General features: G+C 70.5%; 52 protein-coding genes and 4 pseudogenes (1 of these 56 running past the window's edge). 32 read left to right on the top strand and 24 right to left on the bottom strand.

The window, feature by feature from the left end:
* The 6 genes and pseudogenes from AB0K05_RS26985 to AB0K05_RS27010 all read right to left on the bottom strand — a co-directional run.
* Positions 1-1,589: pseudogene (locus AB0K05_RS26985) on the bottom strand (hypothetical protein); the annotation flags it as partial.
* Between the two features lie 1,251 nt (positions 1,590-2,840).
* Positions 2,841-3,023: a hypothetical protein gene (locus tag AB0K05_RS26990; RefSeq protein ID WP_364232657.1), complete on the bottom strand. Its 183-nt coding sequence runs from the start codon at positions 3,021-3,023 to the stop codon at positions 2,841-2,843.
* 93 nt (positions 3,024-3,116) lie between these two features.
* On the bottom strand, positions 3,117-3,368 hold the full coding sequence (locus AB0K05_RS26995) for a type II toxin-antitoxin system VapC family toxin (protein WP_364233196.1): 252 nt from the start codon (positions 3,366-3,368) through the stop codon (positions 3,117-3,119).
* 70 nt (positions 3,369-3,438) lie between these two features.
* A pseudogene (locus AB0K05_RS27000) lies at positions 3,439-3,552 on the bottom strand (type II toxin-antitoxin system VapC family toxin); the annotation flags it as partial.
* Positions 3,549-3,794, bottom strand: a complete 246-nt coding sequence (locus tag AB0K05_RS27005) for a hypothetical protein (protein ID WP_364232659.1) — start codon at positions 3,792-3,794, stop codon at positions 3,549-3,551. The gene AB0K05_RS27005 and the pseudogene AB0K05_RS27000, both read right to left, overlap by 4 nt.
* A 660-nt stretch (positions 3,795-4,454) precedes the next feature.
* A complete protein-coding gene (locus AB0K05_RS27010) occupies positions 4,455-5,045 on the bottom strand; it encodes an ATP-binding protein (RefSeq protein ID WP_364232661.1) in 591 nt (196 codons plus the stop codon).
* 180 nt (positions 5,046-5,225) lie between these two features.
* Here AB0K05_RS27010 and AB0K05_RS27015 point away from each other — a divergent pair, with 180 nt between their 5' ends.
* Positions 5,226-6,056 carry a helix-turn-helix transcriptional regulator gene (locus AB0K05_RS27015; RefSeq protein ID WP_364232663.1) on the top strand — a complete coding sequence of 277 codons (831 nt, stop codon included), beginning with the start codon at positions 5,226-5,228 and terminating at the stop codon, positions 6,054-6,056.
* Complete coding sequence (locus tag AB0K05_RS27020; protein WP_364232665.1) at positions 6,053-6,262, top strand: DUF397 domain-containing protein; 210 nt, start codon at positions 6,053-6,055, stop codon at positions 6,260-6,262. Before AB0K05_RS27015 ends, AB0K05_RS27020 begins: the two co-directional genes overlap by 4 nt.
* Before the next feature lie 33 nt (positions 6,263-6,295).
* Here AB0K05_RS27020 and AB0K05_RS27025 read toward each other — a convergent pair whose 3' ends face one another.
* Positions 6,296-6,460 (bottom strand): hypothetical protein, encoded by a 165-nt coding sequence (locus AB0K05_RS27025; RefSeq protein ID WP_364232667.1) that lies wholly within the window; start codon positions 6,458-6,460, stop codon positions 6,296-6,298.
* Positions 6,461-7,535: 1,075 nt separating this feature from the next.
* Here AB0K05_RS27025 and AB0K05_RS27030 point away from each other — a divergent pair.
* Complete coding sequence (locus AB0K05_RS27030) at positions 7,536-8,195, top strand: type II toxin-antitoxin system antitoxin SocA domain-containing protein (RefSeq protein WP_364232669.1); 660 nt, start codon at positions 7,536-7,538, stop codon at positions 8,193-8,195.
* Between the two features lie 3 nt (positions 8,196-8,198).
* Complete coding sequence (locus AB0K05_RS27035) at positions 8,199-8,852, top strand: hypothetical protein (RefSeq protein WP_364232671.1); 654 nt, start codon at positions 8,199-8,201, stop codon at positions 8,850-8,852.
* 103 nt (positions 8,853-8,955) lie between these two features.
* Here the strand turns inward: AB0K05_RS27035 and AB0K05_RS27040 are convergent.
* Positions 8,956-9,039: pseudogene (locus AB0K05_RS27040) on the bottom strand (Scr1 family TA system antitoxin-like transcriptional regulator); the annotation flags it as partial.
* A gap of 175 nt (positions 9,040-9,214) precedes the next feature.
* On the opposite strand from AB0K05_RS27040, the gene AB0K05_RS27045 reads away from it, so the two are divergent.
* Both AB0K05_RS27045 and AB0K05_RS27050 read left to right on the top strand, forming a co-directional pair.
* Positions 9,215-9,922, top strand: a complete 708-nt coding sequence (locus AB0K05_RS27045; protein ID WP_364232674.1) for a hypothetical protein — start codon at positions 9,215-9,217, stop codon at positions 9,920-9,922.
* Positions 9,919-11,244 (top strand): O-antigen ligase family protein, encoded by a 1,326-nt coding sequence (locus tag AB0K05_RS27050; protein ID WP_364232676.1) that lies wholly within the window; start codon positions 9,919-9,921, stop codon positions 11,242-11,244. The genes AB0K05_RS27045 and AB0K05_RS27050 overlap by 4 nt, the downstream gene beginning before the upstream one ends.
* Here the strand turns inward: AB0K05_RS27050 and AB0K05_RS27055 are convergent.
* On the bottom strand, positions 11,193-12,122 hold the full coding sequence (locus AB0K05_RS27055) for a hypothetical protein (protein WP_364232677.1): 930 nt from the start codon (positions 12,120-12,122) through the stop codon (positions 11,193-11,195). The two genes, AB0K05_RS27050 and AB0K05_RS27055, sit on opposite strands and share 52 nt — an antisense overlap.
* Positions 12,123-12,134: 12 nt before the next feature.
* Positions 12,135-12,677 (bottom strand): dTDP-4-dehydrorhamnose 3,5-epimerase, encoded by a 543-nt coding sequence (gene rfbC / locus AB0K05_RS27060; protein WP_261809117.1) that lies wholly within the window; start codon positions 12,675-12,677, stop codon positions 12,135-12,137.
* A 32-nt stretch (positions 12,678-12,709) separates the two neighbouring features.
* Here rfbC and AB0K05_RS27065 point away from each other — a divergent pair, with 32 nt between their 5' ends.
* A complete protein-coding gene (locus AB0K05_RS27065) occupies positions 12,710-13,546 on the top strand; it encodes a glycosyltransferase (protein ID WP_364232679.1) in 837 nt (278 codons plus the stop codon).
* A gap of 11 nt (positions 13,547-13,557) precedes the next feature.
* Here AB0K05_RS27065 and AB0K05_RS27070 read toward each other — a convergent pair whose 3' ends face one another.
* The 8 genes from AB0K05_RS27070 to AB0K05_RS27105 all read right to left on the bottom strand — a co-directional run bounded on the left by AB0K05_RS27070 (position 13,558) and on the right by AB0K05_RS27105 (position 22,272).
* Entirely contained in the window at positions 13,558-14,742 is a 1,185-nt protein-coding gene (locus AB0K05_RS27070; RefSeq protein WP_364232681.1) for a glycosyltransferase family 4 protein, read from the bottom strand.
* Positions 14,732-16,036 (bottom strand): nucleotide sugar dehydrogenase, encoded by a 1,305-nt coding sequence (locus AB0K05_RS27075; protein WP_271274858.1) that lies wholly within the window; start codon positions 16,034-16,036, stop codon positions 14,732-14,734. Before AB0K05_RS27075 ends, AB0K05_RS27070 begins: the two co-directional genes overlap by 11 nt.
* 95 nt (positions 16,037-16,131) lie before the next feature.
* The gene (locus AB0K05_RS27080) at positions 16,132-17,160 is read right to left on the bottom strand and encodes a GNAT family N-acetyltransferase (RefSeq protein ID WP_364232685.1); all 1,029 of its coding nucleotides are present in this window, start codon (positions 17,158-17,160) and stop codon (positions 16,132-16,134) included.
* Positions 17,157-18,065, bottom strand: coding sequence for a glycosyltransferase family 2 protein (locus tag AB0K05_RS27085; protein WP_271274860.1), 909 nt, complete (start codon positions 18,063-18,065; stop codon positions 17,157-17,159). The genes AB0K05_RS27080 and AB0K05_RS27085 overlap by 4 nt, the downstream gene beginning before the upstream one ends.
* The gene (locus AB0K05_RS27090) at positions 18,065-18,724 is read right to left on the bottom strand and encodes a polysaccharide deacetylase family protein (RefSeq protein ID WP_364232688.1); all 660 of its coding nucleotides are present in this window, start codon (positions 18,722-18,724) and stop codon (positions 18,065-18,067) included. The genes AB0K05_RS27085 and AB0K05_RS27090 overlap by 1 nt, the downstream gene beginning before the upstream one ends.
* A gap of 55 nt (positions 18,725-18,779) precedes the next feature.
* Positions 18,780-19,670: an NAD-dependent epimerase/dehydratase family protein gene (locus AB0K05_RS27095; protein WP_364232691.1), complete on the bottom strand. Its 891-nt coding sequence runs from the start codon at positions 19,668-19,670 to the stop codon at positions 18,780-18,782.
* Between the two features lie 9 nt (positions 19,671-19,679).
* On the bottom strand, positions 19,680-20,423 hold the full coding sequence (locus AB0K05_RS27100) for a hypothetical protein (RefSeq protein WP_271274863.1): 744 nt from the start codon (positions 20,421-20,423) through the stop codon (positions 19,680-19,682).
* A 1,027-nt stretch (positions 20,424-21,450) separates the two neighbouring features.
* A complete protein-coding gene (locus tag AB0K05_RS27105; protein WP_187281598.1) occupies positions 21,451-22,272 on the bottom strand; it encodes an AfsR/SARP family transcriptional regulator in 822 nt (273 codons plus the stop codon).
* Positions 22,273-22,687: 415 nt separating this feature from the next.
* On the opposite strand from AB0K05_RS27105, the gene AB0K05_RS27110 reads away from it, so the two are divergent.
* From AB0K05_RS27110 to AB0K05_RS27150, 9 genes are all read left to right on the top strand, one after another.
* Positions 22,688-24,607, top strand: coding sequence for a hypothetical protein (locus AB0K05_RS27110; RefSeq protein WP_364232694.1), 1,920 nt, complete (start codon positions 22,688-22,690; stop codon positions 24,605-24,607).
* Positions 24,604-26,004 (top strand): GT4 family glycosyltransferase PelF, encoded by a 1,401-nt coding sequence (gene pelF, locus AB0K05_RS27115; RefSeq protein WP_271279888.1) that lies wholly within the window; start codon positions 24,604-24,606, stop codon positions 26,002-26,004. The genes AB0K05_RS27110 and pelF overlap by 4 nt, the downstream gene beginning before the upstream one ends.
* Positions 26,001-27,413 (top strand): hypothetical protein, encoded by a 1,413-nt coding sequence (locus AB0K05_RS27120; protein ID WP_364232697.1) that lies wholly within the window; start codon positions 26,001-26,003, stop codon positions 27,411-27,413. The genes pelF and AB0K05_RS27120 overlap by 4 nt, the downstream gene beginning before the upstream one ends.
* A 19-nt stretch (positions 27,414-27,432) precedes the next feature.
* Positions 27,433-28,158: a sugar phosphate nucleotidyltransferase gene (locus tag AB0K05_RS27125; RefSeq protein WP_148036466.1), complete on the top strand. Its 726-nt coding sequence runs from the start codon at positions 27,433-27,435 to the stop codon at positions 28,156-28,158.
* Positions 28,155-29,021: an NAD(P)-dependent oxidoreductase gene (locus tag AB0K05_RS27130; RefSeq protein WP_219544923.1), complete on the top strand. Its 867-nt coding sequence runs from the start codon at positions 28,155-28,157 to the stop codon at positions 29,019-29,021. The genes AB0K05_RS27125 and AB0K05_RS27130 overlap by 4 nt, the downstream gene beginning before the upstream one ends.
* Positions 29,022-29,371: 350 nt before the next feature.
* On the top strand, positions 29,372-30,178 hold the full coding sequence (locus AB0K05_RS27135; protein WP_271279886.1) for an endo alpha-1,4 polygalactosaminidase: 807 nt from the start codon (positions 29,372-29,374) through the stop codon (positions 30,176-30,178).
* A 17-nt stretch (positions 30,179-30,195) separates the two neighbouring features.
* Positions 30,196-31,497 carry a nucleotide sugar dehydrogenase gene (locus AB0K05_RS27140; RefSeq protein WP_271279885.1) on the top strand — a complete coding sequence of 434 codons (1,302 nt, stop codon included), beginning with the start codon at positions 30,196-30,198 and terminating at the stop codon, positions 31,495-31,497.
* A complete protein-coding gene (locus AB0K05_RS27145; RefSeq protein ID WP_148036470.1) occupies positions 31,494-32,453 on the top strand; it encodes an NAD-dependent epimerase/dehydratase family protein in 960 nt (319 codons plus the stop codon). The genes AB0K05_RS27140 and AB0K05_RS27145 overlap by 4 nt, the downstream gene beginning before the upstream one ends.
* Positions 32,450-33,142: an endo alpha-1,4 polygalactosaminidase gene (locus tag AB0K05_RS27150; protein WP_271279883.1), complete on the top strand. Its 693-nt coding sequence runs from the start codon at positions 32,450-32,452 to the stop codon at positions 33,140-33,142. Before AB0K05_RS27145 ends, AB0K05_RS27150 begins: the two co-directional genes overlap by 4 nt.
* A gap of 41 nt (positions 33,143-33,183) precedes the next feature.
* On the opposite strand, the gene AB0K05_RS27155 is transcribed toward AB0K05_RS27150, so the two are convergent.
* From AB0K05_RS27155 to AB0K05_RS27165, 3 genes are all read right to left on the bottom strand, one after another.
* Positions 33,184-34,230, bottom strand: a complete 1,047-nt coding sequence (locus AB0K05_RS27155; RefSeq protein WP_364232703.1) for a 2-oxoacid:ferredoxin oxidoreductase subunit beta — start codon at positions 34,228-34,230, stop codon at positions 33,184-33,186.
* Positions 34,223-36,067, bottom strand: a complete 1,845-nt coding sequence (locus AB0K05_RS27160) for a 2-oxoacid:acceptor oxidoreductase subunit alpha (protein WP_364232706.1) — start codon at positions 36,065-36,067, stop codon at positions 34,223-34,225. The genes AB0K05_RS27155 and AB0K05_RS27160 overlap by 8 nt, the downstream gene beginning before the upstream one ends.
* A gap of 243 nt (positions 36,068-36,310) precedes the next feature.
* Positions 36,311-37,771, bottom strand: coding sequence for a polysaccharide deacetylase family protein (locus AB0K05_RS27165; protein ID WP_364232708.1), 1,461 nt, complete (start codon positions 37,769-37,771; stop codon positions 36,311-36,313).
* A gap of 86 nt (positions 37,772-37,857) precedes the next feature.
* Between AB0K05_RS27165 and ndhC the strand changes: the two genes are divergently transcribed.
* The 6 genes from ndhC (at position 37,858) to AB0K05_RS27195 (ending at position 42,271) form a co-directional block, all read left to right on the top strand.
* Complete coding sequence (gene ndhC, locus AB0K05_RS27170; protein ID WP_148036475.1) at positions 37,858-38,229, top strand: NADH-quinone oxidoreductase subunit A; 372 nt, start codon at positions 37,858-37,860, stop codon at positions 38,227-38,229.
* Positions 38,230-38,324: 95 nt separating this feature from the next.
* Positions 38,325-38,792, top strand: coding sequence for an NADH-quinone oxidoreductase subunit B family protein (locus tag AB0K05_RS27175; protein ID WP_364233185.1), 468 nt, complete (start codon positions 38,325-38,327; stop codon positions 38,790-38,792).
* Positions 38,789-39,331: an NADH-quinone oxidoreductase subunit C gene (locus tag AB0K05_RS27180; protein WP_364232710.1), complete on the top strand. Its 543-nt coding sequence runs from the start codon at positions 38,789-38,791 to the stop codon at positions 39,329-39,331. The genes AB0K05_RS27175 and AB0K05_RS27180 overlap by 4 nt, the downstream gene beginning before the upstream one ends.
* Positions 39,324-40,265: an NADH-quinone oxidoreductase subunit NuoH gene (gene nuoH / locus AB0K05_RS27185; protein ID WP_219546857.1), complete on the top strand. Its 942-nt coding sequence runs from the start codon at positions 39,324-39,326 to the stop codon at positions 40,263-40,265. Before AB0K05_RS27180 ends, nuoH begins: the two co-directional genes overlap by 8 nt.
* 55 nt (positions 40,266-40,320) lie before the next feature.
* Positions 40,321-41,271: a hypothetical protein gene (locus AB0K05_RS27190; protein WP_364232712.1), complete on the top strand. Its 951-nt coding sequence runs from the start codon at positions 40,321-40,323 to the stop codon at positions 41,269-41,271.
* A 238-nt stretch (positions 41,272-41,509) separates the two neighbouring features.
* Positions 41,510-42,271, top strand: coding sequence for a GNAT family N-acetyltransferase (locus AB0K05_RS27195; RefSeq protein WP_364232714.1), 762 nt, complete (start codon positions 41,510-41,512; stop codon positions 42,269-42,271).
* A gap of 17 nt (positions 42,272-42,288) precedes the next feature.
* Here AB0K05_RS27195 and AB0K05_RS27200 read toward each other — a convergent pair whose 3' ends face one another.
* The gene (locus tag AB0K05_RS27200) at positions 42,289-42,933 is read right to left on the bottom strand and encodes a helix-turn-helix domain-containing protein (protein ID WP_364232717.1); all 645 of its coding nucleotides are present in this window, start codon (positions 42,931-42,933) and stop codon (positions 42,289-42,291) included.
* 55 nt (positions 42,934-42,988) lie between these two features.
* Here AB0K05_RS27200 and AB0K05_RS27205 point away from each other — a divergent pair, with 55 nt between their 5' ends.
* Together AB0K05_RS27205 and AB0K05_RS27210 are read left to right on the top strand one after the other, a co-directional pair.
* On the top strand, positions 42,989-43,792 hold the full coding sequence (locus tag AB0K05_RS27205; RefSeq protein ID WP_364232719.1) for an SDR family NAD(P)-dependent oxidoreductase: 804 nt from the start codon (positions 42,989-42,991) through the stop codon (positions 43,790-43,792).
* 83 nt (positions 43,793-43,875) lie between these two features.
* On the top strand, positions 43,876-44,370 hold the full coding sequence (locus AB0K05_RS27210; RefSeq protein WP_364232721.1) for a nuclear transport factor 2 family protein: 495 nt from the start codon (positions 43,876-43,878) through the stop codon (positions 44,368-44,370).
* 24 nt (positions 44,371-44,394) lie between these two features.
* Here the strand turns inward: AB0K05_RS27210 and AB0K05_RS27215 are convergent, their stop codons facing one another.
* Positions 44,395-45,597 carry a serine/threonine-protein kinase gene (locus tag AB0K05_RS27215; RefSeq protein WP_148036484.1) on the bottom strand — a complete coding sequence of 401 codons (1,203 nt, stop codon included), beginning with the start codon at positions 45,595-45,597 and terminating at the stop codon, positions 44,395-44,397.
* A gap of 208 nt (positions 45,598-45,805) precedes the next feature.
* On the opposite strand from AB0K05_RS27215, the gene AB0K05_RS27220 reads away from it, so the two are divergent.
* The 8 genes and pseudogenes from AB0K05_RS27220 (at position 45,806) to AB0K05_RS27255 (ending at position 56,103) form a co-directional block, all read left to right on the top strand.
* Complete coding sequence (locus tag AB0K05_RS27220) at positions 45,806-47,101, top strand: 4Fe-4S binding protein (protein WP_364232724.1); 1,296 nt, start codon at positions 45,806-45,808, stop codon at positions 47,099-47,101.
* Positions 47,101-47,877, top strand: coding sequence for an NADH-quinone oxidoreductase subunit J (locus tag AB0K05_RS27225; protein WP_364232726.1), 777 nt, complete (start codon positions 47,101-47,103; stop codon positions 47,875-47,877). The genes AB0K05_RS27220 and AB0K05_RS27225 overlap by 1 nt, the downstream gene beginning before the upstream one ends.
* A pseudogene (gene nuoK, locus AB0K05_RS27230) lies at positions 47,877-48,179 on the top strand (NADH-quinone oxidoreductase subunit NuoK); the annotation flags it as partial. The gene AB0K05_RS27225 and the pseudogene nuoK, both read left to right, overlap by 1 nt.
* 284 nt (positions 48,180-48,463) lie before the next feature.
* Positions 48,464-50,338 (top strand): NADH-quinone oxidoreductase subunit L, encoded by a 1,875-nt coding sequence (locus AB0K05_RS27235; RefSeq protein ID WP_364232728.1) that lies wholly within the window; start codon positions 48,464-48,466, stop codon positions 50,336-50,338.
* Positions 50,335-52,071 carry an NADH-quinone oxidoreductase subunit M gene (locus AB0K05_RS27240; protein WP_364232731.1) on the top strand — a complete coding sequence of 579 codons (1,737 nt, stop codon included), beginning with the start codon at positions 50,335-50,337 and terminating at the stop codon, positions 52,069-52,071. The genes AB0K05_RS27235 and AB0K05_RS27240 overlap by 4 nt, the downstream gene beginning before the upstream one ends.
* Positions 52,068-53,624 (top strand): NADH-quinone oxidoreductase subunit N, encoded by a 1,557-nt coding sequence (locus AB0K05_RS27245; RefSeq protein ID WP_364232733.1) that lies wholly within the window; start codon positions 52,068-52,070, stop codon positions 53,622-53,624. The genes AB0K05_RS27240 and AB0K05_RS27245 overlap by 4 nt, the downstream gene beginning before the upstream one ends.
* Before the next feature lie 105 nt (positions 53,625-53,729).
* Positions 53,730-54,581: a zinc metalloprotease HtpX gene (htpX, locus tag AB0K05_RS27250; RefSeq protein ID WP_148036488.1), complete on the top strand. Its 852-nt coding sequence runs from the start codon at positions 53,730-53,732 to the stop codon at positions 54,579-54,581.
* A 28-nt stretch (positions 54,582-54,609) separates the two neighbouring features.
* The gene (locus tag AB0K05_RS27255) at positions 54,610-56,103 is read left to right on the top strand and encodes a hypothetical protein (protein WP_271278329.1); all 1,494 of its coding nucleotides are present in this window, start codon (positions 54,610-54,612) and stop codon (positions 56,101-56,103) included.
* On the opposite strand, the gene AB0K05_RS27260 is transcribed toward AB0K05_RS27255, so the two are convergent.
* Positions 56,078-56,180, bottom strand: partial view of an NUDIX domain-containing protein gene (locus tag AB0K05_RS27260; protein WP_246640505.1) — the final stretch only. Its footprint extends 362 nt past the window's final position; 103 of the gene's 465 nt are visible here — the last part of the coding sequence; its start codon lies off the right edge, out of view; it ends in the stop codon at positions 56,078-56,080. The two genes, AB0K05_RS27255 and AB0K05_RS27260, sit on opposite strands and share 26 nt — an antisense overlap.

Consider the following 56,180-nt stretch of genomic DNA (forward strand, 5'->3'; position numbering starts at 1 on the left):
AACCCGCCCCGGTCATACGGCAGCACCCGGTAGGTCTCGTGCCCGCAGGAGGGCAGGCAGAAGTAGTTGGTCTCGCGGGTGTAGGAGTAGTCGATCACGTTCTCGTTGCGGTCGATCTCCTGGTCGAGGTTCCATCGCCACACGCCGGTGCAGGTGGGCGGGATCTCGTCGTTGTAGTAGCGCGCGTAGCACGGCTCGTCCGCCACCACGTACGGGTCGTGTTCGTTGCCGATGTACGGGGTCTGCCACTGGGCGTCGCGGTTGTGACCGAACCGCCACACCTGCCCGTCCTGGTCGGTGATCTTCCAGTACGGCTGCCCGTCCGCGCCGCCGGCGACCTGCTCGACCTTCCAGCCGAAGTCCGGCACCGTCTTCCACGCGCCGGTGTTCCGGTCCTGCACGATCGTGGCCGACCGGCCGCCGGCCGAAAGCACCAGCTCTGACTGGGTCTGGTCGTTGGTGGCCGCATCGCCGTCGTTCTGGTCGGGCGATTCCCAGCACAGCGCCCCGCCGCCGATCCCGAGCTCCTCGGCCCACCAGATCAGCTCGCCGGAGTTGTCATCGAACGAGTTGTCCACGTAGCAGCGGCGGTAGCGGCGCTCGATGAACCCGGCGTTCAGGTCCCAGCCCACGCCGACCACGCCGGACTGGTTGTTGGTCCATCGGCCCTGCCCGTCCACCGACGAGGCGTCGTACTGCAGCGACAGATCCGGCCCGTTCCCGGCAGGGGAGGGCGCCTCGGGGAGCGGCACGTCGTAGTCGAACCCGCCGCCGGAGGTGCCGGCTTGCCAGGTGCCGGACGGCTTCAGGTCGGTGGCGCCCCAATTGCCGTCCGGGCCGGTCAGCCCGGCCGCCAGCAGATACACCGCCCCGGCGGCCAACTGCGCCTCCAACGCCGCGGTCCTGGCCTTGGCAAGCGCCTGCTTATCCTTGCCCGTCACAGGCACGGTGGCAGCGGGGGCCGCGTCTGCGGATGTGACGTCGACCTCGGCCGTCAGCGTGCCGGTCTGGACGTCGTTGACCGCCCGCACCACCTGCGGCCGCATCACGCACGAGCGCGGCCGCGGCTTCTCCAGCACGCACACCGGCAGCCGGACGAGCTGGAGGCGGCCGGCGAAGTTGCCGCCGTAGGCGTCGCGGAAGGCGGCGTAGGAGAACTCCGCCCGCACCGTGCCCGCCGTCTTCTCCCCGTCGGTACGGGTGATCCGGGCGGCCAGGCCGACGCCGCCCAGCTCGCGCACCGTGTCGGGCGCCAGCGTCTCCACCTTGACCCGGACCGGCCCGGCACCCTTGACCTGGCCGAGCCGCACCGGGAGCTTCTCGGCCGCGGTCACCTTCCCGGCTTCGGCTAGGTCCACCTCGGCTGTGCCGGCCTGCGGCCAGACCGGCTTCTCGCGCGTCACCTCGGGCACGGACTCCTCAGCGCCCTGGGCCGCCTTCTTGCCGGGTACGTCACGTCCCCGGACCGACTGTTCGGGGTCAGGTTCGGCTGCGGCGGCCTGCTGGATGAGCAGGTCCGGCACGCCGATGCTGGAGATCAGCATCAAGCAGGCCAGGGCGATGATCAGCGCTGTGAACCGTCCGCGCATGTCGGATCCCTTCGAAGGGCACGCTGACGCAGACCCCGACGAAGGGGCCTTTCATGCGCCATAAAGCAGGAGTAAGACGATCACTAGGAATGTGATCGTCCAGCGAAGATCGGTCAACGACGGGAGCGTCGCTTATCCGACACCCTCAGTCAGGTCCTGACGTCAACGATGGCGATACTCGCTGGTCAAGCGAGATGTCATGGATACGGTATACGCGCGCTGTGAGATGGATCACAAAGCGATATCGGACGCCCCTGGCCGGTAATTAAGGCGCGTTCCGAGTGATATTCGGCTGGAGGTAGCTCCAGCGGTCAGCCGCCTCGTGGCTCTGGCGCCTTCGGCTCGTCTTCTCGTACGAAGGAGCCTCGGCCCGGGATGGTTTCGATCAGCTTGAGGTCGTCTCTCACGTGGGCAATAGCCTGACGGATCGTCGGGCGTGAGACCTCGATTTCGCGTTCGAGCTGCACTTCGGAGATGTCGAGACGGCGCCTCGGTGCGAATCCCTCAGAGTCCGGGACTACACGTGCGACTGCATGTCCACGCTGTACGAACTGTGCTCGGCGGCTGGCCTGGTCGTCATCCGCCGGACAATTGGGTCGCCCGAGGGCGCACGCGTCAGTATGAGCCCATGGCTCCGGACCGCTGTCGCCCACCGGTTGTGGGAGGACCTTCTGGGAGGGTATGCACGGTAGTTCCGGCCCGTTGCAGGTCGGAAGCGGGGTTCGAGCAGTGTTGGCGCCGAGAAGGCCGGGCCGTGACACCCACCGAACGGGGCGGTCGGCCCCGGCACGCCGTACACGCGGGCGGATGGGGCGACGATGGTGGCGGTGTTCGCCTTCGTGCTGCTGGTCGTGCCCGCACGGCTGGTGCTGAAGTGCCTGCCGCTGTCGCTCACGCCCGCGAACATGGTCAGCCTGGTCGCCGCGCTGCTGTGGCTGTGCGCGCAACTGACGCTCGCGCTCAGAAGCGCGGCGGGAACAGCGAAGCCGGGTGCTCGTCCTCACCCTCACGCACGGTCAGGTAGGCCAGGCTGTCGCCGTCGAGCGCTGGAGCCCCAGCCGAAGTGCGAGGTGAAGCCGGGGCGCGCCCCGGGCATGCGGGACAGGCCGTTGGGCAGCGCGCACGCCAGGTACAGATACAGCCACTCCCAGGGATTCCCCTGGGCGGAACTTAACCCCGAGACCTTCGCCTGCGGCTGGTCCAGAACTGTGCGTATCGCCTCGCGGTTCACGTCCTGCTCGCTGAAGGTCTCTAGACGCGCACCTTCCCCTCGGCCACGGACACGAGGGTGTAGATGTCGGCGCAGACACCCTTGCGCAGGGGCACGAACGTCGCCATCTCACACGAGACGGACTTCCAGGTCTGACCGTCACGCTCGAAGCGAAGGACCGCGAGATACTGCCGCGGGTCGGGCACCCAGGCCAGACACGTCATCAAGTGCGGAGTCCGGGCGGCCAGCGCCTCGCACCGGTCCTGTGGCAGGGCCGCCAGTTGGTCAAGGACCGGACGATCATGCAGAAACCTCAACTACGCCGGAGGCTTGTCCTTGAGCAAGAGGATTGGTTGACCGTCAGGGATGTGCGGGGTGATGTCGGGGTGCGGGAAATCCTCGCCTTTGAACAGCAGGGGCTGGTCGAGGTCTTTGGCCAGAGCGTAGGCGAAACAGTCGCCCATGTTGAGTTTGGCCTTGGAGTAGTTGTTGCCCTTGCCGTAGATCGGGTACGCCCGGCGCGCAATCCTGGCCTGATCGGGTGTTACGGGCTCGATGATGAGACTCATCTTCGTCGACGAGTGCGTCGAAGGCGTTGCGCATGGTCTCACCGCGGTTGTCCGCCACGATGGCCGCTTCGACGTAGTTGACAGCCGAGATGCGACACACGGCTGCGGCGATGGCGTGGGCGAATTGGGTGGCCTCAGGCTCACCGTTGATGACGGCAATGATGGCGCTGGAATCGATGATCATGCGGGAAGGCCGGTGTCCGGGTCGTACAGATCTTCAACGGACAGTCGGTCACGACCGAGGTGGGTTCGCATGTCAGCGGCAATGCTCAGGATACGTTCGGCTCTGCCGGCGGCTTCGGAGCGGCGTTCCAGCGCATCCAGACGGCGTTCGAGCACTTGAGCGGCGTGCTGGGTCTCCTCGGCCAACCGGATGACCCGGCGGGCGAGGTCATTAAGGGGCTCGTGTTCGAGGTCCACGCTCACCGTCGCTCGACTCCCTCCGCTGCGACGCCTGTGTTGCACCTTCAGCGTAACTGGTGACCAAGCCTTGCTCGCGCCGATGGGCAGCAATCCGTCCCCGCCACAAGGTTTCGTCGAGTACGGGTTCTCCTTGGGCATGGTGTCGGCGGCGGCATGCGGCGACACGCACATGGCCGTTGACAGAAGGCTTGCTTAGGAAAGATCGATGGTGAGACCGGCGGTGGCGATGCCGATCTCGCCGTCGTATACGGCCCCAGCAGCGGCTCGCGCGGCTGGGGCGTCTGTGCCCGGCTGCAGGTGAGTCAGTAACAGGTGTCCGGACATCGGCTTCCTCGGCTTGCTGCCGCCCCACCGTGATCTGCCCGGCCCGCATTGTCGTTCAACGGGCCTCGCCCCTGAGTAGGGCGCCCCAGATCCGTTCCGTCTCCGCCGTCAAAGTCCACACCGTCTCATGGACCACGCCATCGGCGGATCTCCGGACGAACGCGAGCCCGCCCGCGGCGCAGAACTCGTAGCAGGGCGCGCATCGGCTGCACGTGTGCTCGCGCACCCGGACCCGCACGCACCGAGCGGCGGGGCTCGCCCAGGCGATGCGTACATGGTCCTCCTGGACAGGAGCCATGTGAAGGCCGTGATAATCCTCCAACAGGTCCCGCGCCCCCCTCATCGCCGGTCTGCCGTACGAGGCAGCGCGAACCAGGTCGCCTTGCCCGGCAGCCCAGGGCACGTGGCGAACCCCTGCGGAATGCAGCCGTACAACCCGGCCGACAGCGCCGCCACGATCAGCAGCCCCCGCCCGTGCTCGGCTTGACCGTCCACACCCGGGCGGCGCACCGGGCGAACGGCTCCGGCATCGACCACCATGCACACCACTTCGACCGGATCGACCCGTACCACCAGCTCGTACGGCGCGTCACCGTACAGAACCGCGTTCGTGGCCAGCTCGCTGACTATCAACACGGCGTCGTCGACCAGATCCCGCCCCAGACCGACCAGCAGGAGCGCGCGCCGGACGAGGTCCCGGGCATCACCGACCGCACGGGCGTCATCCCGAAGCCGCCATACCATGCTCCGCCCGACAGAGCCGGAACGCTCCGCCACCACAGCGGCCTTCGCCGATTGCGCGACTCCCGGCACGATCTCGCCGAACAAGGAAGCTTTTCCGTACATTTTTATCCCTTTTCTAGAAATGTCGATTTGCTCCCGCTCTAGGTATGTCACCAAATTTCCGTCTGCAGCGTTGCGGTTGTCCATTTCCTGTCATGGTCAGAGATTGGGTGGAAACCTTTGACTTTCAGTCTGCCCAGGTGAAGACTTATCTTGTAGAAGAAATCGGTGCACAATCGAGTCCCAAAAACCTCCTTCAAATGGGGCTCGTCGTCAACATCTGTCAGCACCCGTCAAGATGCTGGGGAGACAGGTGAGGGGATGGTCATGGGCAACGACCTTGATCCGCGTCTAACACCAGTTCAGCGCTTCGGCAGAGAGCTAGCCCGAACACGTAGGGAGCACGAACTGACGCAGTCAGCTCTTGGCAAGCGCTTGGACTGCTCGTCATCACTCGTCGCACATATCGAAAAAGGGGATCGCAAGCCGAAACCAGATTTCGCCGCGGGTTGTGACCAGGTGTTCAGCACAGGCGACCGCTTCGCCCGCCTGTGCCGCAGCATCACATCTCCGTCCGGGCCAGGCTGGTACCTCCGATGGACGGACGAGATCGAGCCCTCGGCCCGTATTCTCAGAAGCTGGGATCCCCTCCTGATCCCTGGCTTGCTCCAGTCCGAGGACTACGCCAGGGCCGTCTTCCGGGGCGGTCCCGCGGGGATCTCAGACCGAAGCGTTGAGGATGGTGTCAGCGCTCGCATGCACCGCCAACTTATCCTCGACACCGAAGCACCGCCCACACTGTGGGTCCTCGTTGATGAGCTGGTGCTTCGCCGCCCGGTCGGGGGTCCGCTCGTCATGGCCGCGCAACTGGAGCATCTCCTTGCCGTTGCCGACCGCCCCTACATCACGGTGCAAGTCGTCCCCTTTGACACTCCGTGTACTGCCGGCTTGCTGTCCAGCTTCATCATCGCCGAGCTACCGGACAGTCCCACGGCTGTATCGGTGGACTCCGCAGGTAGAGGCGAGGTATCAGCCGAACACGACTTCGTTGCGCTGATCTGGGATAGATATGACAAGCTACGAGCAGAGGCTTACCGTCCCGGACAGTCTCTAGAGATGATCGAGGAAGCCCGAGACCAATGGAAGCTCAAGACATGATCCATGCGGACCTTCTCCGGGCGGCATGGAGAAAGAGTTCCCGCAGCGGCGACAACGGAGGAAACTGCGTCGAGGTCGCCGGCAATCTCCCCGGAATCGTCGCCGTGCGTGACAGCAAGAACCCGAACGGCCCCGCGCTCGTCTTCACCCCGGGCGAGTGGCGAGCCTTCCTCAGCGGTGTCAAGCTCGGCGAGTTCGACGCATAGTCTGACTGCCCTCAGACAGCGAGACTTTTGTCGTCACCTTTGAAGTCTGTGTGACGAGAACAAGATCCAAAGCGGCTGGGTGAAGGGCAGGTCATCTGAGCCGCGACGTTCGCCGAAGGGCAGGTAGAGTTCGCGGCTGACGGTGTCGGTGATGGCGTTGACGGCCAGTTGGGTGCTGCCGTGCAGGTCGGCGAGCATCCAGGTGACGCCGCTGGGCTCGCGGAGGGCCACGAGAGCCGTCGCTGCTGTAGTACCGCTTGGCGGTGACCTGGCCGCTGGCGAGGCGGAGTTCGATCGCGCCGAGGTAGAGGGTGGTGCTGCCGTCGGGGTCATGGCGGATCACCGTTCGCCGGCGGCGTCGACACCATGACGGTGTCCGCGCCCTGGATGGTGGCCTGGTCAAGCTGGCCGAGCAGGTTCCAGGTGAAGGTGGCCTGCTTGTTGTCGACGGTGCGGGCGGCGAGCTGCCGACGCCGTCGTAGGCGATGGCGGTGACCGCGTTCGGCCGCTCTGCGCCGGCACCGGGGGTGGGGTAGATGTAGGTGGCGGTCTGGCCGTTGTCGGTCAGGCTGGTGATGTTGCCGACCTTGTCGTAGGTGTACGCCTGGCCGTCGGTGGTGCCGGGGATGGCGGAGACGGCGTCCAGGATCCGGGTGAGGTTGAAGCCGCAACGGTCGTCTTGGACGGTCTCTGGGCTCGAGCTGTCGGCTTCGTCTGGGCGGTGACCCGGGAGAGCCAGTCCGTCGTGGAGTCGCGCTCCAGGACCCGCTCAATCTGGCCGCCCGCCCCGCCCCAGAGAACAACTTTCGAGCTTGCCGGTCAGGGTGAACGTGGTGTTGTGGACGTAGGTGAAGCCGCCCAGGTTCGAGGTGGTGACCTTAGCGAAGCCGAGATCGGTGTAGGCGTGGGTGCCGCTCCCATCGAGGCGGTGACACCGTCGTCCACCTGGTGCACGCACAGCCGCCCGTCGCGGGTGAATGACGTCGCGTCGGCGGGCCGTACGAGCAGCGGGTCGGAGTCGACGATGAGCAGGACGTCGGCGTCGACCGGCCCTGCGGCGGCGATCTTGACGGCCTGCTGTATGACCCCCCGGCACGGGCGGCCACTGCCGCAGGCTGTTGACGAACAGGTCCGTGCCAGACACAAAGCTATTCGAACCTGTTATCGAATTTCCGCGCCACTTCTCTGTCCTCCCGCTGTGTTCTGTGTGAGACTGAGGCGACAACCACTGGTAGGTAGCATGGGGGTAGGAAGTATGACCGGGAGGTGATTCATGCTGACCGCAAACGACGTTGCTAGTGTGATCATCGCTCGCAACGGGCCTTGGCTCGACGCCATGTCGCTTCAGAAGCTGTTGTACTACGTGCAGGCATGGCACGTAGCGATCACGAATGAACCACTATTCGATGAGCAGGTCAAAGCCTGGAAGGACGGCCCGGTCGTTCCGCAGGTGTGGCGCGCCCGCAAGGACAGGGCATCCCGCCGCGCAGCAACTCAGAACATCGAGGGCATCCACTTGGACGATCTCGCCTCTGACTTGATTGACCTGGTCATCGGCGCGTACGGATCGATGAGCGGCGAAGAGCTTAGTGCGCTGACGCACGCCGAGACCCCTTGGAAAGAGGCCAGGGGGGATCTTCCGGCAGACGCAGAGTGCCGGAACCCGATCAGCCTAGATGCAATGGCTCGTTTCTATCGGACCCATCGGAAGCTGGGCGGCCGCACCGCTGCAGACCTCGCCGCTGGAGGTATCCACCTTAGCGCTGCCAAGGGCGCTGGCCGAGTAGACGTAGACGCGCTTCTGGCTTCGCTGGGCGACGAAGGCATGGACGCGGGTAGTGACCCCTGGGGCGGAGGCAACCTCCAAGACAGCAGCCTGCTCGATGCCGAGGGCATTGAGCAGGAGCCGCGCCGATCGTACGCGGACTGGTAGATCGTGGAGGGTGAAGAGCAACAGCGCCACGTCGTTGTATTCGACGTCAACGTGTACCTCGACGTGGCCAGTCTCCTTGGGCCCCCTTTTACCTGGGACAAAGCAAGCGCAGCCGCCGCTTCGGTAGCTCGGGAACCCGTGCCGCATAGAAGCGATCTCGCCTACGACTCGCTTCGCGCCATCGCGGCATGCACCTCAGGCAGGTTCGCCGGCCTGGAACCGCTAGAAGTATGGACCAACGCCCACATCGACAAAATGGTCCGCAGCAAGGCCCAGCAGCCAGTTCTCCCTGACCCGCAGACCGGCTACCGAGGGCTCGGCTGGGGCAGAAACGACGCACAAACGCTCGTGACCGAGTTGATTGGTGGTCTTACGGCCCAATCTCTTGGTGGGACGCTCGGCGATACTTCCCCTGACGGGAATCCGCCGCTTGATCACGAGGACGGCCTGGTCTACGGCGCATGCAAGTGGCTCGCCGGCGATGACCCGCTCTGCGCGGTCTACTGCGTGACGCGAGACAAGGGCTTCATCGCGGCCCACTCCAACGGCTCTTTGAACAAGCACAGTTACGTCCTCGCGCCAACGAGGTTCCTTCTGCTCTTGCGCGCGGCTCGAGCCCAGTACGCCATCCAAAAGACTCGCCCCGGTAAGCCCTAACATGCTCGACGGGTGACGGGTCAGAGCCACCAGATCGCGGTGGCTCTCGCCGGCAACTCGGTGAGCTGGGTGAGGCGTTCGGCCAAAGGCAACCCGGGTGCCTTGGAGTTTCCCACGGTACGACTTGCACGGTCACGTACGGGCGGTTGGCGGCGGCAACAAGATGGTCAAGCTGTACGGACATGACCTGGGCGTCCCTATTGGTCGTCGAAGCGCCATCTCGTCAAGCAAGACCCACAGGGTGGGCGGTGAACCGGTGTCCAGGGTCGGCACATAACACCTAGTAACAGGACAGATGCTGGTGTAACGCTCCACCCCTGTGCGCCCGACATCCATGGGGCGGCACTCGTACGGGAGGGCGTGTGGACTTCTGGGGGACCATCCTCGTCCTGATCAGACGCTGGTACGTGGCCCTGCCGGCCTTTCTGCTGGCCCTCGGCGGCGCCTTCTATGCCTACAGCACGATCCCGGTCACCTACACCACCACCGCCGTGCTGGTGCTGACCGCGCCGACCACCGGCGGGATCCTGCCACCCGACCCCGGCCAGCCCGTGCCCCAGGTCAACCCGCTGCTCAACTTCGACCACGGGCTGGACGTGGCCGCCTCGATGCTGATCAGTGTCATGAGCACGCCGGACATGGTGGCCGACATGGGCACGGCCGAGGGCGACACCGAGTACGCGGTCACCAACGGCACCAACAACCTGGAGTCGCTGGCGACCGGGCCGCTGGTGTTCGTCGAGGGGGAGAGTCGCACGCCGGAGGCGTCCGCGGCCATCGTCCGGCAGGTGATCGAGCGGGTCAGGCAGGAGCTCGACGTGCGGCAGCGGCAGGTGCACGCGCCGCCGGAGACGTACATCACGATCAGCGAGGCGGTGCCGCCGACCACGCCCGCGCCCCAGCAGGGCAGGAAGCTCCGCTCGGCGGCGGCGGCCCTCGGCCTCGGCGTGATCGCCGCCCTGACGGCGGCCTTCGCGGCGGAGAGCCTGGCGGCCCCGCTCCGCCGCCGCCGCCCCGGTCCGCAGCCCGAGGAGAGGGAACTGGTCGGCGCCGAGAAGGCAGGACCGTGACGGAGCCACCGCCCCGGGCGGATGGGGCGACGGTGGCGGCGGTGTTCGCCTTCGTGCTGCTCGTGGTGCCCGCGCGGCTGGTGCTGAAGTACCTGCCGTTGTCGCTCACGCCCGCGAACGTGGTCAGCCTGGTCGCCGCGCTGCTGTGGCTGTGCGCGCAGCTCACGCTCGCGTTAGGGGCGGCCAAGGGGCGTAATCCGGTACGTACCGCGCTGTTCGCCTACTTCACCGCCATGCTCGCCACGTACGGCTTCGCCACGGCCGGCCCGATGGAGTCGGACGAGCTCAACCTGGCCGACCACTCGTTCGTGCTCGTGGTGGCGATCGTCGGGCTGGCGTTGACCGTCTGTGACGGGGTGCGCGGGCTGCGGCGGCTGGACTTCGTGCTGAAGACGCTCGTCGTGGCCGGCGCGGTGATCGCGGTGATCGGCGCGCTCCAGTTCCTGTTCTCGGTCGACCTGACCCGGTTCATGGAGCTGCCGATCCTGCGCTACACGACCGAGGGCGACGCGTTCGTGCTGGAGCGGGCCGACCTGCGGCGGGTGGCCGCCACCACCGGGCATCCGATCGAGTTCGGCGTCACCTGCGCGATGCTGCTGCCGCTGGCCGTGCACTACGGCGTGCGGGCGCGGGCGCTCCGGGAGCCGTCGCTGCGCTGGTGGGTGTGCGCGCTGCTGATCGGGTGCGGACTGATGTTCTCGGTGTCCCGCTCGGCGATGCTCAGCCTGGCCGTGGTGGGCGCGGTGCTGTTCGCGGGCTGGCCGGTCAGGCGGCGGCTCCAGGCGCTGGTGGCTGCGGCCGGGTTCCTGGTGGCGGTCCGCATAGCCGTGCCGGGGCTGCTGGGCACGTTCGTCGGCCTGTTCACCGACCTCGGCAACGACGAGAGCATCCAGTACCGCACGCACGACTACGCGGTCGCCGCGCAGCAGATCAGCCGCCACTTCTGGCTCGGCCGCGGGCTGGGCACCTGGTATGCGCCCAAGCACCAGATCTTCGACAACCAGTACATCCTGTCCATGGTGGAGACCGGGCTGATCGGCACGGCGGCGTTCGCCGGGCTGTTCCTGGTCGCGTGCTACGCGGCGCTGCGGTCGCGTTTCCTCAGCGCCGACCCCGTCACCCGCGACCTCGGGCTCACGGTCGCCGCCTGCCTGGTGGTGCCGCTGGCCGGGTCGTTCACGTTCGACCTGCTGTCGTTCCACACCGTGACGGGGATCTCGTTCCTCCTGGTCGGCGCGGCGGGCGCGCTGCTGCGCGCGGTACGCGCCGATCAGCTCGCGCCCTCGCAGGCCAGCGGGCCGACGATCGAGGTGACCCGATAGTTCGCGTCGATGGTCACCAGTTCGTTCCCGGCCCAGTCGGCACGGCCGCACTCGGAGTCGACCGGGCCGTACACCCACGACTTGTCGACGAGCTTGTTGCCGCGCACGACCTGCTTGCCGCGCGCGTTGCGCACCTGGATGCTGAACGTGCCGCCCATCACCAGGTTGCCGGTGACCACGACGTCCTCGGACTTCTCGTCCACCAGGAAGATCGGCGCGGTGATGTGCTCGGCCTCGCGCTGGTCGACGGTGTTGTGGTGGAAGGTCAGGCCCTTGCCGCCGTTGTAGGCCTGGATGCCGTCGGAGTGGTCGCCGGGGTTCGAGCAGAGTTTCACGTACGAGTCGCGGATGTCCACGGCGTCACCGGAGACGCGGAAGCCGTCGCTGTGGCCCTGGACGAGCACGCGGGTGGCGGTGTACTTGTCGTGGCCGATCGCGGGCAGCGGGCCGCAGGTCCTCGTGGTGCCGACGGTGGTGTCCGTGATCGTGAACCGGAACGAACGGTCGCCGTCGGCGTTGGTGACGTGCCCGTCGATGACGCTGTTCTTGATGGTGACGTCGTCGGCGTGGACGAGCAGGGGGCCGCGGATGTGCACGCCGTCGAGCACGGCCCCCGGTGTCTGGACCTTGTACGCGACGTCCTCGGTGTTGAGCGGGACCTCGGTCAGCCGGACACCCTTCGGCGCCCCCGTACAGGCCGGAGTGGGATGGTCGGGGCAGGAACTGCCGTCGGGCCTGACGATCGACGCCGACGGACTGGGCGCCGGCGGCGCGACCGTCGGCCGCGGCTCCGCCTGACATGCCGTCAGCAGCACCACCATCGAGATGACCACGACGGCCGCACGGCCCGGAACCGGTGTGGTGGGGTGGGCGCTCACGGGCATCACCTCTCAGCCGCCGAGCCGGCGCGACAGGTCGGCCCAGGAGCCCGCGCGCAGGTCGCGGTCGCTCACTTCGGTCACCGGCAGGGGCCACGCTATCTTGAGATCCGGATCGTCGTACCGGACCGCGAGATCCTCCGCGGGGTCGTGCTCGCGGTCGATGCGGTAGCAGGTGTCGGCGGGTTCCGTCAGCGCCTGGAAGCCGTGCAGCAGCCCGGGCGGCACGTACAGGACGGTGAAGTCCTCGTCGTCCAGCCGCACCGCCATCCGCCTGCCGAAGGTCGGCGAGCCGGGCCGGGCGTCCACCAGCACGTCGTGGATCGCGCCCCGGGCGCAGCGCACCAGCTTGGCCTCACCCTGCCCACCGCGCCCGTGCAGCCCTCTGACGGTGCCGCGGACCGACCTCGACTGGCTGTCCTGGATGAACGTCTCCGGCTTCAGCCCCGCCTCGGCGGCCACGGCGGCGTCGAACGTCCGGGTGAACAGGCCGCGCCGGTCCCGGTGCGGCACCGGCCTGAACAGCAGAACCCCGTCGATCTCGCCCGATTCCACTCTCAAGCTGTCTCCTTCCGAAAGGCGGTGTGATGAAGCCGACGGTCAGCGTGGTGATCCCGGCCCACGACGAGGCAGGCGTGATCGCGGCGAACCTGGACACGTTGCTGACGGGGACCGGGCCCGGCGAGTTCGACGTGATCGTGGTGGCCAACGCCTGCACGGACGGCACCGCGCGGGCCGCCGCCCGGCCGGGCGTGCGGGTGCTGGAGACCTCGCGACCGGGCAAGGTGGAGGCGCTGCGCCTGGGTGACGCCGCCTGCCGCGCCTTCCCGCGCGTCTACCTGGACGCGGACGTGCGGCTGGACGCGAAGTCGGTGCGCGCGCTGGCCGAGGCGGCGTCCCGGCGGGGGGTGCTGGCCTGCGCGCCGGTGCCCGAGTGGGACCTGGCGGGGACGGGGCGGGTCGTCCGGCGGGTGCACCGGGTGCACGACCGGCTGATCGCGCCGTCCCGGGCGCTGGCCGGGGTGGGGGTCTACGTGCTGACCGAGGAGGGACACCGGCGGGTGTTCCCGCTGCCCGACGTGATCTCCGACGACGGCTACGTGGACGGCTCCTTCACCGGCGACGAGCGCGTCGTGGTGACCGAGGCCAGGTCGGTCGTCCGGCCCGCCCGCACGGTCCGCGCCCACCTGGCCCGCCGGGTGCGGGTCAGGCAGGGCAACCGGCAGCTCGCCGGCCTCGGCCTGCCGGGCCGCTCGCTGCGCGCCGGAGCCCTGCGCGACCTCCTCGCCGCCCGCGAGGTGAGCGTCCTCGACGCCGCCTGCTACCTGGCGGTCCTCGCCGCCGACCGCGCCCTCACCCTCCTGAGAGGCGGGAAGACGACCTGGGGTACGGACACCGGCACCCGAAGCGGACAACCCGCGTAGCACGGCAGGGGTCACCGGGAGTCCGTGGCGGCTTCGTAGGCCGCGAGGAGGGCCTTCTTGGAGTGGGTCCACGACAGCGGCCCCGCCACGCGCTCCCTGCCGATCTCGCCCATGCGGCGTCGTTCGGAAGGGTCGTCCAGCAGCCGTGCGATGAGCTTGGCGAACTCCGACTCGTCGTTGGCCGGCGCGTACAGGGCCGCCTCGCCCGCCGACACCCGCGCCTCCCGCAGCTCGAAGGAGACGATCGGCCGGGCCATCGCCATGTACTCCATGACCTTGTTCATGGTGGAGACGTCGTTGAGCGGATTCAACGGGTCAGGCGACAGGCACACGTCGGCCGTCGACAGGTAACGCATCAGGTCCGGGTCCGGGATCCGCCCGGTGAACTCGACGGTCTCGCCCAGCCCCAGCTCGCGGGAGAGCGCCACCATCGCGTCGAAGGTGTCGCCGCCGCCGACGAACACCGCGTGCCAGTCGGTCCGCCCGTGCTCGTCACGCAGCCGCGCCAGACTGCGCAGCGCGTAGTCGACCCCGTCCTGCGGCCCCATCACGCCGAGGTAGCACAGCAGGTGCGGCTTGCCGCGCCGCAGCCCGGGCTCGGCAGGCACCTGGTGGAACCGCTCCACGACGGGCGCGCTGCGCACCACGAACACCTCGCCGGGCAGCTTGCCGCCACGCGACAGCGCCACCTGCCGGTAGCTCTCGTTGGTGGCGATCACCACGTGCGCGGCCCGGTACGTGCGCCGCTCCAGCAGGCACACGGCCCGGTACAGCAGGTCGCGCCCCCGGCCGAAGCGCGACAGGTACAGCTCGGGCACCAGGTCGTGCTGGTCGAAGATGAACCGGGTGCCCTTGCCCCGCATGGCCAGCGCCACCAGGAAGAACAGGTCGGGCGGGTTGCACCCGTGCACCACGTCGAAGCGCCCGAGCCGGCGGGCGATGCGGAAGGTGTGCCACAGCGCCGACCCGTACTCGCGCAGGTAGCCGACGGGTCCGCCGGTGGCGGCGCGCAGCGGGTAGCGGTGGATGCGCACGCCGTCGATCATCGCCTCGGCCTCGCGGTCCTGCTTGGCGCCCATCGGGCAGATGACGTGCACCTCCCAGCCCGCCTCGCGCAGCGCGACGCTCTCCTGCCAGACGCGGCGGTCGAGCGGGACGGAGAGGTTCTCGACGAGGATGAGCGCTCTACCAGCCAATGCCCACGTAATCCCTTCTGTCCCGATGTGTCGCGGCTCCCGGCACGCGCACGAGGTCGATCACCTTGCCGCGGAAGCCGTCGAGCCCGTCCAGCACGGCCGGATCCGTGCTGCCGATCACGCACACCTCCGCGTGGTCCAGCACCTCGGCCACCGAGTCGGCGAGCAGGTCGCCCAGGTGCGGCAGCCGTTCGGCGATGTACTCGCGGTTGGCCCCCATCAGCCGCGACATCGACACGTTGGCGTCGTAGATGCGCAGGTCGTAGCCCTTGCCGAGGAGCCGTTCCGCCAGCTCCACCAGCGGGCTCTCGCGCAGGTCGTCGGTGCCCGGCTTGAACGACAGCCCGAACAGCCCGACCTTGCGCAGCCCCGGCGCGGTGACCAGGTCGAAGGCCCGCCGCAGGTGCGCCTCGTTGGCGGGCAGCACGTGCGACAGCAGCGGCACCGACACGTCCGCCTTGCGCGCCGCGTACACCAGGCCGCGCAGGTCCTTGGGCAGGCAGGAGCCGCCGAACGCGAACCCGGGCCGCAGGTAGGCCGGGCTGATGTTGAGCTTCCTGTCGGCCAGGAACACGTCCATGACCTGGTACGAGTCCACGCCGAGTGCCTGGCAGACCGCGCCCAGCTCGTTGGCGAAGCCGATCTTGACGGCATGAAAGGCGTTGTCCGCATATTTCGTCATCTCGGCCACCGGGATCGGCACCCTGAACACCTCGCCCGGCAGCCCTTCGTACAGCCCGGCCACCACGTCCCCGCTGGCCGGATCCGACTCCCCGATCACTGTCTTCGGCGGCGCGAAGAAGTCGCGCACGCTCGTGCCCTCGCGCAGGAACTCCGGGTTGACCGCCACCCCGAAGTCCGCGCCCGCCCGCAGCCCGGAGGACAGCTCCAGGATCGGGATCAGCAGCTCGGCGCAGGTGCCCGGCAGCATGGTGCTGCGGAAGACCACGACGTGCCCGGGGCGCAGCGCCCGGCCGATCTGCTCGGCGACCCGCTCCAGGTAGGCGGTCGACAGGCTGCCGTTCGGCGCGGACGGGGTGCCGACGCAGACGAGGGAGAGGTCGCTGGACCCGACCGCCGCGGCGGCGTCCGCGGTGGCGCGCAGCCTGCCCTCCCGCACGGCCCGCTCGACCAGCTCGCCGATGCGTTCCTCGACGATCGGCGCCCGGCCGCCGTTGACCAGCTCGATCTTGGCGGGGTTGACGTCCACGCCCACGACCTCGTGGCCCATCGAGGCCAGGCACGCCGCCGACACGCACCCCACGTAGCCGAGCCCGAAGACGCTGATCCGCATGGCTTCCCCCGCCTGAAGAGCGTGCTGGACCGTGCAGAGGACGTTCGCGATCTTCCCCGCCTCCACCGGATATGTCGGGGATGTCCGTTGGAACGTTACGGATGTGTCCGAGTTCGGACAGATCTCACCATCGCCCGTGCCCGGGTCATCGCCACCGCCGCCGCCCGCCGCGCCGGATTCCGCGTCACCAACCCCTGGCACACCCAGGTCTCGCCGGTCTTGGCCCGCCGCTTGTACTCATCCTCACCCCGGCCGAGGTCGATCCGGTCCACGCCGAGCGTGGGCGCGGCGGCGACCAGCTCGCGCAGCAGCATCCAGCCGGGTGACAGCCGGGCGAACTCCGGGTCGTACACCGGGAACCACCAGTGCAGCACCCCGCCCGCGCGCAGCCCGAAGTGCGCGGCCACCAGCCGGGGCCCGGCGTGCAGCGTCGACAGCACCCCGCCGAACGACCCGTCGCGGGCGCCCAGCAGGCTCTCCAGCAGCCGCACCCGGTCCGGCTCGGCGAAGTAGTCGGCCGCGCCGGTGGCCGCGTACTGCGCCCGCTTGAGCGCGATCACCAGCGCGAGCGCGTCCCGGTCCCGCGAGTCGGCCTCGAACTTCACGGTGCCGTGCTCGCGCTCGGCCTTCGCGGCCCGGCGACGCGCCTGGTTCATGTTGTCCCTGCCGCTGCGCGAGGCCCGCCCCAGGTAGCCGGGCAGCCCGCCGGTGACGTCCAGGTACGGCGACGGCCTGCGGCCCAGCACCCACGGCCCGAACCCGGGCGCGGCCTCCACCAAGTGGTCGAACACGTACGCGCCGGTCCCCCTGGAGAGCAGCCCGAGCGGCCGGAAAGGCGTCCCGGCGGCGAGCACCGGCCCCTGGAAGTCCGCGCCCGGCCAGCCGGCCGGCCGCAGCACCCGCCCGTCGCGGTGGTGCGGCACCAGCGCGTCGATCCCGCCGTCGCGCGTGCTCACGGCCACGTGCACGGGCCGCCCGCTCGCGTGCACGGCGGCGGCGAAACCGGGATGGAAGTACGGGCTGTCCAGCGCGGGGTTGGCGGCCCGCAGCGCGTGCCAGGCGTCGAGCTCGGCGGCGGAGAGCCCGTCGAACGGCACGGTCCGCATGGCCGGAGCGCGGCTCATTGCGGCAGCGCCGTCATCCGGCGCGACGGCCGCACCAGGGCCGCGACGGAGGCGCGCGAGGTGCGCCGGCCCGCGAGCGCGCGCACGGACTCGCCGCCCAGCACCGCCAGGTAGTAGGCCAGCCCGGCCAGCGGCCCGTGCCGCCGCCGGTACAGGCGCACCTTGTTGACCACCAGCAGGGCGGCCAGCGTGGGGTCGATCCCCGAGTCGCCGCCGATGTGCTCGATCACCGACGCGGGCTCGTACCAGGTGGTCCAGCCCAGGTCGGCGGCGCGCAGGCAGAAGTCCGTCTCCTCGCTGTAGAGCAGGAACGACTCGTCCCAGGGCCCCACCTCGCGGATCACCCGGGGCGAGATCAGCATGGCCGCCCCCGTCGCCCAGGCGTACGCCCCCGGCCGCGCGTAGTCGCGCGGGTCCGTCACCAGCTCGCCCAGCCGCCCGACGCGGCCCGCCAGGCTGCCGCCGATCACCGCCTCCACCAGCGCCCGCCCCACGGTCGGCCGCCTGCGCAGCGACGGCTGGAGCGAGCCGTCCGGGTTGACCATGTACGGCACCGCGATGCCCCGGCCCGGCTCGCGCAGGCACGCCAGCAGCGGCGCGACGGCCCCGGGCCGCAGCCGGCAGTCGGGGTTGAGCACGTACACGCCGTCGACCGCGTCCAGGTCGAGCGCCGCGATCCCGGCGTTGACCGCCGCCGCGTAGCCCGCGTTCCTGCCGGTCTGCACCACCCTGACCGGCGGCCCGGCCCGCTCGGCGACCGCTACGGAGCCGTCCTTCGAGGCGTTGTCGGCCACCACCACGTCCACGAGTTCAACGCCCTCGGCCCCGGCGGCGAGCGAGTCCAGGCAGCCGCCGAGCACGCCTTCGCTGTTGTAGGTGACGATCACCACGGCGACCCGGCCCATCAGCGCATCCGCTTGTAGAGCCGCGTGGCGAGCTTGGCCGCCCGGCGGGGGAGCGACGGGCCGCCCAGCACCCGCGCGATCCAGCCGCGGTCCAGGTCGTGGCGGAGGCTGGTGCGCGGCTGCAGCCAGGATCCCGGCCGGGCGCGTCCGCCGTCACTGGTGTACGCGCGGGTCACGCCCATGCGCCTGAGCCGGTTCAGCACCAGCCGGTCGTAGGAGCCGAACGGGATCGCCACCCGCGACACCGGCTCGCCGACGAGCTGCCCGAGCAGGTGGTGCGCGGCCGACAGCTCCTCGGCCGCCTCCCGCGTGCCCAGGGTGCGCCAGTCGCGGTGCGCCCAGCCGTGCGAGCCGATGCGCATGCCCGCGCCGAGCAGCTCGCGCACCCCGTCGGAGTCGATCCGGCCCGGCTCGCCGAGCAGCCCGGCCAGCACGAAGAACTCGGCCTTCAACCCCCGCTCGACCAGCCTGGGTAACGCGATCTCCACGTCCGACAGGTTCCCGTCGTCGAACGTGAGCCGCACGTCGGGCCGGCCCGCCACGGCGTCCACCACCTGCTCGAACTGGGCCACGCTCACCCAGGTGTCTCCCTCGCCCGGGTCCAGCTCGCGGGTGGTGCGGCCGATGCCGTGCACGGTCAGGTTGGTCACCGCACGCATCCCGCCCCCTGCGTCAGTAGTCGCCAGGAGGGATATCGGCGTCCGAGATGCGACGTTACAGACTTTCTGCGTACCAAGCGACGGTACGGCGCAGTCCTTCCTCCAGCTCCGTGGCCGGTCGCCAGCCCAGCACCCGCTCCGCCGGGCCCGGGTCGGAGCGCTGCGTCCGGTCCAGCGGCCGGGCCGCGACCGCGCCGAACCGGGGCCGCGCCGCGCCGCCCACCACCCGGGCGAGCAGCTCCACGGTGTCGCGGATGGAGACCGGCTCGGCCGTGCCGACGTCGAGCACCTCGCCGGCCGCCCCGCCCGCCCCGGCCAGCACGAACGCGTCCACCACGTCCTCCACGTACACCCAGGTCACCATCCTGGTGCCCGAGGTCAGCTCCGGGTCGCGGCCACGCAGCAGCTCCAGCGTCGCGTACGGGATCAGCCTGGACGTCTCCCGCTGGCCCGGCCCGTACACCATCGCCACCCGCAGCACCGACACCGGCACCTGCCAGAGCGCGTGGAACATGCGGGCGTAGCCGGTGGCCGCCGCCTTGGCGGCGGCGTACGGCGAGCCGGGCGCGAGGCCGTCGCGCGGCTCCTCCACCGACCCGGCGAGCACCACGCTGCGTACGGGGGAGCCGGTGACGGCGGTGAGCAGGTTGACCGCGGCGGTGAGGTTGGCCGCGAGCGTGGGCGCCACGACGCCCGGCTCCCGCACCCCGGTCACCTCGCTGGCCAGGTGGAAGACCACCTCGGGGGCGGTCTCCGCGACCAGCTTCGCGGTGGCGGCCGGGTCGCCCAGGTCGGCGGCGTGCCAGCGCTCGCCGTGCCCGGAGACGTCCGGCGGGCGGCGGCTGACCGCGTGCACCCGCGCCCCCAGCCCCGCCAGCCGCCTGACCAGGTGCGCGCCGATGAACCCCGTCGCGCCCGTCACCAGCGCCGGCGTGCCTTCCCACATGTGCGCCTCCTAGTCGTGCCGTTCGGGTTCGGGGATCGGCCCGCCGGTGTCGTGCCACACGTTGCCGCCGCCGTCCGCCAGCTCTGACTTGGTGCTGAGCAGGATCGGGCAGTCGTACGCGGACGCCCGGCCGAACCGGTTGCCGGTGACGTGCTGGCCGCGCAGCGGGCGGCCGAGCGGCGTGTGGTCGATGTTCACCACGCACGCGCCGCCGTCCAGGTAGTTGTCCTCCACGCGCAGGTCGTCGGCCGAGGACTGGACGGCGGCGTTGGGGTCGCGGGTGGTGGACAGGTCGATCGTGTTGTGCTCCAGCGTGACGCCGGTCTGGTCGGCGAACGCCTGGACGCCGTCGTTGTGGGTCGGGCCGCCGCCCTGGTCGGGGTCCTCGGGGAACCAGCTCAGGTCGTGGATGTAGGAGTCGCGGACGAGGGTGCCCGTGTGCGCCTTGATCCCGTCCACGGTGCCGGTGAACTCCGACCTGAGGATGCTGGTGTGCGCGGCCCAGATGCCGTCGACCGACGGCGACGGGTGTGCCGCCCGGAATTCGGAGTCCTCGATCACCGTGTCACGAGCATGCTCGGTGTCGAGCAGCGGCCGCACCCGGTCGGCCTTCCCCCCGAGAAACCGGCACTTCCTGAACGTGACACCCCGCCCGGTCACCGTCACGAACCCATGGAACTCCCTGCCCTCCACCACCTCCCCATCAACGGCGAACGTCCGATCCCCAGCCACCACCACAAGTTCCGTCCCCACCGGCACCCCGGTACTACCCGCATCCGGAAACCCATCCGGCACCCACCGCCCAGCCCCGGTCTCCCCCTCCGTCACCACCGCTCCGTCAGTCACTGCCGCCCCCTCAGTAGCCCTCGCCCTCTCCAGCGGCTTCTCCCGCCCTTGCTCAGCCACCAGCACCGCGACCACCACCAGCGCGACAACCCCCACCGCGCCAACCCCCCACCACACCTTCACCCCGGCATCCTCACCCGAGACCAACCCTCCACACCAGATCCCCCCACCACCCCGGCGGATGCGATTGCCGGGGCTCGCGCCAGATTGCACCAAGGCCCCACCGCACCTCACCAGCGGGCTCGCCGTGCGGGAGTTCGCGCCGGATGGCGCCCATTTCCAGCCCCACCCCGCTGCTCTGGCGGAGGCGGTTGCGGCGGCTCGCGCCGGACTCCTCGCCCCGCTGCTCCGGTGGAGGTGGCTGTGGGATCTCGCGCGAAATCTCCCCCACGCCGTTCCGTTGGAGGTGGTTGAGGGCTCGCCTTGGACCCCGCGCACCTCCCGCCTCCCACCGCTCCAGCGGAGGCGGTTGTGGTGGAGCTCGCGCGATCTCACCCACGCTCCACCGCACCGCCCTGGCGGGTGACCATGGGGGAGTTCGCGCCGGATGGCGCCCATTTCGCGCCCCGCCCCACCTCGCCTCACCGCTCCGCCGGAGGCGGTTGTGGGTGCTCGTGATGGATCCCGCGCACGTCCCGCTGCTCCGGTGGAGGTGGTGGCGGCGGCTCGCGCCAGATCCCACCCCCAGACCGCTCCAGTGGGGAGCTCGTGCGGACACGGTGGTGCTCGCCGTTGCGGGGTTCGGTGCAAGCCCACGCTCGGCGAGGGGAGCGCGAGCGGGGGCGGTTGTGGGGCGTTGCACCGGTATCCCGCTCACGTCACGCCTCGCTGGATCCGGAGGAGGCGGCTGTGGGGGAAGCGCCGTACCGTGCCGGATCCAGAGGAGGTGGCTGTGGGGGAAGCGCCGTACCGGGGGTTTCCCCCTTGTGGTAGGTCAGCGGGGGCGGCGGGCGCAGTGGGGGCAGCCTGAGGTGGGGCGGCGGGTGGGCCGGTGGTGGTGGTCGGCGCGGGTGAGGGTCAGGGAGGCGTCGCTGGTGAGGATCGCCGCCTCCAGCCGGCGCAGTTCGGGCGACGGTTCCAGGCCGAGGTCGTTGGTGAGGATGTGCCACCCGTCGCGGTAGACCTCCAGCGCCTCCGCCTGCCGCCCAGCCCGGTACAGGGCGAGCATCAGCTGACCGCGGAACCGTTCGCGCAGCGGATGTTCACGGACCAGCCCGGTGAGCTCCCCGACGAGGTCGGCGTGCCGGTGCAGCCGCAGGTCGGCGTCCACGCGGTCGGCGAGCGCGGCCAGCCGCTCCTCCTCCAGCCGGGTGGCCTGGGCGTGCAGGAGCGGCAGGTCGTCCAGCCCCGACAGCGCCTGCCCGCGCCACAGCCCCAGCGCCGCCCGCAGCAGCTCGCCGCCCTTGCCCACGTCGCCGCTCTTGAACGCCTGCCGCCCCTCCTTGACCAGCTCCTCGAAGCGCCACGCGTCCACCGCGCCCGGTGGCACCCGCAGCAGGTAACCGGCCGAGTCGTGGACGATCTCCGCCTCCGGCCCGAGAGTCCGCCTGAGCCGGAAGAGCTGCAGGCGCAGCCGCCGATGCCCGGCGTCCGCGGCCTCCCCGCCCCAGAGCGCGTCGATCAGCGCGTCGCTGCGCACCACCCGGCCCCGATGGCAGAGCAGCAGGGCCAGGAGCGTGCGCTGCTTGGCGGAGCGCACGGGTAAGCGCTGGCCTTGCGAGACCACCTCCAGCGCACCCAGAATTCCGAACTGCATGGGCTCCCCTTCCCGTGCCGTTCCCGATCCCTCAGTTATAGAGCCAACACTTGCCGTCACCTTGCCTGTTTTGCGGGAAACCTCCTTGAAACCCGAGTGAAACCCGCCGTCCGCACACTCGGGGCTTGCCGACGACGGATTGCTCGGCATTTCTACGGCTTATCGGGGGCCAGGGCTTAGACGGGTGATACGAGTGGGTTCTTTTCGGCTGTCCAAGAACAAAAATCTGGTACGTTCCAGCAGAATGCTCGCGCTGGCCGGCGTAGTCACGCTCGTTTCGGGGCTATTCGTAGCCCATTCAGAGCCGGCCGAATCCGCGCCCAAAGACCGGTCCCACAGCCACGCCCCGCTGCGCGGCGAAGTGGAACGTCCCAAAGTGGAAATACCGGACCCTTTGCCGAAAAAGCAGGGCAAAGTGAAGCTCGACCGGTCCGCCCGCGCCGCCACTACGGCCGAGGCCCTCGCCGCCGCGGCCACCGACAAGGTCGAGCTGCGCGCCCTCGTCATCGCCGTGGACGGTGACGACTGGGGCGAGGACACCTGGAAGGCCACCCTGGACCGGGTGGGCGCCGCCTACGACATCCTCCACAGCAGGACCGACCCGCTCGCCGCCCTGATCGCCGCCGACGGCACCGGCCGCTACAACGCGATCCTGCTCACCAGCAACAGCCTGCTCTACGAGGACGGCGGCTCCTATCTCAGCGGTCTCGACGCCGACGAATGGAACGCTCTATGGGCGTACGAGCGCGACTACGGCGTCCGCCAGGTGTCGCTCTACACCGCGTACGGGACCTGGCCTGAGGACTACTGCCTGCGGGCCGGCAGCGAGGGCGGCGTCGGCGACACGCCGATCAGCACCGCGCTGACCCCGGCCGGCGCGGGCGTGTTCGACTACCTGCGCGGCGGCGTGAACGTGCCGATCTCGCTGTCGTACCTCTATCGCAGCACGATCGCCGCCGGCTGCGCCGCCGACCCGCTCATCACCAGCGGCACCGACGTGCTGGGCGTGCGCAGCACCTCGACCGACGGCCGCGAGCGGGCCGCGCTGACCTTCACCTCCAACCAGTACCTGCCGCAGGCCGACCTGCTCACCTTCGGGCTGTTCCGGTGGGCGACCAGAGGGCTGTACCTGGGCGAGCAGCGCCACTACCTGAACGCCGACGTGGACGACTGGTTCAGCTACACCGACCACCTGCTCGCCAACGGCACCGTCGACTCCGATCCCGGCTTCCGGATGAGCAGGAGCGACGCCGTCAGCACGTACCAGCAGCAGAACTCCTTCCGCACCGGGCACCCGCTGGCCGGCGGCTTCAAGCTCAACATCGCCTACAACGGCGATGGAGCCGGCCTGAACGTGCCCACCCTGTGCCTGCTGCCCCCGCTGCTCACCGACGGGCTGACCGCGTACTCGCGCTGCCGCGCGTCGTCGTTCACCTGGATCAACCACACGTTCAGCCACCCGAAGATGAACGACACCGACTACGCGACCAGCTACGCCGAGATCGAGGACAACCTCACCATCGGCTCCGCGCTCGGCTTCACCGTCGACCCGACCGTGCTCAAGACCGGCGAGTACTCGGGCCTGGGCGTCTACCACCCGGACCCGGACAACGACATCGACCCGCCCACCGACCACGGCCTGGCCGCGTCCAACGCCGACCTGCTGCAGGCCGCGGCCGACCTGGGCGTGAAGTATCTCCACGGCAACATGTCGTTCGCCAGCCACCGGCCCGCGTGCTTCAACTGCGGCATCCGCCACCCGCTGAAGCCGTCGGTCATGGTGGTGCCCGACTGGCCGACGAACATCGCCTACCACACGACCACGCCGGCCGAGCAGACGCTGTTCTACAACTCCTACTACGGCCCGAACGGCAGGTTCCCGTACTGGCCCGTCGACCAGACCTACAGCCAGGTCCTCGACCACGAGAGCGACGTGGCCATGCAGCACGTCATGTCGGGATCGGTGTACACGCACACGTTCCACCAGGGCAACCTGCGGAACTACGGCGGCAACAAGAACCTCGTCTTCGACTGGCTGAACGCCGTGATGGCCAAGTACGAGGGCTACTACGGCGTCCCGCTGCTCACGCCCGACTGGGGCGGGCTGGCCGGCTACGTCGAGGACCGGACCGTCCACTTCGACGACCTGGCGGACGTGCGCGCCGTGTACGACAGGACAGCCGGGACGATCACGTTCACCGCCTCGGCCGACGCCGAGGTGTTCGCCACCAACGCCGCCGCAACCGGCGCGGCCACGTACGGCACCGACAAGATCGCCCACCTCGACCTGGCCGCGGGCGTCCCGCTCACCGTCAACGCGAGCGTGCGCCCGTGAAAGTGACGCTCGTGTCCGAGGGCACGTACCCGTTCGCGATGGGCGGCGTCAGCGTGTGGATGGACCAGCTCATCAAGGGCATGCCGGACTACCGGTGGGACGTCGTCACGATGACCGTGGACGGCGCCGAGCGGCCGGTGTGGGATCTCCCGCCCAACCTGGAGCAGGTGATCAACCTCCCGCTGTGGAAGGGCGGCCACCGGCGGTCCGGCCGCCCGCCCGGGCGGGAGTTCGCCGAGGCGTACGAGCGTTTCCTGCAGATCGTGCTCACCCCCGCCGTCATGGGCGCGGGCAGCGCGGAGTTCCTGTCCGTGCTGGAGTCGCTCTACCGGTACGCGCACGACGGCGGCGACCTGGTCGGCGCGCTCGTCGCCAACGACTCGCTCAGCCAGCTCATGGACGCGTGGTACTGGAACAGGACCGACGGCATCAACCTGGCCGACGCGATCGTGGCCGCCGACCTGATGGGCCACATGCTGCGCCCGCTGGCCGAGCCGCCGCTGCGCACCGACCTGACCCACGTGGCCATGAACGGTCTCAGCATGCTCGTCGCGATGACCGCCAAGTGGCAGCACGGCACTCCGGTCGTCCTCTCGGAACACGGCGTCTACCTGCGTGAACGCTACCTGCAGTACGTCCACGAGCCCGTCTCGCACGCGGTCAGGGTGCTGCTGCTGAGCTTCTTCCGCAGGCTGGCCGGCGCCGCCTACGTGGCGGCCGACCGGATCGCGCCGCACTCCTCGTACAACCGGCGCTGGCAGCTCCACAACGGCGCCGACCCTGACCGGATCCGGGTCATGTACAACGGCGTCGACCCTGACGACTTCCCGCTCGCCGAGACCGAGCCCGACGAGCCGACGCTGGTCTTCATGGGCCGGGTGGACCCGCTGAAGGACCTGCACACGCTGATCAGGGCGTTCGCCATCGTGCACGACAAGATCCCGAAGGCGAAGCTGCGCATCTTCGGCGGCGTGCCCGCGGGCAACGAGAGCTACCACCAGAGCTGCCTGGAGCTCATCGACGAGCTGGACCTGGAGGGCGCGGCGGTGTTCGAGGGCCGGGTGTCCACCCCGGTCGACGCCTACCACGCGGGCAGCGTCGTCGCGCTGACCAGCATCTCCGAGGGCTTCCCCTACACCGTCGTGGAGGCCATGGCCTGCGGCAGGACCGTGGTGTGCACGAACGTCGGCGGCGTCGCGGAGGCGGTCGCCGACGCCGGGCTGATCGTGCCGCCGCGCGACCACGTGGCCGCCGCCGACGCCGCCGTGCGGCTGCTCCAGGACGCGCCGCTGCGCCGCCGCCTCGGCGCGATCGCCCGTGACCGCGTCCTGGAACGTTTCACGCTCCGGCAGTCGCTGGACGACTACCGCGCCGTCTACACGGAGCTGTGGCCGTGACGGCGGCCAGGGACGACGGACAGGCACACCCGATCGACGCCCTCATCGAGCCCATGGACGCGAGCCTGGCCCGCGCCGTGGAACCGCTCCAGGTGGCCGCCATCCTGGAGAGCGAGGGCCTCAACGACAAGATCGCCCGCGAGCGGTACGGGCACACCGACGTGTTCTCGCTGGCCGAGACCGCGTTCTCGCGGGTGGCGGCCAAAGCCGTGCCGCCGGTGCCCGACGCGCCGCTGCGCCGGGCCAGGCCGACCGCGCAGATCCTGCACGGCCTGCTGTACGGGCTGCCCGCGGCGCTGCTGCCCGCCGCCTCCGGCCTGGTCGGGACCCAGTGGCTGATGCCGGGGCTGGTGTTCACCACCGGGATCGGCTGGGTGCTCGGCAGCTCCGCCGCCCAGATCGCCTACACCCTCATGGGACGCGGCTGCCCGCGCTCGGCCGGGCGCGTGCTCCGCACCGGGCTGGTGATCGGCGTGGGCTGCGCGGCGCTGACGGCCACCGGGCTGGCCCTGGGCATGGGCGCGCCCGTGGCGCTCGTCGCGCTCTGCGTCACACAGATCGCGTTCCAGATCTCGTCCGGGATCCTGCTCTTCTACCGGCGCGAGGCCTGGCTCGCCGCGATGATGATGCCCGCCGTGCTGGCCGGGATCGGCTACATCGGCGTCGCCGACCGCTTCGTCGGCCTGCTGACCGTCTGCCTCGGCGTGATCTGCGTCGCCGCCGTCGTCGGCGCCGCGATGCTGCTCACCCTCGCCACCCCGGACAAGGGGGAACAGCCCGCCGCCGAGCCGCCGCTGCGCACGCTGCTGCGCGCCAACCTGCGCGGTCTGCCGCCCGCCTTCCTCTACAGCCTGCTCACCGCGCTCTTCCTGCTCCAGGCCGAGGCCAGGTACGTGCTCGACAGGAGCGACATCGCCATCGCCGGCGCCGGGCTGGTGCTCGGCATGGGCGTGCTGGAGTACCGGGCGCACGTCTTCGACGACGACGCCAGGGCGGCGATCCGGCGGGTGAGCTACCCGGCCGAGTTCACCTCGCACGGCCGGTGGCTGCTCGCCAAGGGCGTGCTCGCCTGCCTGGTCACGCTGTCCGTGCTGTCGGCGCTGCCGCTGGCGTTCCTGCACGCCACCGGCCGGCTGTCGGACGCCAGTGTCGTCATGGCTGCCGCGCACGTGGTCGTCGGGACCGCCTACTTCGTGGCCTTCCTGCTGGCCAACCAGGGCAAGGTCAGGCACCTGTGCGCGGCGCAGGCGCTCGCCCTGGCCGTCCATCCGGGGGCGCGCCCGTTGTTAGCCGGCGCGCCGCCGGTCCTGGCCGACGTGCTGCTCTTCCTCGTCGCCGGCCTCGTCTTCTTCCTCATCCTGCTCGTCCCGATGGCCGTGAGCCTGCGGGACGTGCAGCGGTATCGCTGATCCACAGGAGGGAACCAGCATGCACGTCGTCATACTCGCGGGCGGCAAGGGGGTCCGCCTGCGCCCGTACACCTCCGCCCTGCCCAAGCCGCTGGTGCCGATCGGTGAGGAGTACGCGATCCTCGACATCATCCTCCAGCAGCTCACCCATCAGGGGTTCACGCACGCCACGCTGGCGGTCGGCCACCTCAGCCCGCTCATCCGCGCGTTCGTCGGCGACGGCTCGCGCTGGGGGCTGTCGGTCGACTTCACCGAGGAGCTCGCTCCGCTGTCGACGATCGGGCCGCTGTTCCCGATCAGGGACCGGCTGCCGGAGCACTTCCTGGTGATGAACGGCGACGTGCTCACCACCCTGAACTACGCCGACCTGCTGGCCCGGCACGTCGCCTCCGCGGCGCCGCTGACCGTGGCCACCTCGCCGCGCGTCGTCAAGATCGACTTCGGCGTGCTGGAGGCCAGCGGCGGCCGGATCGTCGGCTTCCGGGAGAAGCCGCTGCTCAGCTACCTGGTCAGCATGGGCGTGTACGCGCTGTCCAGGGACACCATCGCCCACTACCCCGAGGGGATGCCGTTCGGCTTCGACGACCTCGTCCTCGACCTGCTCGCGCGGAACAGGCCGCCCGGCATCTACGAGTTCGACGGCTACTGGCTCGACATCGGGCGGCCCGACGACTACGACGAGGCCAACGCGCGCTTCGACGAGATCAGGCCGCAGCTGCTGCCGTCCAGGGATCCGGTGCGATGACGGACGTCCTGCTCTTCGGCGCGTCCGGCTTCCTGGGGCGGCAGGTCAGGGACCTGCTGACACGGGACGGCCGGGTGTCCGGCCTGCACTGCCCCGGCCGGGCGGACCTGGACCTGCTCGCCGCCCGGCCCGCCGACGTGGCCGGCCTGCTGCGCGCCGTCCGCCCGTCCGTCGTGCTCAACTGCGCCGGGCGGATGTCCGGCGGGTACGACGAGCTGATGCGGGGCAACGCGCTGGCCACCGCCGTCATCATCGAGGCGATGGCCCAGGCCGCGCCCGGCGCCCGGTTCGTCCGCCTGGGCTCGGCCGCCGAGTACGGGCCGACTCCGCCCGGCCACGCGGTCCACGAGCAGGACCCGGCCCGGCCGGTCAGCGGCTACGGCATCAGCCACCTGGCCGGGACCCAGCTGGTCGAGCAGGCCGCCGCCGACGGCCGGGTCGACGGGGCGTCGCTGCGGGTCTTCAACCCGGTCGGGCCGGGCCTCACCGGCGAGAGCGTGCTCGGCCGGGCCCGCGACCTGCTCGCGAGCGGGGTGCGCGACCTCGACCTGGGCCCGCTCGGCGCGTACCGCGACTTCGTGGACGTGCGCGACGTGGGCCGCGCCGTCGTGAGCGCCGCCTTCGCGCCCGACCTGCCCGAACGGGTCTTCAACGTGGGCGGCGGCCGGGCCGTCCCCGTCCGCGAGGCGATCGCCCTGCTCGCGGGCGAGGCGGGCTTCACCGGCGAGATCCGCGAGAGCGCACCCCCCGCCGGCCGCTCGGCCACCGTCACCTGGAGCCGCGCCGACCTCACCCGCATCGGGAACGTCCTCGGCTGGCAACCCGAGTTCCCCCTGCCCGACTCGATCAAGGCCATGCTATGAGCGCCCCAAGCCTCACACCGGCTTCCTCCCGCCCGAGCCTGCCGGTAAGGGCGAAGGGGGAACGCGAGCCAGGCGGTTCCACACGACCGCGCCCGTCGGCGGGTGTGGTGTGGGGACGCAGGTCGAAGGGGTTCGCGCGTTCGCTTCTGCGATCTCCGCGATCTCTCGCGTCGGGTGGGTTCCCGCGGCCGGGTCCTGAGGTCCGGGGGCGCGCGTCGGGCCGTCCTGCGCGGCCGCGTGTGTCGGTGGCGCCGGTGTTGGTGGTCGGGGCGGCGTTGGTGGTGTTGGGGGGGTGTGTCCGGGCTGCGCCCGCGCCCGCTGAAGGGCGGGGGGCGCCGGAGTTGGGGGATGTGGCGTCGTTCACGTATGTGCTGCAGGGGTATCCGAAAGGGCTGCTGGACGGGGTGGCGCGGGCGCCGCAGCGGCTCGCCGTCGTCGATCTGTCCCGTGACGGCACCGTCGCGGGGTACTTCACCCGCGACGAGATCGCCCGCGTACGCGCCACCGGGAAGCTGGTGCTGGCGTACTTCGAGATCGGCTCCATCGAGGAGTTCAGGACGGACTTCGCCGAGGTCGACCAGGACCTGCTCCTGCACACCTGGCCCGACTGGCCGGACGAGCACTTCGCCCGCTACTGGGAGGAGCGCTGGTGGGAGCAGGTCGTCCGCCCTCGGCTCGACCGGGCGCTGGAGACCGGCTTCGACGGCGTCTACCTCGACACCCCGCTCGCGTACGAGGAGATCGACCTGGCGAGGGTGCCCGGCGAGACCCGCGCCACCCTCGGCCGGAAGATGGCCGACCTGGTCATCCGCATCAGCCGCCACGCCAAGGAACGCCGCCCCGGATTCGCGATCGTCCCGCAGAACTCCCCGGAGCTGCGGCACTTCCCCGGGTACGCGGACGCGATCGACGGCATCGGCATGGAGGAGCTGTTCTTCCGCGCCACCGACGACCCCTGCCGCGAGGAGTGGTGCGACCAGAACCTGGCCGACACCCTCGCGCTGAAAGCCCTGGGCAAGGCCGTGCTCGCCACCGACTACGCCGTGGACCCGGCGAACGTCGAGGCCGCCTGCGCCCATTACCGCAGGCACGCAATCGCGGGAAACGTCACCGTGGTCGACCTCGACCGCGTCAGCCCGCCTTGTGCATCCAAGTGAGAGGAAAGGAGCGTCCGATGCCGAAGACAGTCGGCGTGGTAGGCATGGGCTACGTGGGGCTGACGCTGACCGCGGCCATGGCACGCAACGGCTACACCGTGGTCGGGGTCGACACCAGCGCCCCCGTGGTCGAGGCGCTGTCCAGCGGCCGCGTCCACGTCTACGAGCCGGGGGTGGCGGAGACCTTCGCCGAGCTCCTCGGCGAGCGCATCTTCGTCGGCGACCACCTGCCCGCAGAGCCGCTCGACGCGATCATCCTGTCCGTGTCCACGCCGGTGGACTTCCCCACGGGCACCCCACGGCTGGAGAACCTGGCCGCCGCCGCCGAGGAGGTCGCTCGCCGGTGCGACCCGGACACGCTGGTCGTGGTCCGCAGCACCGTCCCGATCGGCACCAGCCGCGACGTCGTGCTGCCCGCCCTGGCCGCCCGCTGGGCCCGCCCCCGGCTCGTCATGGCGCCCGAGCGCACCATCCAGGGCCAGGCGCTGCGCGAGCTGGTCGAGCTGCCCCAGGTGATCGGCGGCCTGGACGAGGAGAGCCTGCGCGCCGGCGTCGAGCTGTTCGCCGGGCTGGCCGACCAGATCGTCCCCGTCTCCAGCCTGGAGACCGCCGAGATGGTCAAGCTGTCGAACAACTGCCACACCGACGTCATCTACGCCTTCGGCAACGAGCTGGCCCTCATCGCCGAGCAGCACGGGCTCGACCCGCTGGAGGTCATCAGGGCCACCAACCTCGACTATCCCCGGCCCGACCTGGCCAAGCCCGGCTACGTGGGCGGCGGCTGCCTGACGAAGGACCCGTACCTGATGCTCGCGAGCATGTCGCGCAGACCGTACCTGGTGAGCCGGGCGCGGGCGCTCAACGAGAGCCTGCCCGGCCACGTCGCCGAGCGGGTCGTCGGCCTGGTCCGCGAGGAGTTCGGCCGCACCGAGGGGGTCCGGCTGTCCGTGCTCGGCTGGGCGTACAAGGGCTGGCCCGCCACCGACGACATGCGCGGCACCCCGATCGCGGACATGATGCCCGTCTTCACCGCCGCCGGGCTGACCGTACGGGGGCACGACCCGCTGGTCGCCGACGAGGTCATCCGCCGTTACGGCGGCGAGCCGGTCAGCCTGGACAAGGCGTTCGCCGACGCCGACGCCGTGATCGTGATCAACGACCATCCGGACTACCGGGAGATCGAGGTCGACGACAAGCTGGCCGGCTCGGGCGTGCGGGTGCTGTTCGACTCGTGGCGCATCCTCGACGAGGCCGCCGTCACGGCGCGCGGCGTCCGCTACGCCGGCATCGGCTACCGCACGAAGGGGCGCGTGTCATGAGGGCACTGCTGCTCGGCGGCGCCGGGTTCATCGGACTCCACCTGGCCGCGCGGCTGCTCGAAGCCGGGCACGAGGTCACCGTGGTCGACGACTTCTCCCGTGGCCGCCGCGACCCCACGCTGACCCGGCTCGCCGGCCAGGTCGAGATCAGGTCGGCCGACCTCACGGACCCGGCCTCGTACGCGGCCCTGGAGCATCGCTGGGACCACGTCTACATGCTCGCCGCCGTGGTCGGCGTGCGGAACGTCGAGTCCGACCCGGCCCGGGTGATCAGGGTCAACACGCTGGCCCTGATGCACCTGCTCGACTGGATCGCCCCCGGCACGCGGCTGTTCTTCGCCTCCACCAGCGAGGCGTACGCGGGCGGCGTCAGCGCCGGCGTGGTGCCCGTGCCCACGCCGGAGAGCGTGCCGCTGATGATCGAGGACGTCGGCTCGCCGCGCCACACCTACGCCATCTCCAAGATGCTCGGCGAGGCGGCGGTCCTGCACACCGCCCGGGCCAGGGGGTTCGCCGCCGTCGTCGGCCGCTTCCACAACGTCTACGGCCCGCGGATGGGCGCCGACCACGTCATCCCCGAGCTGTCGCTGCGCGCCATGCGCGGCGAGGACCCGTTCGACCTCTACGGCGCGGACCAGAGCCGGGCCTTCTGCCACGTCGACGACGCCACCGACGCCGTGATCACGCTCATGGACACCCCCGAGGCGGCCGGCCGGATCGTGCACATCGGCGACGACACGGAGGAGACCAACATCGGCGACCTGGCCAAGCTCGTGCTGCGGATCGCCGGGATCAGCCCCGCCGTCCGCGAGCTGCCCGCCCCGGCGGGATCGGTCGCGCGCCGCTGCCCCGACCTCACGCTGCTGCGCCGGCTCACCGGGTACGAGCCGCGCGTCCGGCTGGAGGAAGGCGTGCGCAGGACGTACGCCTGGTACCGGGAGTCGTGGACGACATGACCAGGCCGATCGCGTTCTACTACGGGGCGGGGGAGGTGGACCGGCTCTCCGGCTTCGACATGGTCGTCCTGCAGGCCGACTTCTACTCGCGGACCGAGCTGGACCTGTTGCGCGAGCGCGGCGTGCGGACGCTCGGCTACCTGTCGCTGACCGAGGACGTCGGTCCGCCCGCGCCGTGGCACCGGGAGGAGCGCAACCCCGACTGGGGCGGCGCGTTCGTGCACGTGGGCGACCCGCGCTGGGTGGCGCACGTGGTCGACCAGGCGGTCCAGGCCATGGACAAGGGCTTCCACGGACTGTTCCTGGACACGCTCAACATCGAGCACAACTACCCGGACGACCTGCCCCACCTGCTGCTGCTGATCGCCGCCGTCCAGGAGGAGGCCAGGCCCGGCTACCTGCTGGCCAACCGGGGGTTCGGGCTGCTGCCCGAGCTCGCCGACCTGGTGGACGGCGTGCTCTTCGAGTCCTTCTCGGCCCGCTGGGTGGACACCGAGAGCTACGCGCCCTGGCCTGACGACGTGCTGGAGGCGCACGCTACCGTCGCCGAACGCCTGCTCGGCCTCGGGCTCGACCTGTACGCGCTGGACTACGCCGACAGCGACGAGCTGACCGACTTCGCCTGCCGCCGGGCCAGGGAGTTCGGCATGCTCTGCTTCGTCAGCGACCGGGTGCTCTCACGCATCTGAGGCGCCGCCGGGGATCCGGCGGCGCCTCAGGAACGGCATGGTCAGCCGATGCGCCAGGTGTCGCCGCCCATCAGCAGATCGGCCAGATCGCCCTGGCCCTTCTGCGCCACGGCCTCTTCCAGCTGGCTGGTCATCAGCGTGTCGTAGGCCGGGCGGTCCACGCTGCGGAAGATCCCGATCGGTACGTGGTCGAACGCGGGTTCGTCCAGCCGGGACAGCGCGAACGCCACCGACGGGTCGGGGTTGTGCGCGTCGTGCACCAGGACCCGGTCCTGTTCGACGCTGTCGCGGGGGACGACCTCCAGGCTTCCGTTCGCGGCCCGGATGACGGCCTTGGAGGCTGAGGCGATCGGCTGGCCGTGTTCCAGCTTCAACGTGATGTCGTCACGCAGCTCCGGGTCCTTCAACGGCTCGAAGGCGTTGTCGTTGAAGATGTTGCAGTTCTGGTAGATCTCCACCAGGGACGCGCCCCGGTGCGCGGTCGCCTCCCGCAACACGGCCTGTAGGTGCTTGCGGTCCGAGTCCAGGGTGCGGGCCACGAACGACGCCTCGGCGCCCAGGGCCAGGGAGATCGGGTTGAACGGCTTGTCCAGCGATCCCATCGGGGTGGACTTGGTGACCTTGCCGACCTCGGAGGTGGGCGAGTACTGGCCCTTGGTCAGCCCGTAGATGCGGTTGTTGAACAGCAGGATGTTGAGGTTGACGTTGCGGCGCAGCGCGTGGATCAGGTGGTTGCCGCCGATCGACAGGGCGTCCCCGTCACCGGTGATCACCCACACGCTCAGGTCCGGCCTGGAGGCGGCCAGCCCGGTGGCGATCGCGGGCGCGCGGCCGTGGATGGAGTGCACGCCGTAGGTGTTGAGGTAGTACGGGAACCTGGAGGAGCAGCCGATCCCGGAGACGAACACGATGTTCTCGCGCTTGAGTCCGAGTTCGGGCAGGAAGCTCTGGACGGCGGCCAGGATGGCGTAGTCGCCGCAGCCGGGGCACCAGCGCACTTCCTGGTCGGACTTGAAGTCCTTCAGGGTCTGCTTGGTGTCGGTCTTGGGCACCAGCGACAGGCCCTTGCCGTTGATCAGTTCAGTCACTGTCGATCACGTCCTGGATCACTCCGGCCAGTTCCTCGGCCTTGAACGGAAGCCCGCGCACCCGGTTGTAGCTGATGACGTCGACCAGGAACCGGGCCCGCAGCAGCAACGCCAGCTGACCCAGGTTGATCTCCGGCAGCAACACCTTGTCGTAGTGCTTGAGCACCTCACCGATGTTGGCCGGCAGCGGGTTCAGATGCCGCAGATGCGCCTGGGCCACCTTCCCGCCCGCCGCCCGCACCCGCCGCACCCCAGCGGCGATCGCCCCGTAGGTGGAACCCCACCCGAGCACGAGTACCCGCGCGTCCCCATCGGGGTCGTCCACGGCCACGTCCGGCACGTCGATGCCGGCCACCTTGGCCGCACGCAACCGCACCATCCGGTCATGATTGTCCGGATCGTAGGAGATGTTGCCCGTGCCGTCGGCCTTCTCGATACCGCCGATACGGTGCTCCAGACCGGGCGTGCCGGGGATCGCCCACGGCCGGGCCAGAGTCTCCGGGTCCCGCTGGAACGGCAGGAACGCGCCGTCCTCGCCGTTCGGCTCGGTGGTGAACGGCACGCTGATGTCCGGCAGCGCGGCAACCTCCGGCAGCCGCCACGGCTCCGACCCGTTGGCCAGATACCCGTCCGACAGCAGCATCACCGGCGTCCGATAGGCCACCGCGATGCGGGCGGCTTCCACCGCCGCGTCGAAACAATCCGAAGGCGACATCGGCGCGATGACCGGCACCGGCGACTCGCCGTTGCGGCCGAACAACGCCATCAGCAGGTCGGTCTGCTCGGTCTTGGTCGGCATCCCCGTCGACGGGCCCGCCCTTTGCACGTCCACCACGATCAACGGCAGTTCGGTGGTGACGGCCAGCCCGACGGTCTCGGCCTTCAACGCCACGCCGGGACCGCTGGTGGTGGTCACCCCGAGCGCGCCGCCGAACGCCGCACCGAGCGCCGCACCGACACCGGCGATCTCGTCCTCGGCCTGGAAGGTGCGGATGCCGAACTGCTTGTGCTTCGACAACTCGTGCAGGATGTCCGAGGCCGGGGTGATCGGATACGACCCCAGGAACAGGGGCAGCCGGGCTTGGACGGCGGCGGCGATCAGGCCGTAGGCCAAAGCTTGGTTGCCGGAGATGTTGCGGTACACGCCCGGCGCCAGCCGGGCCGGCTTCACCTCATAGGAGACCGAGAACGACTCGGTGGTCTCGCCGAAGTTCCAGCCGGCCTGGAAGGCGGCGATGTTGGCCTTGGCGATCTCCGGCTTCCGCGCGAACTTGGTCTCCAGGAAGCTGATGGTCTGCTCGGTCGGGCGGTGGTAGAGCCAGGACAGCAGGCCGAGCGCGAACATGTTCTTGGCGCGTTCGGCGTCCTTCTTGCTGATGTCGAAGTCTTCCAGCGCCTTGACCGTCAACGACGTGAGCGGGACGGCGTGCACCCGCCACTCGGCCAGCGACCCGTCCTCCAGCGGGCTGGCGGCATACCCGACCTTGGCCAGGTTGCGTTTGGTGAACTCGTCGGTGTTGGCGATGATGTCCGCGCCGCGCGGCAGATCGGCCAGGTTGGCCTTGAGCGCGGCGGGGTTCATCGCCACCAGCACGTTGGGGGCGTCGCCGGGGGTGAGGATGTCGTGGTCGGCGAAGTGCAGCTGGAAGCTGGACACGCCGGGCAGGGTGCCGGCCGGGGCGCGGATCTCGGCGGGGAAGTTGGGCAGCGTGGACAGGTCGTTGCCGAACTCGGCGGTGCCCGCGGTGAACCGGTCACCGGTGAGTTGCATGCCGTCACCGGAGTCACCGGCGAACCGGATGATCACCCGATCGAGTTGCTGAACCTGCTTGGTCACAGCTCAGTCCTCCTCGACGCGCCTGAGCGCATCGCTTCTGGCGCGTTCTCTTTTTCCATGCTAGATCCTCGGGAGGTCGCGCGTTTGCACACCGCCCAAAGCGGGTAAACGCAGTGAAATTCAGGATGCGGCGGCAGAAGGGCGACACAGCCCCGCTGCAAGCCTGCAGAGGTCTACATGCAGGCGCGCGAAGAGGACAGTTCGGGTCACGAGCGCCAACTATACGTCCCCCTGTCGCATGACCTAAGTCAGGGGCTGCTTGCGCACGGGTGAGATCCCTGACTCGTAGAGCTGCCCAGCCTGCATCCCCGCCGTCCCGTACAACTCTGGAACGGTGACGAAGGTGTATCCCTTTCCGGCGAGCCGTTCAAGGATGTCCGGAATCGCGGTGACGGTCGTGTCGCGAGTGTCGTGCAGGCGCACGATCGCGCCCCGGTGCGCCCGCTCCACCACCCGGTCGGCGATCTCGGCGGAGTCCCTGTCGCGCCAGTCGAAGGTTTCGAGGTCGGCGCCCACCAGCGTCAGCCCCTGCTCGCGGGCGACGTTGCGCAGCTCGGTGCTGACCGATCCGTACGGGGCCCGCACCAGCGTCGGCCGCCGCCCGATCGTCGCGGTCACCACGTCCTCGGTGCGGGCCAGCGAGTCGGAGATCTTGCTGGAGGGCAGCCGGGCCAGGTCGCGGTGCGCGTACGAGTGGTTCCCGACGAGGTGGCCCTCGGCGCTCATCCGGCGCAGCAGCCCGGGTTCGCGGGCCGCGTTGCTGCCCACGGCGAAGAACGTGGCGCGGGCGCCGGCCTCCCGCAGCGTGTCAAGCAGCCTGCCGGTCTCGGGCCCCGGGCCGTCCTCGAAGGTGAGGGCGATGCACTTGGCCTCCGTGCAGTCGACGGTGCCGGCCCGGTTGCTGGCGGCGGCGGGCGCGGGGGAGGGCGCCGCCGCCGGTGGTTCGGCCACCTGCTGCCCGGCCAGGCGAGCGGCCCGCTGGGCGCGCCGCCCGGTGTCCGAGAGCAGCGGCCACGCCTGGTCGGCGGGGACGGCCACGGCCAGCCTGCCGAGCGAGCACGGGCCGAGCTCGCAGTCGTCGAACTCCACCACCAGGTCGCCTTCGGCGTTGAAGGCCATCGAGTCGAACCGGTCGCGGCTGGGTGTCACCTGGCCGTGGTCCACCTCCGGCCCGCGGTCGCCGAGTCCGGTCTTGACCAGCCGGGCCACCTCGTGCAGCGCCGGGCTCCCGTTCAGCAGGCCGGTGGAGTCCATGGCCCGGCGGGTGTTCGTGTCGTACCAGAACGTGGTGGTGGCGTGGTCCCAGCCGGTCCCGTGGGAGCGGCCGGCCCGCAGTCGCACCCCGATCGCGTCGCCGACGGCGGCGAGCTGCCAGTCGACGTTCAGCTCCGGGCGGGACGCGCCGCGGGCGGTCTCGCGGAACTCGCGCAGCCGCCGCCGCGCGTCCGCCCGCAGCTTCTCGTTGAGCGGGGCGGCGTCGTCCAGCTCGGGGTAGCTGATGCGCACCCGCCTGGTGACGGGGTCGTCCCCGCTCACCGTGCGGGGCGCGAGCCCGGCCACGGCGGCGGGGTCGACGAACTCGATCCTGGTGGGGTCGGCGGGGACCCGGGTGTCCTGCTGCTGCGGAGTGGCCGAGGCCAGCCCGCACCCGGAGGCGGCCAGGGCCAGCAGGACGATTCCTCCCAAAGATCGAGATTTAGCCATAAATCTGAGCATATGGGGCAGATCTTGTGATTTGCTCATATTTGGGGGTATGGGGCGTTAGCTTTGACTGGGTTACCATCGCGTTCATGGACGGCTACTACGGGTCCTACGCGCTGGTCGCGGTCCTGCTCGCGATCGGCGTCGCCATCGTGGCCGGAGCGCTGATGATCAACCGGCTGCTCCGCCCGACCCGGCCCACGCCCGACAAGCTGACCAGCTACGAGTGCGGCGTCGACCCCGTGGGCGAAGGCTGGGCCCAGTCGCAGGTCCGCTACTACGTCTTCACCTACCTCTACGTGGTGTTCGCCGTGGACGCCGTCTTCCTCTTCCCGTGGGCCACCGTCTTCGACGCGCCCGGCTACGGCGTCACGACACTGGTCGAGATGTTCGTCTTCCTCGGCGTCATCGCCCTCGGCATCCTCTACGCCTGGCGCAAACGCGTCCTGACCTGGACGTAGCTCTCGCCTCTGATCCGCGCAACAATGGCTGTATGGCAGCGACGGATCTCCCGATGCCCACGGTGGGGCCGGTCTCGCGGCTCGCGCCCAAGCCCATGCGGTTCGTGCTCAACTGGGGCCGCCGCTACTCCCTGTGGGTGTTCAACTTCGGGCTCGCCTGCTGCGCGATCGAGTTCATCGCCACCTCGATGAGCCGCCACGACTTCATCAGGTTCGGCGTCATCCCGTTCGCCAACGGGCCGCGCCAGGCCGACCTGATGATCGTCTCCGGTACGGTCACCGACAAGATGGCCCCGGCCGTGAAGCGCCTCTACGAGCAGATGCCCGACCCGAAGTACGTCATCTCGTTCGGCGCCTGCTCCAACACCGGCGGCCCCTACTGGGACTCCTACTGCGTCACCAACGGCGTCGACCAGATCGTGCCCGTCGACGTCTACGTGCCCGGCTGCCCGCCCCGCCCCGAGGCGCTGCTCTACGGCATCACGAAGCTGCAGGAGAAGATCGCCGCAGAGAAGCTCGGCGACCGCTACCTCTGGTCGCGTTCGCAAGGGGAGGAGTCGTGACCGGCTTCGCCGCCGGGCCGCTCGACGGCCGCGCCGAGGTCACCGACTCCTTCGGCGACACCGTCGTCGACGTCGCCCCCGGCGACTGGATCGAGCTGCTCACCCACGTCCGCGACGGGCTGGGCTACGCCTTCTTCGACTGGCTGACCGGCGTGGACGAGCCACCGGACGCGTTCCAGGTGGTCACGCACGTCTACAACCCCGACACCCGCGAGCGCCTGCTGCTGCGCACCGCCGTGCCGCGCGACGACCCGCGCCTGCCCAGCGCCGTCGGCGTCTACCGGGGCGCCGACTGGCACGAGCGCGAGACGTACGAGATGTTCGGCGTGATCTTCGAAGGCCACCCGAACCTGGTGCCGCTGCTGCTGCCCGACGGGTTCGAGGGCCACCCGCTGCGCAAGGACTTCATCCTGGCCGCCCGCGTCGCCAAGCAGTGGCCGGGGGCCAAGGAGCCCGGCGAGTCCGGCCACGGCGCGCCGAGCCGCCGCAAGACGCTGCCGCCGGGCGTGCCGGCCGACTGGGGGTCACCCGATGCTTGACGTGGTGCTGCACTTCGCCGTGATCTTGGTCGTCTTCCTCGCCCTGCCGCTGGTCGTCGGGCAGACCGAGCACAAGGTCATGGCTCACATGCAGTCCCGCCTCGGGCCCATGTACGCCGGCGGCTTCCACGGGTGGGCGCAGCTCATCGCCGACGGCGTCAAGTTCATGCAGAAGGAGGACGTGATCCCGGCCGCCGCCGACCGGCGCGTCTTCATGATCGCCCCCGGTGTCGCGCTGGTGCCCTACCTGGTGGTGCTGATCGCCATCCCCCTCGACGACGGGTTCGTCGGCGTCGACCTCGACTTAGGGCTGTTCTTCGTGCTCGCGGTCATGGGCGTCGGCGTGCTCGGCGCGATCATGGCCGGCTGGGCGTCGGCCAACAAGTACTCGATGCTCGGCGGCATGCGGGCGGCCGCCCAGCTCGTCGCGTACGAACTGCCGCTGGTGCTGGCCGCCTCCTCCGTCGCGATGGCGGCGGGCACGCTGTCGCTGCCCGGCATCGTCGAGGCGTGGCAGTGGTGGTGGCTGCCGTGGCAGGCGATCGGCGGCGTGGTGTTCTTCGTCGCCGGGCTGGCCGAGCTGCGCCGGCCGCCGTTCGACATGCCGATCGCCGAGTCCGAGATCATCATGGGCCCGATGACTGAATACACCGGCATGCGCTTCGCCCTGTTCATGCTGTCGGAGTACGCCGGCATCGTCGTCCTGTCGCTCCTGACCAGCGTGCTCTTCCTCGGCGGCTGGCAGGGGCCGCTGCTGCCCGGCTGGCTGTGGACCCTGGTCAAGGTGTTCGCGCTGGCCTTCGTCGTCATCTGGCTGCGCGTGACCTTCCCGCGCTTCCGTGAGGACCAGCTGCAGAAGCTCGCCTGGGCCGTCCTGGTGCCGCTGGCGCTCCTCCAGCTCGCCATCACCGGGGTCGTCCAGGTCCTGGTCTGAAACTCCCGGTGCCCTCCGTTCGTCTTACCGTACGGGGCCCTTTCGAGGGGGTTCGATGACGTACCGCTTGACTCCGATCGGTCCGGCTGTCGACGGCGGCCCGGTCCCGGAAACGGTCCTGACGTGGGACGGCCCGACGCTGGTGGCCACCGCCTGCGACGATGCCGTACGGGTGCGGCCCGCCATGCTCTACCGCTACCGCTACGACCGGCAGCAGGCCGGGGGCGACGGGCAGCGGGTGACCGGCCTGGCCGCGCTCGACCATGACGGCCTGGTCCTGCTTGACCTGCCCGGCGCCTGGCCCGAGGAACAGGTGACCGGCTTCGCCGCCCAGGCCGGCGTGCCGGTCGACGGCTGCCGGTTCGAGTCGTCGAAGCGGGTACGCGCCCGGCTGTCCGGCCGCGCCCCCGGGTGGCGGCGGGTTCTCGGCGTGCCCCCGCCGAAGCCGGCGCGGTGGCGGCTGCCGCTGATCTACGCGGCCGGGGCGGTGGGGCTGGCGGTGATGGTGTATTTGGTCTCGGTCGGCGCCTGGGCGGCCTGGCGCGGGCTGTCGGTGGTCGGCCGGGTGCTCATCGACCTTGTCGAGGTGAAGTGGCTGGTGGTCGCGTTCAGCCCGCTGCTGCTGGTGCTCCGTCCGATCAAGGCCCGCTGGCGCCGGTACGAAGCGAGCAAGGGCATGCGCGCCGGCCCGCTGGACGGCCCCAACCTGGTGATCGGGGCCTCGAAGGAACTGGTGATCCACAACAGCGGGGAGCAGCTCGCCCCGCTGGAGATCGGCAGAGCGCCCGGGCGGGCGGCCGGCCTGCTCGCCTACCAGTACGAGGACCGGTCCGGCCTGTTCATCCTGAACCACGCAGGCCGCCCTCTGCACCACATCCCCGGCCCCTGGTCCCCCGAGGACCTGCGCCGCCTCGCCGCCCGCAACGACCTGGACCTGTCAGTGCTCCGGCTCAGCCGCGAGGAGTACGTCGACCTGGTCAGGACCTGCGGCCACGGCTCCCCGTGACCATGGGATGTGTGGTTACGGCTCTCCGCGACCACGTCCCCTGTGTTGGCGGGATGTGCGGCTACGGCTCTCCGCGACCACGTCCCCCGTCTTGGAGGGATGTGCGGCTACGGCTTCTACGACCGTGCTCCCTGGCGGTCGGGACGCGTCTCGATCGTCAGGCGCTCCACCGCGGATGGCGCGGCGGCCCGCGGAAACCTCGTTGCGTCTACCCCCGCCGCGGTGCTGAGCTGGCGGCATGAACCGTGAAGAGGCGCTGGCCGCGTTCGACCGCGGGTTGAGGCGCGATGCCCGGCCCCTCACCCCCGGCGACCGTGTCGAACACGTCGGCCGGGTGATCCGCTATCGCGGGGACGGCTGGGACTGCGTCATCTGGTCGGACCTCGACGACGCCACGGCCGACGCCGAGATCGCCGCCCAGGTCTCGTCCTTCACCTCGCCGGGGCGCGGGTTCGAGTGGAAGCTCTATGCCTACGACCGGCCCTCGGACCTGCCGTCCCGTCTCCTGAAGGCCGGGTTCGTCCCCGGCGAGGAGGAGACGCTGATGGTCGCCGAGATCTCCGACCTGGACACGGAGGTCGCGCTTCCCGACGGTGTCAGCCTTCGCCCGGTCGCCACGGATGCCGGCGTGGACCTCATGATGTCGGTGCACGACCAGGTGTTCGGCACCTCTTCCGACCTCGCCGCCGCGCTGCGGGCCCAGCTCGCCGCGGACACCTTGGTGGCGTTCGTGGTCATGGCCGGGGACGAACCGGTCAGCGCCGCCCGAATGGAGCTTTATCCGGGTACGGGGTTCGCCGGCCTGTGGAGCGGCGGCACCGTCCCCGGCTGGCGCGGCCGCGGCCTCTACCGGGCCCTGGTCGCCTCCCGCGCCCGCATCGCCGCCGCCCGCGGCTACCGCTACCTCCAGGTGGACGCCTCAGCCGACAGCCGCCCGATCCTCGAACGCCTCGGCTTCCACCCCCTCACCACCACGACCCCGTACACGTACCAGCCCTGACCACCAGACCGCTCGCCCTAACCACCGCGTTGGCGCCCCCGAGTTCCTTGAGCCGAGGCGCCCTGATCGCAGCCGCCCAGTGCCTTCTCGGTCTGGGCCGTGGTCATCGGCGGGACGGGCAGGGGATGGGCCGCGCCCGCGCGCAGGCCGTCGAGGGTGAGGGCCAGGTGCCGGCGCCACGCCCCTGGCACGGTTCGGAAGGTCGCCCGTACCGTGCCCGCCACCCCCCAAATCACGAACGCCATGTCCTCCAGCGTCACATCCGGCCGCAACATCCCGGCCTCCTGGGCCCGCGCCACGATCCGCCGCATCAACGCGTCCCCCTCGCGGGTGTCCGCCCCCACGCTCCGCACGGCGAGATCGTTGTAGCCGAGATCCACCGACTGCAACTCGCACACCCCGGTCAAGAAGGCGACGAACCCCTCCCACGCGTCGTCCGCCGCCAGCGACCGCTCCGCCAGCTCGCGCACCGCCGCCACCCGGTCCGCGAACACCGCCTCCACCAGGTCATCCCGGCTGGGGAACCGGTTGTAGAGCGTCCCGATGCTGACCTCGGCCCGTCGGGCGATCTCCTCCAGCGGCACCTCAAGCCCCCGGTCGGCGAACAGTTGCCGGGCCGCCTCCAACAGGCGTTCGCGGTTGTGCAGGGCGTCCTTGCGCATACCACCCACCCTAGCTATCTTGAGGGCACTCTCAACTTGAGGAGGACCTCAACTTATGGCCCGCACTCTCGTCATCACCGGCGGCACGAACGGCATCGGCCTCGCCCTGGCCCGCCACCACAGCGAACGGGGCGACCAGGTCATCGCCATCGGCAGCAGCCCGTCAGGCGGCGACCGCCTCCGCCGGGAAGCCCCGGAAGCGCGCTTCGTCCAAGCCGACCTCGGCTCCGTCAAACAGACGAACGAGCTGACCGACCACCTCCTCTCCGCGCACCCGGCGATCGACGCGCTGGTGCTGGCGGCCTTTCGCTATCACCCGTCCAGGACCGAGACCGGCGAGGGCTTCGAACGCACCTTCGCCCTGTACGTGGTCAACCGCTGGCTGATGTCCCGCGCCCTGCGCCCCGCCCTGGAGAACGCGCCCGCTCCGATGATCCTCGACCTGTGCGGCGTCGGCGGCGTCAAAGCCGGCCGGATCCACTGGGACGACCTGCAACTCGAACGCGGCTACCGCCCGTTCAAGGCCACGATGCAGGGCGCCCGCGCGGCCGAACTCCTCGCCACCGCCTACGCCGCCGACCCCGTCCGGTACGTGCTCTACAACCCGCTCTTCGTCGCGACCGGCCTCTTCGAACCCTTCCGCCAGCCGGTACGCGGCCTCGTCAGGGTCGCTTCCGCCCTGTTCGCCCAGCCGGTGTCGAAGGCCGTCCGCCCGATGACAGCGCTCATCGACAACCCCCCGGCTGCCCCGCTCTCCGCGTACGTCCGAGGCAAGCCCACCACCCTCACCACCGACCCGGCCGCGGCCCGCCGCCTCGACGCCGCCATCCGCGACCTGGTGTCCCCTTTCACCGCCTGACCTCCTCCACCCGCACCGCGCCGGTTGTTTGGAAGTCTGATGACCGCCAGCGGACACATGCCCCAGCCGGTGATGCTGGCGCCATGAGCACAACGGACTTGGCAACGGATCGGGCCGGCGGATCGAGCGCGGAAGAGCGGTCGCCGGTCGACGCCTGGACGGTGATGGAAAGGTTCTATGCGGCCGAGGCCGCGTACGTGGCCGCAGGTGGATTCGGTAAAGCGAGCTACGACGATGTCGCCGCCCTCCTGGATCCAGAGGTGGTCTTGCACCAAGCACCCGGGCTGCCCTTCACCGGCACCGGAACGTGGCGCGGCCACGACGGCATGGAACGGTTTCTCGCCCGCTTCAGCGAGGTCTGGGAATCGATGGAGTTCTTGGAGCAGGAGCATTGGGGCGACGAGAACACCGTGGTCGTGCGTAACCGGGTGCGCTTTCGCGCCCGTGCCACCGGCCGGGAAGTCGACACCTCGATCATGCAACTGATCACCGTCAAGAACGGACGCATGGCCGAGTGCCGCCCGTTCTACTGGGACCCCGGCGCCATCGCCGACGCCTGCCGAGACACCGATACGTGACCCGGGCTCCGGCGCGCGCGCTGGTCAGTGGACGATGGCCAGCATCACGTCCGACGCCGACGGGCGGTCTTCCGGGCGTTTGGCGAGGCAGACGCCGACGACGCCGCGCAGCGACTGCGGCAGCGGTGACAGGTCGGGGTGGAACGTGAGCACCCGATTGAAGATCGCGGGCACGGTGTCCTCCCCGAACGCGGGGCGTCCGGTGGCCGCGAACATCATCGTCACCGCCCAGCTGAACACGTCGGACGGCGGGCCCACCGGCGTGCCGGATAACTGCTCCGGCGACATGTAGGCGGGGGTGCCGACCATCTTGCCCGAGGTCACCGTCACCTGGTCGAGCGCCCGTGCGATGCCGAAGTCGATCACTCGGGGCCCGTCGTGGCCGATCAGCACGTTGCTCGGCTTGAAGTCGCGGTGGACGACCCCCGCCTTGTGGATGGCGGCCAGCGCCCCCGATGTGGACAACGCCAGGCGGGTGAGGCCGTCTTCGTCACGCGGCCCGTGACGGCGCACGAGCTGCTCAAGGGACGGGCCTTCCACGTACTCGCTGACGATGTAGGCGGACTGGCCGGTGATGCTCACGTCGAGCACCCGCGCGGTGGAGAAGGTCGCCACGCGCCGGGCCGCGTCGACCTCCCTGGCGAACCTGGCCCGCGCCGTCTCGTCGACCAGATCGTGCAGCACCTTGACTGCGACCCGCACGCCGTTGGGCGCCATCGCCAGGTAGACCGCGCCCTGCCCGCCGCGCCCGAGCGGCTGCAGCACCCGGTAGTGACCGATCCAGTCGGGCTCGCCCGGGCGTCGGTGGGCCGTGGGCGTGGTGGTGCGCTGGTGGACGTTGGGCGGAGGGTAGGTGCCAGGCGGGCCGGAAGGCGCCCCGGCCATCGCGGGGCGGCCGGAACGTGCCCTGGCCATGGCGGGCACCAGGATGCCCGAGTGGATCACGCTGCCGATCCAGCCCGCGACGAACATGAGGGAGACGATCGTGCTCATCGGCTCGGGAATGTCGTCGACCTGGTCGTACATCGTGATCGCGATGATGAAGACGCCCACGTTGACGGTGTAGAGGCCGGCGGCGACGAGCTGTCCGACGCTCCTCAGCCAGAAGGCCGCGAACCCGATCGTGAACGGCGTCGCCAAGCCGCACGAGAACAGCGGGAGGGCCGCCCAGACGACCGCGGCCGCCCAGGCCCCGCCGCTCGGGCGGCTCGGATGGTGCAACGACATGGCGAGAGACTACATCTGTGTTCCTACACATATCGGACGGTAGGCTTACTTGTGGATAACTTCCCCTGGGGCTGTGGATAGCTGTGGAAAACCTGGGGACAACAGGCTGGCGCATTCACGCGCGAGGCCAAGTGCGTCATGATGTTGAGCCATGGCACGGATACCAGGCGTAGGGCTGGCGAGAGGGTTGACCATCACCCTCCGCCGCATGCTGCGCAAATCCGTGACCCAGCAGTATCCAGAGGTGAAACCCGATCTGCCGCCCCGCAGTCGCGGCGTCATAGCCCTGGTCGAGGAGAACTGCACCTCCTGCATGCTGTGTGCCCGGGAGTGCCCCGACTGGTGCATCTACATCGACTCGCACAAGGAGACCATCCCCGCGCCCGAAGGCGGCCGGCCCCGCCAGCGAAACGTGCTCGACCGGTTCGCGATCGACTTCGCCCTGTGCATGTACTGCGGCATCTGCATCGAGGTGTGCCCGTTCGACGCGCTGTTCTGGTCGCCGGAGTTCGAGTACGCCGAGGGCGACATCCGCAACCTTCTCCATGAGAAGGACAAACTGGCCACCTGGGTTCCCACGGTCCCGCCGCCACCGCCCCACGACTCCGGCGCCGACCTGCCCAAGGAGCTCTCGGCCGCGCCCCGCCGCCCCGCCCGCGCCAGAGGCGCCGAACCGGCCGCGCCCTCCCGTCCCCCTCGTGCGTCCACAGGTCAGGCGGAAACCCCGCGCAAGCCGGCTGCCCGCACGACACCGACGGAAGCCCTTCCGGCGGCGGAAGCACCGCCCACGGAAAGGTCCCACGGGGAAGGGCCTCACGGGGAAGGGCGTCACGGGGAAGGGCGTCACGCAGAAGGGCTCCACGCGGAAGGCGCGCCTGGGACAGAAGGCACGCCGCTGACAGAAGGCCCGACGCAGACCGAAGGCGCGGACGCCTCGCCCGGCGCAGGTTTCGCGCCTCCGGCGACTTCCACGACGGACCACGGCAACAGGCCTTCCGCCACATCTGGCGCGCCCACCGAGACACCGTCGGCGGGTGGAGGCCCGACGCCATCCACAGCCGGAGAGTCCGACCAGACGTCGTCCACAGCCGAGGCGTCCGGGCAGCCGTCGTCCCTAGCGGGAGATTCCGGGCAGCCGTCGTCCCTAGCGGGAGATTCCGGGCAGCCGTCGTCCACGGTCGAGGAGTCTGGTCAAGCGTCGTCCCAGGCGGGAGAGTCCGACCAGGCGTCGTCCACAGCCGGAGAGCCTGACCAGGCGTCGTCCACAGAGGGGACGCCTGGACGCGAGCCGTCCACGGACGGGACGCCTGGACCGGAGTTGTCCACAGGCAGGCAGTCGGGGGAGGAGTTGTCCACAGGCTCGGCGCGATCGCAACCGGAGCCTGCCTCGGGGGAGCAAACTTCAGGCGCGAGACCGCGAAGGCGGAGGATGGCCGATCCTCGTTCCATCCGCCCGCCCGGTCGGCTCGGCCCGGAAGAGCCCAAGGAGCGCGAGGAGGAATAGTGACCGAGGCGGTGCCCTCCTATCTGTCACCCACAGGACAAGAGATCGTCTTCTTGCTGCTGGGGGCAGTGGCGGTAGGTTCGGCGCTGCTCGTCGTCACGACGAAACAACTCGTCCACGCGGCCCTGTGGCTGGTGGTCGCGTTCGGCGCGCTGGCGGGCTGCTACCTGGTGCTCACCGCCGAGTTCGTGGCGTGGGTGCAGGTGCTCATCTACGTGGGCGCCGTGATCGTGCTGCTGCTGTTCGGCATCATGCTGACCCGGGCCCCGGTCGGCCGCTCCACCGATCTCGACAGCGGCAACCGGGTTGCAGCGGCCGTGGTGGCGCTGGCGACGGCAGGCGTCCTGGTGACGGTGGTGATCGACGGCTTCCGCACCGCCTACGCGCCGCTGACCCCAGGCGCGGGCGCGGCGAGTGAGCTGGGGGCGAGCATCTTCAGCACGTGGGTGCTCCCGTTCGAGGCCCTGTCCGTGCTGCTGCTCGCCGCCCTGATCGGCGCCATCGTCCTGTCCCGCACCGACATCCACGGCGGCACTCCCGAACCCACCGACGCAGGGGATCCGACTCGTCCAGACGCCCGAGGAGGCGCGCCTAGCTTGCCCGGGCCTGCCCAGGATGACCCAGGTCGTGCGACCGCCCGCGGCGGCGCATCCGACACGTCCTCCTCCAGCGTGTCCGCACCCGAGGAGCCTCCGACCGTCGCCGACCCTGTGGACGATCCATCCCGTACGGGGACGTCCGGCGGTTCACCGCCCGATCAGACCGGGGGTCATTAGTGCACATCGTCTACCCGGCGGTTGTCGCCGCGCTCCTGTTCTCCATCGGCGTCTACGGCGTGCTCGCCCGCCGCAACACGATCCTCGTGCTGATGTCGGTCGAGCTGATGCTCAACGCCGTCAACCTCAACCTCGTCGCGTTCGACGTGTGGCTGGGGGACAGGCTCCACAGCGGCCAGGTTCTGACCCTGTTCGTGATCGTCATCGCCGCTGCCGAGGTGGGGGTCGGCCTGGCGATCGTCCTGGCCCTGTTCCGCAACCGCAAGACGGTCGACATCGACCACCTCCGCGACCTGGCCGAGCCCGCCGACGCACCCGAAGACGAGACGAGAAACACCGACCCGCACGCCCGCATACCCGCCTACGCTGTGCCCGCCCTCGCCGGCGTCGCACCGCCCCGAAGTCCATCACGGAGTGCCGGCACCAGCAGCGCCCCCGACGCGAGCACGCCCGTGGGCCGAGGCGAGGGGCAGCCCGCTGAGGACGACTCGTCCACCCCGGAAGGGCAGTCCGATGAGGACGCCTCGTCCACCTCAGAGGGGCCGTCCGCTGAGGATGGGCGACATGTCAGGCGAGGGGGCGGGTCGTGACGAACTTTCCGCTGCTGACCGTGCTCCTGCCGTTCGCGGCCGCCGCCGCGGGTCTGTTGCTCTCCCGGCGTGGACGTGCGGAGGGCGCGAACACCAGGGCCGCCTGGATCGCGGTGATCCCGACAGCCGGCGCCGCCGTGCTCGCCGTCTGGCTGGCCTGGGGTCAGGGGTTCGCGTTCCTGGAGGGCGGGCCGCGGCCGGCGCCGGTGGGCGCCACCTACGGCACCATCGTGACCGGCAGCGTCCCGATCTCGCTCACCCTGCAGGCCGACGACCTGTCCGCCCTGCTCGGCGTGCTGGTCACGCTCGTGGCGCTGGCCGTCCAGGTCTACTCGATCGGATACCTCAGAGACGACCCCCGCTACCCGTCCTACAGCGCCTTCATCAGCCTGTTCACCGCGGCCATGCTGCTCGTGGTGTACGCGGGCGACCTCCTGGTCCTCTACGTGGGCTGGGAGATCATGGGCCTCTGCTCCTACCTGCTCATCGGCCACTGGTGGGAAGACCTGGGCAACTCCCGCGCCGCCATCAAGGCGTTCCTGGTGACCCGGCTGGGCGACGTCGGCTTCCTGTTCGGCATCTTCGTGCTGGGCATCGGCGCGGGCAGCTTCCGCATCGCCGACGTGCTCGCCGCCGTGCCCCAGATGTCCTCGGGCACGCTGGTGGCCGCCACGCTGCTGCTGCTCGCCGGGGTCGCGGGCAAGAGCGCGCAGGTGCCGCTGCACACCTGGCTGCCCGACGCGATGGCGGGCCCGACGCCGATCAGCGCGCTGATCCACGCCGCGACCATGGTCGCCGCAGGCATCTTCATCGTCGCCCGGCTGTTCCCCGCCTTCACCGCCGCGGGGCCCACGATGGACGTGCTCGCGGTCATGGCCGCGCTCGGCATGCTCGGGGCCGCTCTGGCCGCGCTCGCCCAGGACGACCTGAAACGTGTCCTGGCGTACTCGACGGTCAGTCAGCTCGCCTACATGGCGGGCGGCCTCGCCGCGGGGTCCGACACGGCCGCGATCTTCCATCTGGTCACGCACGGCGCGTTCAAGGCGCTGCTGTTCCTCTGCGCCGGCCTGGTGATCCACCACGTCGGCGCCAACCTGATGAGCCAGATGGGCGGGCTCCGGCGCGACCTGCCCGTCACGTTCGCCGCGACCACGGTGGGCTTCGCCGCCCTCATGGGTCTGCCTCCGTCCAGCGGCTTCTTCAGCAAGGACGCGCTGCTCGTGGCCATGGAGGGCGCGCTGGCGGGCGGTCTCACGGACGCCGCCGCCCTCCTTCTGTACGGGTGCGCGCTCGCGACCGTCGCGGTCACCGGCGCGTACGCCACCAGAGCCTGGCTGCGCACGTTCTTCGGCCCGCCGCGGACGGTCGCGCTGCCGGAGCCGGAGCCCGGCACCGCGCACGTCATCGACACCCGCGAGGGCCCCCGCACCATGCTGGTGCCGGTCGCGCTCCTCGCGGTCCCGGCCCTGTTGCTCGGGTTCGCCGCCGAGCCGCATCTCGACCTGCCGGTCGCGGTCGTCAGCGTGGCCCTCGCGCTGCTCGGCGCGGGCGTGGTGTACGTCGCCTGGCGCGCCGATCCGCTGGCCGACCCGGCGCGGCTGCTGGGGGTGCTGCGGGTGCCGTGTGAGCGGGCGTTCTACGTCGACGGCCTCTACTCGGCGGTCGTGGTCAGACCTGTGCTGGCCCTGGCCAGAGGGGTTCTGCGGACCGACGACGTGGTGGTCGACGGGGCGGTGCGCGGCTCGGGCCGTGCCGCGCGCGGGCTCTCCGGCCTGCTGCGACTAGCCCAGAACGGCAACGTCCAGCTCTACCTGAGCGGCCTGCTGGCGGGGGTCCTCCTGATCGCGGTGGGGGCGGTGGTGTTCGCATGAGCGGATGGCTTTCCGTCGGGATGGTCGCGGTGCCGCTGCTGGGGGCGCTGCTGCTTCTGGTCGCGGGCGACGCGTTGCGTCCGGTGCTGCGCGTGTACGGCATGGCGGTGTCCGGTGTGACGCTGGGCCTGGCCGTGGTGATGGTCGCCATGTTCGACTACGGGCAGGCGGCGCGGCCGCAGTTCACCGTGGACGTGGCGTGGATTCCCGGGCTCGACCTCCGCTTCCAGCTCGGCGTGGACGGCATCTCGCTGCCGTTGGTCGCGCTGACGGCCTTGCTGACGTTCCTCTGTTTCGCCTATCTGGGCTGGGGCGGTGGCGCCGGGCCGGGCCAGCTCCTGCGTCCCAGGGCGGGCGGTGCGCGGCCGAGGGCGCTGGTGTTCACGCTGCTGGTGCTCGAAGTCGGCATGATCGGCACGTTCCTCGCCCTCGACCTGCTGCTGTTCTTCGTGTTCTTCGAGATCGTGCTCGTGCCGATGTACTTCCTGATCGCCATCTGGGGCGGCGAGAGGCGCAGGGCGGCGGCGATCAAGTTCATCCTCTACACGCTGCTCGGGTCCGTCGTGATGCTTCTCGGCCTGCTGCTCATCTGGGCGCAGGCGGGCACGCTCGACATCGTCGCCCTGGCCCAGGGCCACGGGGCGGGCATGAGCCGGGCGGTGCAGGTGGTGGCGTTCGTGGCGGTGGGGCTCGGGCTCGCGGTCAAGACGCCGATGTGGCCGCTGCACACCTGGCTGCCCGACGCCCACACCGAGGCGCCCACGGTCGGGTCCGTTCTGCTGGCCGGGGTGCTGCTGAAGATGGGCACCTACGGCTTCGCCAGGATCGCGATCCCGGTCCTGCCCGAGGGCGCGGCGGCCGTCGCGCCGTGGCTGGGGGCGCTCGCCGTGGTCGGCATCGTCTACGGCGCCCTGGCCTGCCTGGCGCAGCGCGACCTGAAGCGGATGATCGCCTACTCGTCGGTGGGTCACATGGGTTTCGTGCTGCTGGGCTTCGCCACCCTCACGCCCACGGGCATCAACGGCGCCCTGTTCGCGAACATCGCCCACGGCCTGATCACCGGCCTGCTGTTCTTCCTGGCCGGGGCGATCAAGGACCGCTACCACACGGCCGACATCCCCTCGCTGGGCGGTGGCATGCTGGCCACGCTGCCGCGTCTGGGCGCGGTCCTCACGTTCGCCGCCATCGCGTCGCTGGGGTTGCCGGGGCTGGCCGGGTTCTGGGGGGAGATGCTGGCGCTGTTCGGCGCCTTCCAACCGGCCGAGTCGCTGCCTCGCGGGCTGTTCCTCACCTTCATGGTCATCGGCGGTCTGGGCGCGGTGCTGACGGCGGCGTACTTCCTGGTCATGCTCTCCCTCGTCACCCACGGCGCCCCCGCGGCCGCCGGCGGGGCGGTGCCGGTCGGCGTGCCGGGGCCGGGCGCCGGGGGCGGAGGGGTCGTCGGCCGGCTGAGCGCGACGCTTCCCGAAGCGCCGGACGAGCGGCCGGTTCATCCGCTTCCGGAAGCGCGAGACGAGCGGCTGGTGCATCCGCTTCCCGAAGCGCCGGACGAGCGGCCGGTTCATGCGTTGCCCGCCGCCGCGGGACCCCCGGGGATGGCCGACATCCGGCGGCACGAGCTCGTCGCCTGGGTGCCGTTGATCGGGCTAATCCTGCTGTTCGGGCTCTGGCCCGGCCTGCTGCTCTCCCTCACCACACCGGCCGTGCAGATCCTGCTGGGAGCCCTGCCATGATCCAGCAGATCGACTACTTCGCGATCGCCGCGCCGCTGACCCTGGCGCTGGTCGCCGGGCTGGTGCTGCTGCTCGACGCCTTCCTGCCCGCCGGGCCGAGGGTCACGGCCGGGCTCGGGGCCGTCACGCTCGGCGGCGTCATGGTGGCGCTGGGCTTCGTGGCGGCGCAGGCGTTCACGGGCCGCACCCTGCCGACGTTCTGCGTGCCCGAGCGGCTCAGTGACGGCGACCCGGGGCTCTGCTCGTTCGTGGTGGACCGGTTCACGCTGGTGATCGCCGGGCTCGTCCTCGTGGCGGCCGTGGTGATCGTGCTGATGTCGATGACCGAGCTGGCCGGCGGCGGCATCCCGGTCGGGGAGTGGTACTTCCTGCTGCTCTGCACGCTGGTCGGCGCGGTGACGCTGCCCGCCGCCCGCGACCTGATCATGCTGGTGGTGGCGCTGGAGCTGGTGTCGCTCCCCGTCTTCGCGCTGACCGCGCTGAAGCGGTACGACGGCCGCGCCTCCGAGGCCGCGGTCAAGCTCTTCGTCGTGTCGGTGGTCTCGACGGCCGTGATGCTGTTCGGGGTGTCCCTGCTGTACGGGGTCGGCGGCACGGTGTTCCTGTCCCGGCTGGCGGAGGTGCTCAGCGGCACGGCCCCGGCTCCCGGCTGGCCGGAGGGCTCGGCGTCGCTCGTGGCGGCGGAGCACGGGCTGCCGGGGGTGGTGACGGTCGGGATCGTGCTCGTCGTGGCGGGCTTCGCCTTCAAGATCGCGGCAGTGCCGTTCCACGCCTGGGCCGCCGACGTCTACCAGGGCGCGCCCATCCCGGTGGCGGCGCTGCTCTCGGTGATCTCCAAGGCGGCCGGGTTCGCCGGGCTCATCCTCGTCCTGGTCCTCGCCATGCCCGGGCAGGCGGCCACCTGGACCCCGGTCGTCGCCATCGTCGCGGCGCTCACCATGACGGCGGGCAACCTGCTGGCGATGCGGCAGCGCTCCGCCGTACGGCTGCTGGCCTGGTCGTCGGTGGCGCAGTCGGGCTACATCCTGGCGCCGCTGGCCGTGGCGTTCCAGGGTTCCGGGGCCCGGAGCTGGGGGGCGAGCGCGGTCGGGGCGTCCGTGGCCTACCTGGTCATCTACGCGGCGATGAACCTGGGCGCGTTCGCGGTGGTCATGCTCGTCTCGCGGACCGCCGCCCGCAACGAGCTGGCCGACTACCGGGGCCTGGTGTTCCGCCGGCCGGCGGCGGGGCTGGCGCTGGCGTTCTGCCTGATCTGCCTGGCCGGGCTGCCGCCGGGGCTGGCGGGGCTGTTCGCCAAGGTGGTGGTGTTCCGGGAGATCGTCCACGGCGGGGCCGCCTGGCTGGCCGTGGTCATGGCGGTCAACACGGTGATCGGGCTCTACTACTACGTCGTCTGGGCGGCCCGGCTGTTCGCCCCCGAGCCGGGCCCGGCGCCCGCCGCGCGCCGGGTGTTCCCGGCGGTGTGGGCGGCGACGGGTCTCGCGGTGGCGGCGGCGGTGCTGTTCTCGGTGGCGCCCCAGCTCGTCCTCGATCTGACCCTTCTGTCGGAGTAGTCCGTACGAATCGTCGCTCTACGCCCAGGCTTGTGCACTGCGGGGAACGTTGGGGCAGGGGATCGTCGTTGTACTGGTTGCACCCGGACCACGAAGGGGGGAACCTTGCACCACAACGGTCTGCGCACCGCGCTCCTGCTCGGGGGCCTGTCCGCGTCGATCATCGCCTTGGGCTGGTGGTTGGGTGGCGGCACCGGTCTGCAGATCGCGTTCCTGCTCGCTCTCGCGACGAACGGCTTCGCCTACTTCTTCTCCGATCGCATCGCGCTGTCGGCGATGCGCGCGCGGCCGGTCAGCGAGGTCGAGCAGCCCACGCTCTTCCGGATCGTGCGCGAGCTCTCCACCGAGGCCCGGCAGCCGATGCCTCGCCTCTACATCTCGCCGACGGTGCAGCCGAACGCGTTCGCCACCGGTCGCAGCCCCCGCCAGGCCGCGGTGTGCGTCACGTACGGGCTGACCCAGCTCCTGAACGAGCGCGAGCTGCGCGGCGTCATCGGGCACGAGCTGTCCCACGTGTACAACCGCGACATCCTCGTCTCCTCGGTGGCCGGGGCGCTCGCCACGATGATCACCTGGATCAGCTACGTGGCGGTGTTCTTCGGCGGGTCCGACGACGACGAGGGCCCCGGCTTCCTGGGGGCGCTGCTCATGATGCTGCTCGGCCCGGTCGCCGCCGGGATGATCCAGATGGCGATCTCCCGTACCCGCGAATACCAGGCGGACGAGTCCGGGGCCATGCTGACCGGTGATCCGCTGGCGCTCGCCTCGGCCCTGCGCAAGATCGAGATGGGCGCGCGGCGGCTGCCGCTGCCGGAGAACAGCCGCCTCACCTCCGCCTCCCACATGATGATCGCCAACCCGTTCAGCGGCGCCGGTCTGGGCCGCCTGTTCTCCACGCACCCGCCCACCTCCGAGCGCGTGGCCAGGCTGGAGCGGATGGCCGGCTACCGGCGCTGACCGGACACGGAAGGGCGAGAATCGACGCATGGCGCGATCTTTACGCTTGACCAAGGCCGAGCGAAGAGTGTGGAACGCCTTCCCGACCGGGGAGATGGTGGAGTTCGCCGACGTCAAGCCGGGCTCGACCCGTACCGCGGGGGTGAACGCGCCCAAGGACGGCGACACGTGGGGGCCCGAGCGCACCGTCCGGGCGGAAGTGATCGCGAAGCTGCTGCTCGGCGCCCGTGAGGCGGGCGCCGGCGCGGTCCCGGCGGTGCGCGTCAGCGGCGCCAGGATCACCGGCGCCCTGCAGATCTTCGGCGGCACGGTCGAGCACGAGCTGGTGCTCAGCGGCTGCCACCTGGAAGGGCCGGTCAGGCTCACGGACTGCCGCACGCGCACCGTACGGCTGACCGACTGCCGGCTGCCGTCGTTCGGCGGCGTCGGCATGCGGGTCGAGGGGCACCTGAGCCTGTCGGGCTCGCACGTCACCGGGCCGGTGCAGGTGATGCGTGCCCAGTTCGCGACCGGCCTGTGGCTCGCCGGCACCAAGGTGGAGCACCCTCACGAGACCGAGCCGGCGCTGCAGGGCACCGCCATGATCGTCGACTCGGTCGCCTACCTCGGCAACGCCGACATCACCGGCATGACGCGGCTGGCCGGCGCCCGGCTGAACGGCGGGCTCTCCCTGACGGGGGCGAAGCTCCGCAACCCGGGCAGGCTCGCGCTCGACGCCGACGGGATGGTCGTCGAGGAAGCGCTGCGGTGCACCGGCGACTTCCTGTCGCTGGGCTGCGTGCGGCTGCGGGGGTCACGGGTGAACGGCCTGCTCGCGATCAGGGGCGTCATCCGCAGCCCCGACACCCCGTACGCGCTGCACGCGAGCCACATGGAGGTCCGCGAGTTCTACCTCAAACCGGACGAGCCGATCGACGGCGTGGTGACGCTGGCCCACTCGACCGTCGGGACGTTGCAGGACTCGCCCGACACCTGGCCGGAGAGGCTGCGCCTGAACGGCCTGACGTACGAGCGGCTGCGCGGCAGCGGCGTCGCCCGGCGGATCGACTGGGTGAGCCGCGACCCGGAAGGATTCCGGCCGCAACCGTACGAACAGCTCGTGGCGTGGTACCGCCGTGACGGCAACGAGGCGCTGGCCCGCCGCGCCCAGCTCGCCAAGCTGCGCAACCGGCGGCGCACGGAAGGGCTGGGCGGCCGGCTGTGGGGGCGGCTGCTCGACTTCACCGTCGGCTACGGTTACCGCCCCTGGCTGGCGGCGGTGTGGTTCGGGATCCTGCTGGTGATCGGCACGGTCGTGTTCGGGCTGAACCCGCCGCGGGCCGTCAAACCGGACGAGGCCCCCGGCTTCGACCCGTTCGCCTACACCTTCGACCTGCTGCTGCCGTGGTCGGCGTTCGGGCAGCGGGACATGTTCGACCCGGCCGGCTGGACGCAGGCTCTCGCGTACGGGCTGGTCGTGGCGGGGTGGATCCTGGCGACGGCGCTGATCGCGGGCGCTACGCGGGTGCTGCGCCCGACGTGATCGCGCGCAGGATCGCCGCCATGTCCGCCGGGAAGATCACCTCGTCGGTCGTCTCCAGCTCCTCGACGCCCCACCAG

This window comes from Nonomuraea sp. NPDC049486 (assembly GCF_040676925.1).
Lineage (GTDB): Bacteria > Actinomycetota > Actinomycetes > Streptosporangiales > Streptosporangiaceae > Nonomuraea > Nonomuraea ferruginea.

Bases quoted from the DNA above. Each gene is read 5' to 3' on its own strand.
- AB0K05_RS26990 (WP_364232657.1), bottom strand. From the start codon at position 3,023: ATGACGTGTCTGGCCTGGGTGCCCGACCCGCGGCAGTATCTCGCGGTC.
- AB0K05_RS26995 (WP_364233196.1), bottom strand. From the start codon at position 3,368: ATGAGTCTCATCATCGAGCCCGTAACACCCGATCAGGCCAGGATTGCG.
- AB0K05_RS27010 (WP_364232661.1), bottom strand. From the start codon at position 5,045: ATGGACAACCGCAACGCTGCAGACGGAAATTTGGTGACATACCTAGAG.
- AB0K05_RS27015 (WP_364232663.1), top strand. From the start codon at position 5,226: ATGGGCAACGACCTTGATCCGCGTCTAACACCAGTTCAGCGCTTCGGC.
- AB0K05_RS27020 (WP_364232665.1), top strand. From the start codon at position 6,053: ATGATCCATGCGGACCTTCTCCGGGCGGCATGGAGAAAGAGTTCCCGC.
- AB0K05_RS27025 (WP_364232667.1), bottom strand. From the start codon at position 6,460: ATGCTCGCCGACCTGCACGGCAGCACCCAACTGGCCGTCAACGCCATC.
- AB0K05_RS27030 (WP_364232669.1), top strand. From the start codon at position 7,536: ATGCTGACCGCAAACGACGTTGCTAGTGTGATCATCGCTCGCAACGGG.
- AB0K05_RS27065 (WP_364232679.1), top strand. From the start codon at position 12,710: ATGAAGCCGACGGTCAGCGTGGTGATCCCGGCCCACGACGAGGCAGGC.
- AB0K05_RS27075 (WP_271274858.1), bottom strand. From the start codon at position 16,036: ATGCGGATCAGCGTCTTCGGGCTCGGCTACGTGGGGTGCGTGTCGGCG.
- AB0K05_RS27080 (WP_364232685.1), bottom strand. From the start codon at position 17,160: ATGAGCCGCGCTCCGGCCATGCGGACCGTGCCGTTCGACGGGCTCTCC.
- AB0K05_RS27085 (WP_271274860.1), bottom strand. From the start codon at position 18,065: ATGGGCCGGGTCGCCGTGGTGATCGTCACCTACAACAGCGAAGGCGTG.
- AB0K05_RS27090 (WP_364232688.1), bottom strand. From the start codon at position 18,724: ATGCGTGCGGTGACCAACCTGACCGTGCACGGCATCGGCCGCACCACC.
- AB0K05_RS27095 (WP_364232691.1), bottom strand. From the start codon at position 19,670: ATGTGGGAAGGCACGCCGGCGCTGGTGACGGGCGCGACGGGGTTCATC.
- AB0K05_RS27105 (WP_187281598.1), bottom strand. From the start codon at position 22,272: ATGCAGTTCGGAATTCTGGGTGCGCTGGAGGTGGTCTCGCAAGGCCAG.
- AB0K05_RS27125 (WP_148036466.1), top strand. From the start codon at position 27,433: ATGCACGTCGTCATACTCGCGGGCGGCAAGGGGGTCCGCCTGCGCCCG.
- AB0K05_RS27130 (WP_219544923.1), top strand. From the start codon at position 28,155: ATGACGGACGTCCTGCTCTTCGGCGCGTCCGGCTTCCTGGGGCGGCAG.
- AB0K05_RS27140 (WP_271279885.1), top strand. From the start codon at position 30,196: ATGCCGAAGACAGTCGGCGTGGTAGGCATGGGCTACGTGGGGCTGACG.
- AB0K05_RS27145 (WP_148036470.1), top strand. From the start codon at position 31,494: ATGAGGGCACTGCTGCTCGGCGGCGCCGGGTTCATCGGACTCCACCTG.
- AB0K05_RS27150 (WP_271279883.1), top strand. From the start codon at position 32,450: ATGACCAGGCCGATCGCGTTCTACTACGGGGCGGGGGAGGTGGACCGG.
- AB0K05_RS27165 (WP_364232708.1), bottom strand. From the start codon at position 37,771: ATGGCTAAATCTCGATCTTTGGGAGGAATCGTCCTGCTGGCCCTGGCC.
- ndhC (WP_148036475.1), top strand. From the start codon at position 37,858: ATGGACGGCTACTACGGGTCCTACGCGCTGGTCGCGGTCCTGCTCGCG.
- AB0K05_RS27175 (WP_364233185.1), top strand. From the start codon at position 38,325: ATGCGGTTCGTGCTCAACTGGGGCCGCCGCTACTCCCTGTGGGTGTTC.
- nuoH (WP_219546857.1), top strand. From the start codon at position 39,324: ATGCTTGACGTGGTGCTGCACTTCGCCGTGATCTTGGTCGTCTTCCTC.
- AB0K05_RS27190 (WP_364232712.1), top strand. From the start codon at position 40,321: ATGACGTACCGCTTGACTCCGATCGGTCCGGCTGTCGACGGCGGCCCG.
- AB0K05_RS27195 (WP_364232714.1), top strand. From the start codon at position 41,510: ATGAACCGTGAAGAGGCGCTGGCCGCGTTCGACCGCGGGTTGAGGCGC.
- AB0K05_RS27200 (WP_364232717.1), bottom strand. From the start codon at position 42,933: ATGCGCAAGGACGCCCTGCACAACCGCGAACGCCTGTTGGAGGCGGCC.
- AB0K05_RS27205 (WP_364232719.1), top strand. From the start codon at position 42,989: ATGGCCCGCACTCTCGTCATCACCGGCGGCACGAACGGCATCGGCCTC.
- AB0K05_RS27210 (WP_364232721.1), top strand. From the start codon at position 43,876: ATGAGCACAACGGACTTGGCAACGGATCGGGCCGGCGGATCGAGCGCG.
- AB0K05_RS27215 (WP_148036484.1), bottom strand. From the start codon at position 45,597: ATGTCGTTGCACCATCCGAGCCGCCCGAGCGGCGGGGCCTGGGCGGCC.
- AB0K05_RS27220 (WP_364232724.1), top strand. From the start codon at position 45,806: ATGCTGCGCAAATCCGTGACCCAGCAGTATCCAGAGGTGAAACCCGAT.
- AB0K05_RS27240 (WP_364232731.1), top strand. From the start codon at position 50,335: ATGAGCGGATGGCTTTCCGTCGGGATGGTCGCGGTGCCGCTGCTGGGG.
- AB0K05_RS27245 (WP_364232733.1), top strand. From the start codon at position 52,068: ATGATCCAGCAGATCGACTACTTCGCGATCGCCGCGCCGCTGACCCTG.
- AB0K05_RS27255 (WP_271278329.1), top strand. From the start codon at position 54,610: ATGGCGCGATCTTTACGCTTGACCAAGGCCGAGCGAAGAGTGTGGAAC.